This is a genomic window from Salibacterium aidingense DSM 18341, from assembly GCF_000429685.1.
In the GTDB taxonomy this organism is placed as follows: Bacteria; Bacillota; Bacilli; order Bacillales; family Marinococcaceae; genus Salibacterium; species Salibacterium aidingense.
Genome location: NZ_AUCI01000017.1, coordinates 1 through 56692, shown reverse-complemented (window position 1 = coordinate 56692; position 56692 = coordinate 1). Strand labels below are relative to the sequence as shown.

The following is a 56692-nucleotide window of genomic DNA, read 5'->3' as shown; positions in this document are numbered from 1 at the left end:
TCCCTCTAAGAGATGTAGAAGAAAGACGCAGTGTCTCCATAGGAGAAGAAGTCCGAGCGTTTGGTTTTATGGACTCCAGCAACACTCTGGGCGGATACTTAATGGCTGTCATCCTGCTGCTTGCGATTTATTTATTTGTCTACCGGTCGCAGCTCGGCAGAAAACATCTGTTGATCTACAGTCTGATTGGGCTTGTGCTTTTAGCAGGGCTGGGACTTACGTTTTCCCGGCAGGCCTTTCTTGCGATGATTGGATGTTTTGGCTTGGTCGGCCTGATATTCAGAAAAAATAAAGCCTTCCGGATCATGCTATATGCCGCTGTCGGCTTGTTGGTTCTCTTTATCGCAGGGTATGGTTCAGCGCTTCTTTTGTTTGAAGGGTTTGCCCAGCGCAATGCCAATACGTTGGATTTATCGAGTAACTACCGCTACTTGATTGTGTTAAGCGGACTGCTTGTTTTCACGTTCAGTCCGGTGTTTGGAGTAGGCCCCGGCATGTTTGGCAGCAATGCCGCGTTTTTCTTTGATTCTAAGATGCATCAGTTCATGCATGAAGACCTGCCGAGTACCATGAACACAGTAGATAATAATGCGCTATACGTGCTTGTCGAATATGGGGTCATCGGGGTGCTGCTGCTCGGACTCATTTTTGTGGCGATATTAAAAACGATGGCTAAGTTGGCGTCATCCGCTGCTCTAAAGCATCGCTGGCTCGGATTGTTTATCATTACGTTCACCGTGGCCTGGCTGTTAATGGGGACCCTGTCCACTGCCTGGGAAAACCACCAGATTGCACTGTTTTTCTGGTTGTTTCTCGGCATTGCGGTTAATTGGTATAAATACGATAAGACGGAGGAATAAACCATGCGCATTCTCGTTATCAGCAATATGTACCCTTCCGCCCATGCTCCGACCTTTGGGATTTTCGTCAAAAATCAGGTCGAAGCCTTAATGAAAAAAGGCAATCACGTTGAGGTGGCAGCCATCACGAATCCCAAAACAGGGAAAAAAAATGTAGTGAAGAAGTACAGTTCCTGGTTGTGGAGTTCGTTTCGACGCCTGCGTTCCGCCGGGAGTGCTTATGACATCATTCATGCCCACTATGCTTTCCCTTCCGGCATGCTGGCCCGTGCCTTTTACAAACGCTTCGGAACACCTTACATCGTAACGTGTCACGGCGGGGATTTGAACAAAATGGCAAAAAAGGGCCGCTTCTTTCAAAAACAAACGGAACAAATTCTGCAGGACGCCGCCCACGTCATTGTTGTCGGCCAGGATTTAAAGCAGCAGGTTCTGGACGATTACCATGTACCGGAAGAGAAGGTTTCGATGTTCAGCATGGGGGTGGACCGGCGTGTGTTTTACCCCAGGCCGCAGGCTGAAATTCAGGAAACACTAAAACTCTCCCCTTATGAAAAACATATTCTGTTTGTTGGCAATATTATTGAAGAAAAAGGAATAGCTGATCTGGTAGAAGCCTTTCCCAAGGTGAAAAATGAGATGCCGAATGCACGCCTTCATGTGGTAGGACCGGCGAAACAGGAAGATTACCTGCAGCGTTTACAGGAACGTATCCATGAACTTCATATCGCAGAAGCTGTCACTTTCCATGGGCCGAAATCCCAATCCGACGTCGCGGAATGGATGAGTGCGGCCGACGTTTTTGTCCTGCCTTCCCACCTGGAAGGGTTTGGACTTGTTGCGGTGGAAGCGATGGCGTGCGGCACGCCGGTTGTCGGAACAGAGACAGGCGGTCTGGTCCAGGTGCTCGGCGGAGGCGCCGGGGTATTATCTCCGCCGGGTCATCCTGTTTCACTGGCGGAACACATCCTTTATGTTCTGGAAAATAAACAGGAGCGCAAGCACATGATAGAAAAAGGGTACGAGCAGGCAGAGGCCAATGATGCAGAAAACGTGACGGAACACGTTCTTGCCATATACAATGAAGCACAGCAAAGGATAGAAGAATCATGAAACCAAAACAAAAAAAAGTAATGTTTATTTCTTCTGTGGGAGGGCACTTAACCCAATTGATGCAGCTGAAACCGCTGTTTGAGGAGTATGAGTATTACCTCGTAACGGAAAAAACAGAAGTGACAAAGGAGATGAAAAACGAGCACCCGATGTCTTTTCTCATGTATGGGGCCCGTAATTATCCGGTCAGCTATTTGTTTAAGTTTTCCTTTAACTGTTTGAAATCACTGGGGATATTTTTCAAGCAAAGACCCGATGTTGTCGTGACAACAGGCGTTCATACCGCGGTGCCGATGTGCTACATTGCGAAACTTTTCCGCAAAAAAGTCGTCTTTATTGAAAGCTTCGCCAAAACCTCGTCCCCGACGTTATCAGGAAGACTTGTGTATCCGATAGCAGATCTTTTCATCGTTCAGTGGGAAACGATGCTGGCACACTATCCCAAAGCAGTACACGGGGGGTCGATCTATTGATTTTTATTGTGCTTGGAACCCATGAACTTCCCTTTACCCGGCTGCTCGACGAAACCCAGCGGCTGCTTGAGGACGGGATGATCACCGAGAAGGTCATCGTCCAGTCCGGCCATACTGCTTTTACGAGTGACGATATGACGATTACACCGTTCCTTCCGTTTGAGGAGATGGAGCAAACGTTTGAGGAGGCGAGAGTGATTGTGTCGCACGGCGGCACCGGTTCGATTATTACCGGGGTCAAAAAAGGGAAGCCTGTTATTGCCGTCCCGCGCCTGAAGGAATACGGGGAGCATAATGATAACCATCAGACCGAAATTGTCGAACAGTTTCAATCAACCGGCCATATTATCGGCATCGAAACCCCCGCGGAGCTGTCCGAAGCGTTAAAACAGGCAGAAACGTTTGAGCCGGCCCCGTTTGTGAGCGGAAGAGACCAGATTTTGGACATGCTGAGGGATTATATCAACCGCGTATAACCGCTCCTCCGAAAGGAACGTGTATGACATGAAGGGCAAAAGGTTAATCCAGGCGATCGGCGCTGTGGCAGTTATCAATTTACTTTCACGTTTTCTCGGGATTTTCCGTGAAATTGTGATCGGCTATCAATTTGGAACAAATGATGCTGCCGATAGTGTCATCACAGCCTATACGCTCCCGAATTTTTTCTATGTGGTGGTGGGAGGAGCCATTACAACCGCCTTTATTTCCGTATACACGAAAATCGATGGACCGCTCGGGCAGCGGGAATATCTGGAGCGTGTATTCGCCTGGCTTGCTGTCGGACTGATCGTATTTAGTGCGGGGCTCGTCTTATTTTCAGAACAGATCATCGGGCTGCTTTTTTCCGGCTTGTCTGAAGAGAATTTCCGCCTGACAGCGGATTTATTCCGGGTGATGGCCCCGGCCACTTTCTTTTTAATGATATCGATGTGGCTCACCGGCATTATGAATGTCAATGACCGATTTGCGTGGGCTGCTACCGCTACCCTGCTCTTGAATGGATCTTTTCTTGCGATTGCCGTTCTCTTTTTCCCCTGGCTCGGCGCCTATGCTCATGCCTGGGGAGCGGTAATCAGTGCCATGCTGATGTGTATCTTTCTCGTTTACTTAATCCGCCGGGAGAAATTCTTTCATTTTGGTTTTCGGTTCAAGCGGAGTCCCGAAACCTGGCGGACATTTAAACTGGCGGTCCCGATTCTGCTCGGCGGGGCAACCCTGCAGCTCTATTTTTTGATACACCGGGTGTTTGCCTCTTATCTGGAGGAAGGGTACATTTCGGCTTTAAATTATATGTCAAAAATAGTACAGTTGCCGCAGAGTGTATTAATGATGGCGGTAACGACCGTTGTTTACCCAATGCTGTCCAGAAAGGTGGCAGCCGGGGAAAAAGAAGGGATCAGCGGTCTGTATGGAAAAGGACTGCGCTGGATGGGCATTGCGATTCTGCCGGTAACGGTATTTGTCGTATTTTTTGCCGAAGACATTATTCGTGTTATTTTCCAGTATGGCAGCTTTACGGATCAATCGACCGCCATGACGGCCCCGTTATTGAAAATCCTCGTGATCGGCATGTTTTTTCATGCGGCAAATCTGTATGTGACCCGGTTTTTCTATGCTTATGAGCATTCGATTTATCCAGTGGCGGTCAGTCTGCTGTCGGTTCTTGGCATAAATGTTGGTGTTACGCTGTTATTGATCGAACCATTCGGAGCCGAGGGCGTAGCGTGGGGCACGTCGGTTGCGTCGATATGCAACTTTGGTCTGCTCCTTTTCGGTACGCAATATGTGTTAAAATTGCATAAGGTATCGGATGTCAAATGGAGAGAAAATTTAGGGAAACTTGCCGCACTGCTTGCTCTGATGGGAGGTTCGCTTTACGGAGTGAAGCAGCTGCTGTCTGCAGGCGGTCCTTACATAACACTGATCCTTGGAGGAATCGCGGCAGCCGTTCTGCTTTTATTGTTCATGAGACTGCTGCGGTTCAGGGAAATAGATGACTTGATGAATTATGTGAAAGAGAAGGTTGTGAAAAGAAGATGAATTTAGCCGTTATTGGGACAGGGTATGTCGGTCTCGTATCCGGTACCTGTTTTGCCGAACTCGGCAACCGGGTGATCTGCGTCGACAATATGACGGAAAAAGTCGAGCGATTAAACCGTAATGAGATTCCAATTTATGAACCGGGCCTGGAAGAGCTGGTCCGAAAAAATAAAGAAGAAGGACTGCTTTCATTTACGACTGATATTGGCGGGGCTGTTCGTCACTCCGACATTATTTTAATTGCGGTCGGCACGCCGGAAACGGAAACAGGGGCAGCCGACTTGTCCTATGTTTATGGCGTCGCCGAGGAAATCGGCGGGACGCTGGACGATTCTTATAAAGTGATTGTTAATAAATCAACCGTCCCGGTAGGAACAGCGGAAGCAGTCGAGCGTATTATTCAAAAACGCCAGCCTGCCGCAGCTATTGATGTTTGTTCCGTCCCGGAATTTCTGCGCGAAGGCTCTGCGGTCAAAGATACGTTTCACCCGGACCGCGTCGTGATCGGAGCTGCCTCCGATCGGGCAGCCGCCCTGCTGAACGACCTGCACCGCCCGCTTACAGAACAAATTGTCGTGACCGACCCGCGCAGTTCGGAAATGATAAAATACGCCTCCAACGCTTTTTTAGCGACAAAAATTTCGTTCATCAATGAAATAGCAAATATATGTGATATCTATGAAGCCGATGTCAATGCCGTAGCCAGAGGAATGGGCCTGGATCACCGGATCGGACCGAAATTCCTAAATGCCGGCATCGGCTACGGCGGTTCCTGTTTTCCAAAAGACGTCAAGGCTCTGAAATATTTAGCGGAGGAAAAAGAGTATCATCCGTCACTGCTGCAGGCGGTCAATGACGTGAACGAACAGCAGAACCGGCGGATGATTGAGCACCTTGTCCGGATTTTCGACGGTGATATCAGCGGCTTAAGAATCGCTATCCTGGGACTGGCGTTCAAACCTAACACCGATGACATCAGAGAAGCCCCGGCGCTGAAAATCATTCAGGAACTAGAGGAACAGGGGGCAAAAATTCAGGCGTTTGATCCAGTAGCGGCAGAGAATGCAAAACAAATCATCAATGCCGATATATCCTATGCCGAGACGGCTCTGGACGCCCTGAAAGATGCCGATGCCGCCTTTTTAGTGACTGAATGGGCCGAATGCAAAGCACTCACGCCCACCCAGTTTAAAGAGCAGCTAAACCGGCCGGTCGTTATCGATGGAAGAAACGCCCTCGATGCCAAAGCCCTGAAAGCCGAAGGAATTATCTATCACGGGATTGGAAGGAAATAATGTTTTTGAAGGGAGATGGAGACGTAATGGGGAAGCAATGGAAGTATGTCGTACTTAGCGGAAGTATTCTCGGAGCACTGGTACTGGCCGGCTGTTCAAGCAGCGGAGCCGAAGCTGATCAATCGGAAGAAGCAGCCAGCGTCGACTGGACGGAGGACCAGGTGGCGGAGACTGAAGAAAGTGTCAACGAAACCGAGGGGCGCATGGAGGAACTCGAAAGTGATATCCGTGCCCTCGGTGCCGGAGAACCAAGCATCCCGGAAGACCCAATTTATCCGGACGTTGCTGCCGACTATTTTGCTTTTGAAGAAATACAATACTTATCGAATCAAGATGTCATCAGCGGCTATCCAAGCGGCAATTTTGAACCGGGTGACACCATCACCCGGGCTCAGACCGCAAAAATGCTGACCTCCGCGCTGGACCTGGAAGCACCGGACGATTACGACATTCAGGTGAACGATGTCAGCCCAGACCATCATGCCTATGAGGAGCTCGCCGCCCTCGAATATCATGGCATTATGACCGGGAACAATGGCGAAATGATGGCCGGGGAAGGACTGAAGCGCTCCCAGATGGCAGCCCTGCTCGTCGAAGCCTACGAGCTCCCGGACGCCGAAACCACCCACAGCTTCACCGACATCGGCGAAGACTACCCGAACTTTGAAGAAATCAACATCATCGCTGATCAGGAAATCACCTCCGAAGCCGGTGACGCCTTCCGTCCGAACGAAACCACCACCCGTGCCCAGTTTGCCCTGTTTATGTCACGTACCATGGACGCTTATTTTATCGAAAAAGAAGAATAGAGTCTCTCCGGCGGCTGGCACCGCCGGTTTTTTTGTAATAAGGGACAATTCAGCCGGGATAAGGAGTAAAATGGATGGGACGAGGAAGAACCGTGCTGAGACAAGGAAGAACGAAGCTGAGGTAATGAAAAAAACGAAGGTGGTAAGGAGTAAACACCGCCATTCAAGGAAAAAATTTTTTGTCGAAGCCGGATCTTCAAGAGTTTTTAATTTTTATCCTTGAATAGGGGTTTCTGGTTTCTGGGGTCCCGGCTTCAAGGCTTTCCGTTGAGCAGCATCCCCCTGGCCATCAGGCAAAGCCGTTAGTTATCATTCGATTTCTTTTTGGCCACCATGGTCCATAAGCCTAGCAGGAAGTAGAAAAGGAGGGTTAACATAATAATCCAAAAATAAGGTTCATTAGTTGGACCAGAGAGATCTACAAAGGAACCGACGCAAAAAATAATAATAGGGAAGGCAGCCATGACGGGGCCCAATAAAGCATTATCCGTATCCCCAGTAATCAATTCGAGTAATGAAGTGATAATAAACATAAATAAAAGTAGAGAACCTACCCACTTGTCGCCATTTGTTAAACCGCTGGCCTCAAAGAGTAAAAAATATAATATACCCAGGGACGCCCCTGTGTGTAGTATACTGAAGAGTCGGTTCTCCACAGACTTCATATCAATACCCCCTCTCACCCATGGTGAATATTAGGTTAGATAGACACATCGAATATCCTTTTGTGCTCGGAGCAGCTGTTTAAAGCGGCGGATATCTTCTTCGGAATGGTAAAAATGCTTCGGGAGCACCATTGTTTTTTGGTTCGTAAGATATAGTTGGAAAAGCTCCGGCTGTTCATAAATACGACGCATCTGTCTCCATTTAACAAAATCGTCATGGTGCTCCTGCCGTTGCTGCACACCTGCAGGGGAAAAGGTGAAGGTAACCTCCTCTTCAGTAAACGACTCTTTCTGAAGTTTTTTGGTGATGCTGCGTTTGATGATATGTTTACCGAGGATCCTGACTACACCGGCACTAAGCAAGGCCGACAAGACAGACAGCCCAAAGCCCTGCTCCATTCCGTCTGAGAATAAGAGAAACAAAAGGACAAACATAAATAGAAAACTAGTGTTGAAGAAATTTCTTCTATGATACATGTGATGGGCGACGACATCTTCCAAAGTGAAACGCCCTTGTATAGAAAACTCATTAGTCTCCATTCTGTATTCCTTCCTTTCTCCTCTAAAACGATTCATATTTTAACAGAAAATAACATTTCTTTCATTAAATTTCTTTCAAAACTGCTGGGGGAGGATAAAATCCCCGAAGACGAGGAGTAAATTCGCTGGGACAAGGAGAAAACAAGCTTAGACGATAAAAAAAATGGCTGAGATAAGGAGAAACGGGCTGTTTGTAATGAGTAAATGCCAGGTGGTAAGGAGAAAATTTCGGCTTATGATTACGAACCCGGCGGATTATGGACCGGAGATCGTAATGGTTCCGGAGGAGAGGTCCAGCCGCTGTTGTAAGGTTTCATCGATATGTAGTTCAACAGGCTGGGAAGGACAATCTTCCTCTTTAAAACGATAAATGACGCTGTTGATCGTCCCTCCGGCAGGGGCGCTTTTTTCAAAGGAATCCGAGGTTACTTGAATGCCTTCATGGAAATTCTCCAGTTTCCCCTGACGGTGCACCTGATTCGGAAGCGGGGAATATTCGCGCTGGGTTTCGACTAGTCTTACTTCCAAGGTGTCTTCATCTACAGCGATACGGGGGTCATTTTCAAATTCTTCGAGCGGCTGCTCATTGATAGCTGATAATTCCATTGAGCTTCTGCCAGCTGCTGAAGCTGTTTTTCGTTCAAAATATTGACGACCTTTTCTGCTGTTTTTTCATAATCGGTAACCTTTTGTTCCATTCGTTCTATTTCATTCTGTAACGAATTAATCGTTTCCTCCTGCTCGGAGATCTTATCTGCCCTTGTCGTGTCTGGCGATTCTGTCTCTGGGCTGCATCCGGTCAACAGGATCGCGAGCCCAATGAAAGCAATCAAGTTTTTCACTGCTTCTCTCCCTTTCTTTCCTTCAATTCCTTTATATTCCATGATAAAATGATACCCTTCAAGAAACAATCCAATGTTGCATATAACAAAAAAAGAAAGAAGGGAAATAATGTCAGCGAAGGATACGGTCACCCTGATTATTGCAGTCATTTTCTTTATTTTAACGGTCCCTTTATTTCTAAAAATGGTGGAGAATAAAAAAGGAAAAATACTTATGGCGGCGGTATTAGTTTTCCTTTTTCTCTCCGTGGCCGCTGGTTATTCTTTTTATAAAGATAAAATGGCGCTGCAGGCTTCAGTGGGAACGGACAATCTGATTAAAGTACGTCAAACAATCGCCTTGTTGGATAAAGATACAGTGAAGGAGGCTGCGGCGGCAGATGATATGGAAGCCGGCCGTTATATGAAAGAGCTGGAACAGCATCGTTCTTTTTTTATGAATACGAGCAATGGAGCCCGTTTGGGTCAGATGCTACATGCCATTCATAGAGAATATAAGCGTTTGGAAGAAGCGGAAGGTGCAGGGGAAAAGCGTGATCGTCAGGAAGCCGCATTAGAACAGGCAGCGGAAGCACGGGAAAGCTTAACGAGACTTGAAGAAGAGCTGGGGGAAGAAAAGCAGCAATGGTATAAAGCGTTTTATGATCCAAGCTCAGACGCGTCCTATTTGAATGAATAAATGTTGCAAGCGAGAAGAAATAGCATGTAGTAATAATAAATTCCACAAGCGAGGCTGAAAACCATCTCCTCAAGAAATAATAAAAATATCAATATCGAAATCAAAATAGGTTTTTTTCATACAATAGGTAGGGGGTGAAAAAATGCCGAGAATAAAATTTACAAATTCGGACGTTAACTTAATGGCGAGGCTGATGAGAGCGGAAGCCGTAGGAGAAGGACAGCTGGGAATGTCGTTTGTCGGAAATGTAGTGGTTAATCGTGGTGTAGCGGACTGTTTAGATTTCACGGATGTAAGGACCATATCAGAAGTCATTTATCAAGTACAAGGAGGAAATTATACATTTGAAGCTCTCCAAAAAGGTAGTTTATTTTATCAAAGAGCGAGAAATGTTGAGAAAAGATTAGCAAGAAAAACGTTGAATTATTGGAGGCAGCATCCGGCGAAATATTCTCTCTGGTATTTCAATCCATCTGGCCCATGTCCTTCCACGTGGTTCGGCCAACCTTTTGCTGGTCAATACAAAAATCATTGTTATTATGAACCAGAAGCTGGAACCTGTCCGAGTGTGTATTGAGTTTATATTTTAACTAGGAAAACACGCGAAGAGCGCATTTCCTCAGCAGGGATTTGCGCTCCTTAAATTTGGACGCATCCGGTATGTAATCCGACAGTGCCTGCTGCATCGTCTGGATGCTTTCATTCTATGCTCAAAGCCAGCCTCACAGCCCCTCTCCAAACATGCTGCAATCACTTAACTGTATTTTATAACTTGATTTTTCAACTTTATTGTATAGGAGTGGTTTTGTGGATAAAAGAATAGAAGAGTTGATAGAGTATGCGAAAACGAGCCTTGGCTTAAATCATTACAGTCTACTTACCTTTCAAATCTGCCGGTCGGTCAATGCTTTTAACGAAACGATATACGAATTAAGGATGGAATGGCTTCCACCTCATGTGAAGGAGCGGGAAGAAGACGGACTTAACCCGGAGGGAACGGCTGTCGTTGATATCAACATACATACTCATCAATTTCAAAATGTTATTTTTGTAGGAGGTACGTCCTTTGCGGATGGAAGCAGGTTTGGAGATGCAGATAAGCAGGACATTATCAACTGGGTGGAAAAAGAAACAGGATTGGAATATAAAAAGCAGTTCCAGCTTGGCAAAGAAGAAAAACACAAGTACCAGTTCGAGGAATGTATTGACGGAATAAATGTTTCTCCTTCCGGATCGATAGAAATCCACTTTGATGAGAATGGAAAACTTACTTTATTTTCAATGGACGGCCACTTTCCCTCGGAGGATAAGGTACAGAAGGAAACGTTTTCGTTAAAATGGGAGGAAGTCGAACCGTTTGCTAAACAGCAGGTGAAGCTCATGGCGTTTCCTTCCTCGGAGCAGGAGAAACTCATCCCTGTGTATGGGATAGAGGAAGTCTATGTGACGAACGATGGTCCATCCACCATCCCTTTTGAGTTTTTTGGGGAAAGAAGATCTTATTTACAGGTGAACCAATTATTGGGATGGCAGACACCGGCAGAGGAAGCCTTTGAAGGCAGCTCCATTGATTTACAGGAAGAAGTAACGGCTGAACAGGCCTTCTTCCATGAACCACATCCTGCTACTTTTCCAATTACTGCTGACGAGCAAAAACGAGCCATTCATGCTGTTACTACCCTGATGCGCCAGGAATTCCCACAGGATAGTGGAACATGGGTGCTCAAGACCCTGCATCGTGATCAGGGATACATTCTTGCCACGGTGAAACCTGCCACACCAGACCAACGGATTTTGGAGCGAAAGGTGAAAGTCATCCTCGACGCAGAAAGCCTGCATACCGTAAATTATATCGATAATAATTTCTTTCTAGACATGTATAAGGATTACGAAGGACCTGAAAAAATTACGATTAGTAAAGGGGAAGCCTACGAGAAAATGAAGCAGGAAGTAACAATAACCCCGGTATATGTGTATGATTTTGAGACAGGCCAGTATATATTATGTGGAAAAATCGACTGTGCTCACGGTATACACGCCGCAAACGGCAGGGTCTTCTTATTGGATAACTTGTAGGGACTCCTCATTGTCACCGCGAAGCAGGACAGGACTCACATTTTTTGAGGAGTAATAAGGAATCAGGCCGGGGCGATAAGTAAATAAGGCGGGATGAGGAGAAAACAAGCTGAGTCGATGAGTAAATCGGCTGAGATAAGGAAAAATGCGTTGTTGTAATCAGAAAGTGTTCGGTGATAAGGAGAAAAATTCTGTTTATGATTACCCGAAAAAACGGTTCTGTCCTTTTGATTTCTTTATTTGAACGAATTAAAGCGCAAAAAAAAAGAAGAGTTTTCCACCCCTTGCTGGTACACTAAATGCTATAAAAAAAGGGGGGGCACTCATGAACAATAAAACTATTGGGTTGTGTCAAGGAATAGCATTATACATTGCAGCTATTTTAGGGTCAGGTGTTCTTTTTTTATCGGGGGTAACTGCCTCAATAGCGGGCCCAGCATCTATTGTATCCTGGCTTATTGTTATTTTAATTAGCTTTCCGCTTGCTTATTCCTTTACTAGTTTGGCACGGCAATATCCTAATGCTGGTGGAGCAGCAACCTTTGTTAGACAATCTTTTGGATATCATCTTGGTAATATCGTTGGGTGGTTTTACTTTGTAACAGCGGCAGTTGGTCAAACAATTGTGTCCTTAACCGGTGCTTTTTACATCAGTCAGGCATTTGGATTTTCGCATGTTGAAACAACTTTAATTGCTGTCTTTATTTTGGTCATTGCGGGTGTTTCCAATTATTACGGCGTAAATGTCAGTGGTAAAGTTGCGTTGATTTTAAGTTCTTTATTACTGATTCTATTAATAATAGTAGTATTTATGGCGTTTCCAATAATACAATGGGCGAATTTTGTTCCTTTTGTCCCAAATGGATGGTTTTCTGTCGGCAGTGCTATGACGGTTATCTTTTGGTCTTTTTTTGGCTGGGAGGCGATTTGTAGTCTGGCAGAGCACTTTAAAAGGCCTGAAAAAGATATTGTCAAAGGAGCTGTTATTAGTGCCGTTGTCATTGGTTTCTTATTTTTTGCGTTAAGTCTTGTTACTATAGGAACGGCCACGTATGGCAGTCAGGAAAGCAATCTGTCTCCTATTGGTGTTATTATGGGAGATACAGCAGGCATAGGTGCCAAAGTCGTCACGGCTGTTTTAGCGCTGATTATTTGTACAGGGACAGTGAACGCTTTTGTAGCCAGTCTAACGCAATTAGGATATTCACTAAGCAGGGATGGTGCTTTTCCAAAAATTTTTTCAATGCTGCATGAAACTACTCAAGTTCCAAGACAAATGGTGTGGTTTGTTATCTGTTTTTCAACAGCAGGTGTTTTAATGACGAAGACTCTGTCTCTGACATTTGATGATATTTTGTTTATACCCACTTCTCTTGGAATCCTGGTTTATGTTCTTTCAATGGCAGCAGGCGTTAAATTATTTAGGAAGAACACATCGGCATGGTGGGCGTCTTCCATCTCTTTCATTTTATGTTTGCTTGTGATTCCCTTTTTTCAATTTTATATATTCGTCCCGTTAATTGTTGTGGCTATATATATCATTTATATGATGATGAATAAAAAGATTTTTGGCCTGTAAAGGGAGGTTAAATCTAATGAAGGATCCAAATAACCTTTCCAAAGATACCATGTGGAAAGCAACAGTAACATGTGATTCAGCATATGACCGGATATTCTTTTATGCAGTGAAGACAACTGGAATCTTCTGTCGGCCTTCTTGCAAGTCTAAGGTTCCGAATTGTGAAAATGTATCCTTTTTTTCAAATATAAACGAAGTTCAAAGGGCAGGCTATCGACCATGCAAAAGATGCCGGCCGGATTTAAATATAAAAATTTATGATCCATTCGAATCTGTTTTGGAAGACACTATGCGATTGATAAAAAATAATTATGTTCACAACATGTCTTTACATGAAATGGCATCAAGGGTAGGAGTTAGTCGTTTTCATTTAAATCGTATCTTCAAAGAAAGAACAGGATATACTCCCCGAATCTATTTAGAAAAAATCAGGGTAAAGAAAGCGAAGGAACTTCTTTTAACGACGGATCTTAATTGTATGGAGATTGGTTATCAAACAGGTTATCAAAGCATCTCTAGCTTTTATCATGCATTTAAACGAAATACAGGACTTTCACCGGGCCGCTTCCGTACTTATCATTCTGAAAATACCGTAAACCAAGGAAATCGAGGAGGGGAATGACGTCTTTGATGATGCATGTCATTAGCACATAATAATGAGATAACATTTAGATAGAACTATATGTTTTTTTAGTAAATATCTGCTAATAATTTTTATGGAAGAATACAGGAAGGGAGAATGATAATGAACAATAAAATATCACTAATTCATTCAGCAGCGTTAGCTCCAACGGATTACGCCTATGCCAGTCGAGTACCATCGGGAATGAATGTACTATACCTGGCAGGCGCCTGTCCTCTTAATAAAGAGGGAAAAATACTTCATCCTAATGATTACGAGCTTCAAGCTGAAACCTGTGTCGTGAATTTGAAAGAAGCACTGAAAGAGTGTGGTGCTTTATTGGATAATGTTGTCTACACAAGGGTTCTTTTTTGCGTCTCACGATCGTTCAGATCTGGTAACAGCGTGGGATACCATCAGAAATAAATTTGGTGAACACGATGTGCCAAGCACCTTATCTGGAGTTACAGTATTAGGGTATTCCAATCAATTAGTGGAAATCGAGGCTGTAGCAGCAATCGAAGACTGAGGGAAAGCTCATTTCCTCCTTAAACGCCCTAATTAAGAGAAAGGCAGCTGCAAGAACGGAACAAATGATTAAAATTATAAAATCGATTAAAAAGAAGCTGGGGGGAAGAAAATTAAGTGTTTTTTCTATTTGCCGGACTATTAGCCATCATCGTTACTACTATTTCTATAGAGCTGAAACTGAGGAAAGCCAACGAACAAAACGAAAAAATGATTGAATTATTAAAACAAATAAAGGAGAAGCAATAATTAGAATTATGTTTCATTGGCTGAAAAATTTTCTCACCGGAAAAAAGACGGTGGTGATTCTTCATACCATCTATCCAGGCGAAGCGTTTCGGGTGGAACAGGCATTGCAGGAAGCAGGCATTTGGTGCGGCAAAGATATTGGTGGAACGGGAGATGTTTCCTATTCCACGAGAAACGTCACCAAGCTTTCTGTGAAAACAGAAGAGGAACACAAAGCAAGAGAAATTCTCCGAAACATTCAGAGAGACTAGTCTTATTTTGAGCCTCAAGCAGAAAAATTGGCGGGGCAATAAGGAATGAAGCTGGGACAACAAGTAAAAAAGCCGGGATGAGGAGAAAACAAGCTGAGTTGATAAGTAAATTGGCTGAGCCAAGGAGAAACGGGCTGGCGTAATGAGAAAATGCTCTGAGACAATGAAAAACTCTTGTTTATCAGCCGAAAAAATGGATCTGTCATTCTTTAGTGGTCGTCACGCTCCTAATGAGAGATTCAGCCGTCCCACTTCGATATAAACCTCGACTGCCTGGGATGGGAAATCTTACAGTACTGTTAGTTGTCCTATCTGCTTATTTTTGGAATAAAGGAAAAATTTTTACATTTTTCACGATGCCGATGTTTTATGTTTGTTATACTGTGATTACATTTATATAAGGAAGAAGGGAAGAGGGAGTGAAGAATTTACCGATTAATTTACAGGAGAAATTATCTAAGTTTCAAGATCAATGGTCTCCCAAAGTAATTGCTGAAATGAATGATTATCAATTTAAATTGGTCAAAGTACAGGGGGATTTTGTTTGGCATAAGCATGAAGATACAGATGAAGTCTTTATTGTCATAGAAGGTCATTTAATCATTGAATTTCGTGAGGGAGAAGTGATTTTACAGGAAGGCGAAATGTTTGTTATTCCCCAGAATGTTGAACATAAACCCTATGCAGAAGCAGAATGCAAAATGTTGCTTGTAGAACCTAAAGGTGTGATTAATACCGGCCAGGAAAAAACGGAGCAAACTGCGGAAAATGATGTGTGGATTTAACCCTTGCAAGAAGAGAATTTTTTAGTTTGGAAAAAGCTGAACTCCCCCCAAATATACGAAGATTGCGGATAGTGTTCTTGCCTATTTTTTCATATGGGGGCACTGCCCTCTTTTGTATTCTTGCTCTCCTATTCCCAAACTCTTACAAAATACAGAGATCCGCCGTATACTATGCCCAGGGAGGTGATCTCATGGCATTAGAAAAGAGGGAGATCAATGATGAAATCTGGCAGGCGATTATCGAAAATGATCCTGCTTTTGATGGTATTTTTTATTACGCTGTAGAAACCACAGGTATATTTTGCAGGCCTTCGTGTAAATCAAGGGTCCCGAACAAGAAGAACGTACGAATTTTAAAAAATGCCCAGGACGCCCTCTTGGAACAATATCGTCCCTGTAAACGCTGCAGGCCGGATAATCTTCAACTTCCAGATGAAGAATGGATTGAGCAGATCGCGACTTGGATTGATACGCACTATAGGGAATCCCTGACCCTTGAAAAGATGGCAGAGCTTTTCCATGGCAGCCCTTATCATCTGCACCGAACCTTTAAACGAATCAAGGGAGTGACGGTTTCCGACTATACACAGCAGATTAGAATTTCTGAAGCCATGAACCTGCTTTCTTCTAACGCCAAAACAGTGAGGGAGATTGCTAATTTGGCAGGCATTCCCAATGCTTCTTATTTTGCAACATTATTTCACCAAAAAACCGGGCTGACACCTACCGAATACCGCCAAAGAAAATCTACCAGGGGGAGGAACCAGCATGAGCCAACGTCATAAACAAATTGTTTATTGGACCATGTTCTCTCATCACTCCTGGCAAATGTATATGGGGGCTACGTGTAATGGATTGTGTTATGTGGGATCTCCTAATCAATCATTGGATGCATTAGAAAGATGGGCGGAGCGCCAATTTCCTGACTATGATTTACTTCAGGACGATCTCCAATTAAAGCCTTATGTTTCCCAATTCAAACAGTATTTAGAAAAACAACGTACAAGCTTCGAGCTCGCGATTGATCTTCACGGGACAACGTTTCAACGGTCCGTCTGGCATGTATTAAGCAGTATTCCATATGGCCAAACGATGTCTTATTCAGAGGTGGCCAAGCATATACAAAAGCCGGAGGCGACTCGTGCTGTTAGTAAAGCAATAGGTGCCAACCCTGTTCTTATCGCGATCCCTTGTCATCGTGTCATTGGCAAAAACGGCGGGTTAACAGGATATCGAGGAGGACTCGAAATGAAAACAAAATTACTGCAATTGGAAGAGGGCAAAGGCGCGCTAGTGGAATAGTGCGTCTTTTTTATTAGGCTGTAGAGGAATTTATTGACTTTCGAATATACTCAGTTAAACTGATTATATAAATAACTGATTAAAAGTTGGTGTCTATGTTGTTCCTTCAAGAATCCTATGGTTTTTTACTTGCAAAAGCAGAAGAAGAAATGGAAGTACGCTTTATGGAGAAACTAGCACCTTTAAAACTGAATGCCAGACAATTTGGGATTCTTCAGTACCTTGAGGAATATCCTCATTCCTCCCAAAAACAAGTAGGAGAAGCGCTGCACATTGATCGAACCACCATGGTGGCTCAAATTGATTATCTGGAAAGTATTCTATGTGTTCAACGGTCGAGGAATCCAAGGGACAGGAGATCCTTTGGATTAACTCCAACAGAACAGGGACGGGAAAAATTAAAAGTTGGACGCAGCTGGCTTGAAAAAACCGAATTGGATGTCCTTTCAAGTCTGACAGAGAAGGAACAGAGAGAGTTAAAGTCCATTTTATTAAAAGTCTGGGCAGCCATTCCGAAGGGAGAAAATGAATGAATCGACTTGATTATTTTAAAGCAAGGCTAGAAGCAAATATGAGTCCGATGGAATACCGTACGGCTAAAAATGAAAACCCAGAGAATTATGTGCTGGTGGATGTCAGAGTAGGGCCGGCTCCAGTCAGAAACGAGATAGCAGAAGGGGCGCTGGTTATTCCTTTAGACGAATTACAAGATAGAATGCCGGAACTTCCCAAGGAGAAAACCATTGTCGTGTATTGTTGGGACACTTGGTGTACCCTTGCTTCCAAAGCTGCTGTCCTGCTGCTTGAAAATGGATATGATGCAAAGGAACTTTATGGAGGAATGGCCGCCTGGAAAACCCTCGACTTCCCAACGTCAGCATTATCAGAAACAGCCTCATTTTCCGACGGGAGCAGCGGTGTGGACTGTGAATGCTAGGAACCTATCGAGAATTGTCATGTTTCATTGGCTGAAAAATTTACAATTACTCTTCCTGCCATCTATCCAGGGGAAGTATCTCGGGGGAATAGGTTATGCGGCTGGGACGATAAGAAAATCAGCCGAGACAAGGAGAAAACAAGCTGAGTTGATGAGTAAATCGGCTGGGACAAGGAGAAACGAGCTGCCGTAATGAGAAAATGCTAGATGGTAAGGAGAAAACTTCTGTTTATAATTACTAACGGGATACTTTATGGTCCGGTGATTATAATATTCCCTGACGCCAGGTCCAGCCGCTCCTGTAAAGGTTCATCGATATGTATCTCGACCGGCTGGGAAGGGAAATCTTCCTCATCAAAACGGTAAATAACGCTGTTGATTATCCCTCCGGCAGGGGCGCTTTTTTCATAGGAATCCGGCGTCACTTCAATGCCTTCATGGAAATCGTCGAGTTTACACGGGAGGGGGATGCTGACTTCTCACCATTCCATTTAAAACATTCTTTGAAGGGCCCGTGTCCGCCTTCCTTTATTAATAAGTCACACTTATAAAAGTGGAAACATTCCCTCCTTTATCAACCAAATGAAGAAAAAATTTAAAAGTTTTTAATCCCTTTTTTTCTATAATCGTTCAGCCTGCTTATTATGCAACCACGGAGTTGCTCATGTTTTACAGGCAACGCCTATACTTTATTATGAATTGGAGAGTCACAATAGCAGTCTTCGACGATACATGCGGCAACCTTATTCAGATATTGCAGCAGTAATTTCATGCCTAATTTATATATCAGAATTTTACACCCTTCCTTCCTAAAAAACCCCGGTGCTCGCGAGCACCAGGGTTCCTTCTAGGATTCTATCGTTCGACGATAGTAATGTTGGTGTAATAATGGGTAAGAATATCGCGGTAGTTCATACCTTGGCGCGCCATCTCATAGGCGCCCCACTGGCTCATGCCGAGACCGTGGCCCCAGCCGCTGCCGGTAAACTGATACGCGGTGGCGGCGGTGGAGAGGTATTCGACGCCTGACGTTGTCCGCACGGCGAGATTGTCATAGGCGATGACTTCATCGGAGCCGTCGGCCTGACGCATGTCCATTCCCATTGCCGAATCATAGCTTTCTTCCGAACCATCCGCTGTTTTCACCGTGACGCTGCTGCTGTCTTCTTTCGAAAGATCAAACATCGTACTTTTCAGGGTAGAGCCGAGCGCCCAGCGGATCGAGTCCGCTGACGAGCCGTCGGGGATGATTTTCTCCTGGGTTTCCCCGGTGTCCTCATTTACCCCGGTAGCCCGCAGCTGCTGAACACGGCCGGCTTCACTTTTTTCCAAGACTTCCAAATTGGACAGCTCCCAGTCACTGTCCGGAAATACCGCATCACTTACGGCATCCCGATCAATTTCTTCGGTCCATTCATTATTCGGGTTCGCGTTGTGGGTATCATAAGGGTCGTCCACTCCGCGGATATAAGCCACCTCGTTCGACCAGACATTTTCGCTGTCGTCGGTATGACCGCCGGAACTGGCGTGAAAGTACGCATAAATCAGATTGCCGTTATGCTCGGCATAAATCCCTTCCGTTTCGCGTACCGCCTGATTGCTGCGGCTGCCTTCCCCGGAACGGCCGTGATACACCTGATGGGTCGTGGTATCATATAAAAATTCGTTGGAGTCCATGTTTACTTTGGCGTAATTTCGTGCTGCCACCGCCTGAGCCTTCAGTGCTTCCAGCGGCCAGGAGGACGACATCTCATGAGGCACGACCCCTTTTAAATAATCTTCCATGTCGAGTACATTAAAAAGCTGGAGCCGTCCGACGGTTTCTTCCTCATCGTCATTTTCCGGGTTCTGTTCTTCCGCATCTTCCGCACCGCCCGGATTGCGCTCTTCTTCCGGTTCAATCACAAAAGATCCCCGGTACGCTGTGGTCTGGAAAGAAGTTCCTGCCCGGAGCACGGAGCTTATAGATACATAGTTATTGCTCGATATACCGTCTTCCTGAAGAGCAAAGCCATCCGCAGAAGTATGCATTTCGCTGTCATCATCGGATATCTTGACGGTGACATCATCTTCTCCGTGGCGGAACTGAATCTCATCATCGATGGCGATCGTCTCTCCGTTTTCGAGATCGACCAATTCATAGGAGCCGTGAATGTTTGCATTAAAATTAGAAGACGGAACCAGTTTAATCGTCATCGGTTCGTCGTAGAAATCCTGCGGTTCTTCCGCGCTGGCTCCGGCAGCGGCAAAGGCAGCAAGAGGAACAGAAAGAAGAACCGCTGTCATTTTTTTATACATACTAAGGGATCCTTTCTATGTACAAGTTTCATTGATTAGTTATTGTTCTCTGCTTCCTGAAGTTCTTCGACATCGTTTTCCAATTCATCAATGCGGTCTTCCAGTGCTTCGATTCGTTCTTCCAGCGGTTCAATCTGGGAAACCACCCAGTCCACACTGGCCAGCACCGGTTCTGAAGCTGCGATGGCCGGGGTAGTGACGATAGCACCAATGGCCAGAATCGAACTCGCGGCGCCGGCTAAAAAGTATCGTTTCATAAGTATAAGAAGCCTCCTTCGTTTCCATGAATCTGTGAAAATGGTAGAAAGTTAATAGTTTTCAGTGCATTTTCACAGGAAATATGTAATAATAAATTGAAACTTTTACTAGAGAAAATTATACCAATTTTTTTTACATCGGAAAAGATTTCTTAAGCCCTAAAAAAGATGAAACCTTAAAGAAAAAACCGACGTCTAACCAACAGGGCAGATTCATAACAGCAAATCTCATAAAAAAATGAGTAAAATTATATGAAGTGGTACTGTTTTGTACAAATTATGATATAATTCGGTGGAATGCGGTTTTTTTACATCTGTTTATACTAGAATTAGAGAAACATCATTCCGACCGGAATTTTTTAATAAATAAACACATAAAACAACTACGAATTGGTAACGGTAATGGAGGAGGCTCAAAATGATCACTGGACTGGCGCTGACAACTTGTTTTCTGCTGTCGCTGATATTGACTCCATTTGTGAAGAAATTAGCGTTTAAAATTGGAGCAACAGACCAGCCGAATCACCGAAAAGTGCATAAAGGAGCGATGGCGCGCCTGGGCGGATTATCCATTTATATTTCTTTTTTAGCTGGTTTGTTCATCCTGCAGCCGGAAAACGCGTATATGCCATATATATTAACCGCTGGAACCATCATTATAATCACCGGATTTCTGGATGATCTGACGGAATTGTCCGCAAAGTGGAAGCTGTTTGGCCAGATTATTGCCGCCGTCATTGTCATTATCGGAGGCGTGCAGATTGAATTCATAAACCTTCCGTTTGACGGACGCTTGTATTTAGGCTGGTTCAGCATTCCGTTGACCCTGATTTGGATCATTGGTATTACCAATGCGATTAACCTGATTGACGGCCTTGACGGTCTGGCCGCGGGTGTTTCCTCGATCGTCCTTGCCACCGTTTCGGTCCTTTCCATCATTCAGGGCGATATTTTCATCGTCGCTCTCGGCATTGCGCTTCTTGGCGGGACTCTTGGATTTCTTGTTCACAATTTCAATCCGGCCAAGATATTTATGGGAGACAGCGGGGCTTTGTTTCTCGGCTTTATGATCGGGGTCATTTCCCTGCTCGGGTTTAAAAATGTAACCATATTCTCCCTCGTCGTGCCAGTTATTATACTTGCTGTGCCGATTTCCGATACGTTCTTTGCAATCATCCGCCGGGTGGTAAACAAACAGCCGCTGTCCGCACCGGATAAATCTCACCTGCACCACTGCCTGCTGCGGCTCGGGTATTCGCACAAGCAGACTGTCATGATCATCTATGCTTTAAGCCTGTTCTTCGGCCTGTCTGCTGTAATGTTTACCATCTCCACGCTGTGGGTGTCCCTTGTGATCATGATGCTCCTTCTCATCGGCATCGAATTAATGGCAGAATTTGTAGGACTCGTCAGCCACCGGTACCGGCCGATGATGCGTCTCATGAACAAATTCAATCTGCCCAAACGGCCGTAAAAACCCAGCTCCCTGCTGACACACCAGCAGGGAGCTTTTTTAATGAAAGTTTCCGTTGAGGAACGGATAAATGGTCTGGGACAAGGAGGAACCTCGGAGTGGTGATGGATAAATGGTCTGAGATAAGGAGTAAAGCCGGAGCGGTGATTAATAAATGAGCTGAAACAAAGAGAAAAAGGCCCGGGATGAGAAGAAAATGGAGTAAAAAGAAGGAAGTTCGGTTGAATTGTCGAATAGTAGAAAAAAGGAGAGGATGCCATGATAAAAAAGCACCGCACCAAACCCGCGGTCCTGCGCAAACTGCAAATTCTGCAGCGAAGGCTTCCGCCGGCCCATCCCAAACGCCCCGCCGTCGAAAAGGAAACCGCCAAATATGCCTCCGGCTACCGCGGCGAACAGGCTCTGGATTACCACTTATCCTTTATTAACCCCGATTACCCCATTTTCCACGACCTCCGCTTGTTCCACCGTTCCACTTATTTTCAAATCGATACCCTTCTGTTAACGCCCTTCTTTATTTTGCTGATTGAAGTAAAAAACATGGCAGGTACGCTTATTTTCGATGCGGATCGTTATCAAATGATCCGGCGGCTTCATGGAGAGGAGGAAGGCTTTCTCGACCCGAGGCTGCAGGTGAGCCGCCATCAGCTCCAGCTCGAACAATGGGGCAGGCAGAAGGGCCGGAAGCTTCCGCCCATTTTAACCACGGTGGCTATTAGTTTTCCTTCCACTATCATCATTGCTCCCCCGTCTCCCTTTACGAAAGTCATTCACGCCGCCCAGCTTCCCTTCGATATCTCGGAGCTGGAGAAACAACACCCCGTTTCATCTATTCCGATGTCAGGGATCGCAAGTATAACCTCCAGCCTGATTCAAGGATGTCACCCTAAACCCACCAATATAATGAAGGAGAGGATATTCAAAAAGGAGTCCAGTGCCCCTCCTGCAGCGCCCTGCCGATGAAACGCACCCGACGAGGCTGGTGGACCTAACAGACATGCGGGCGTCAGGACATAGACGCTCACAAACAGACGCTTCAGGATTTTCTCCAGCTGTTCGGCCCTGCGATTTCGAGTGAAGAATGCCGTGATTTTCTCGATCTCTCCTCCAGTCAGGCGGGCCTGCGCCTCCTCCATTCCCTCCATCTTTCTCATAATAACAAGAAGAAGGGGCGCCGCTATAATTTATCTTCCCTGGGAGGAGAAAACGACGTGGGGTGATGAGTAACAGAGCCGAGACCATTAGAAAAATCCCCGGGACGATGAATAACGGGCAGCTGTGATAAAAAAACGGGCCGGTTAAGGAGAAAACGACAGCAGTCAATTAAAAAAAGCTGAATCTCCTTACTAAGGAGATTCAGCCTGCGTGGTTTCGTTCTTATCCTCGGAAGCCGTTTCGTCTTCGATTCCCAGATGGGTGCGGAGCTCCTGTGATATCTGCTCAGTGGAGGCAGGATCAAGCTGGTAATAATAGACACCGTCATACCGGACATCGGAACCTTCGAGCTGAAGTTTGTTGATATCCCCGACAGAGCCCGCGTATTTATGGAAGGAAACCAGATCCCCCACGGTGAAGTTCATTTTCATATGATCCTCAACGCTTTCCAGTACGTCATCATATTTATGGATAGAACCGATCGAAGCGCTGCGCCGGATTAACGCGGAAATGATTTCTTCCTGCCGGTCGCCGCGGCCAATGTCCCCGCGCGGATCCTGTTTTCTCATTCTTGCATAGGCAAGTGCTTCTTCCCCGTTTAACATCTGCGTGCCTTCCTGGAGGGAAATGGCTCCATGATTTCCCTGACTGTCCTGCTCGGTAAAGGCAAATGGAACATCTACTTCCACCCCGTCCAGGGCATTGATGATTTCAATAAATGCCTCAAAGTTCAGTTTCACATAGTAATCCACCGGGATATCGAGCATATCCTCCACGGTTTGGATGGCTAAATCAGTGCCGCCGTAAGCGTGGGCGTGGGTGATTTTATCCTCGCCGTGCCCGGGGATGCTCACAAGGGAATCGCGGGGGATGCTCGTCATTTTTACACTGCCCTGCTCCCGGTTGAAGGTGGCAAGGATCATCGCATCCGTGCGCCCTTCCAGTTCTCCGTCCCGGTCATCCACACCCATGAAAAGGACAGAAATATTATCCTGGTTGGGATCCACGGCCACTTCGCGTTTTTCCGATTTTTCCCCGCGGTCCAGTGTTTCCTGGGTATCTGCTGCAACGGTCGTGAATTTCCAGGCGAAATAACCGACCAGAGCGCCCAGTAAAACAAATGAAATTAACCCCAAAACCATAATTGTTTTTAAAACACGGCGGGTCCGCTGTTTGCGTCGCCGCAGTCTCGTGTTTGGTTCCTTTTTTGCCATAGTATTCTCCTTAATTCTCCAGCTGTTTACTCTTCATCATTGTACATAATCGGCCTATTTTCGTAAATAACATTTTACAGAAGCCAGCCAACAATATAGTGACAATATATACCCCATGTTGTTAGACGAGGGAGAAAACGATTGGGTTACAAATACATACAGAAAATATTATTTCCCCGGAAATAATGAAAAGTTTCTCCCTGGAAGAGGATTAAACGAGAAAAGGTCGAATAGTTAAACAAGGCATACCTAGTTATTCGTCCGCATCCCGTTCTAAATAGGTGTCCTTGAGTTCCTGTATGGCTGCCTGACCGCTGGTGAGATTTATCATCCATTCCGTGAAAATATCCTTCTTTTCGACAGGAACATACACATGGAAGGATACAGCATCCTCATACAATGTATCCATTAATAAATACGAAGACTGGCGGATTTCGTTTTCGATTTTTCCGATCCAGGTGTAATCCAGGGTGACACTCATGACTTTCATTAAGGAACGTTCCACGACGCCGACGGCATTTATCCCTTCTGTAACCGCCGTTCCGTATGCACGGATCAGACCGCCCGCCCCCAATTTAATACCTCCGAAGTAGCGGGTGACAACCACACACGTATCTTTTAATTCCCTTTTTTTCAGGACTTCGAGCATCGGGACTCCTGCTGTTCTGGAGGGTTCGCCGTCATCATGAGCTTTCTGGATATCATCCTGTTCTCCGATAAGATAGGCGGAGCAATTATGGGTGGCGTTCGCGTGTTCCTTCTTGATACTTTCGATAAACGCTTGGGCTTCGTCTTCGGTTGTAACACGTTTGACATGTGCAAGGAAGCGGGACTTATTGATGGTAATTTCGTGTGTTCCGCTGGTTTTCACGGTATAATAAGCAGCAGGCATGACGTAATAACTCCTCCTAATGGTGTAACTATACTATAATAATATTGTAAAACTTGAAAAGCCTGAGACATGATATCCTATACAAAGAAGTTTTATTTCCACACAATTTCGTGGAATATGTAAATTTTTGATTTTTTATTATTATGGGTTATAGGCCCTTCTGAGTGTGCTAAAATAATCATAACGAATCAAGATTATCTGTCAAACATAAAGAAGCGTGGTGACACTTTTGTCAACAAAGCTTTCGTTAGATGAAATTATTGATAAAATGCTGGGCACGGTAGGTGACAGCAAGGAACAGATTTTTGAAATCAGTGAAAGATCGAGGCAGGAATATGAATCCCTCCAGGATGAGCTGCAGCAGGTGCGCCAGAAAGTAGCGTCTGTGATCGACAAATCAGAGAGAACAGAGATGCAGGCGCGTTTTGCGAGAAACAGGCTTGCCGAAGTCAGCCGCCATTTCAAAAGCTACAGCAATGAAGATGTTAAAACAGCGTATGAGCAGGCGAATGAACTGCAGGTAAATCTGGCGGTGCTGCAGCAGGAGGAAAAACAGCTTCGCGAACGCCGCGATACGATCGAACGCCGTCTGATCCAGCTTGAGGGCACCATGGAGCGTGCCGAAACGCTTGTCAGCCAGGTGACGGTTGTGTACAATTTTCTCGCCGGCGATTTAAAAGAAGTCGGGGAAATGGTCGAAGATGCTAAAGAAAAACAGCAGTTCGGCCTGAAGATTATCGAAGCCCAGGAAAAAGAACGAAAACGGGTGGCCCGTGAGATTCATGACGGGCCGGCCCAGATGATCGCCAATGTTATGCTCCGGTCTGAACTGGTGGAACGGGTCCGCAGTGAGCAGGGGATGGACAAGGCATTGGAAGAGATCCAGGACCTGCGTTCGATGATTCGCTCCAGCCTTGCGGAAGTAAGACGGATTATTTATGACCTGCGGCCGATGGCGCTGGATGATCTCGGACTAGTGCCGACCCTTAACAAGTATTTGAAAAACTTGGAAGAACACACAGAGATGGAGGTCCGCTTTACATCGATCGGGCGCGATGATATCCGGCTGTCTGCCAACCTGGAAGTCGGTTTGTTCCGGATCGTGCAGGAAGCGGTGCAGAATGCGTACAAGCATGCCGATCCGAGAGAAGTACAGGTGAAAATCGAGATGAAACGTACCTACGTTTCTATCGTCATAAAGGATGACGGTAAAGGTTTTGATCCTGCCGAAGCCAAAGACGACTCTTTTGGCTTAATGGGAATGAGGGAAAGGATTAACGCCCTGGACGGAGAACTGACTATCGACTCCGCCCCGGGGAAGGGAACGGTGGTCATGGTTCATGTTTCCGTGGATGACGCGGAGCAGCAGTGATCACGTTTCTGCTGAAAATAGTATATCACAGGGTAAAACGAAATATTGAATGTAATCGAAAGGATGAGCGAAATGCAAGAGCAGTTAGATCAATCCATTAGATTAATCCTCATAGATGATCACCAGCTTTTCAGAGAAGGTGTGAAGCGCATTCTTGATATGGAAAAGAATTTTGAAGTTGTCGCAGAAGGCGATGACGGGGACGAAGTGATTTCCCTTGTGGAAGAAAACGATCCGGACGTTGTGTTAATGGACGTGAATATGCCGGGAACCAACGGGGTGGAGGCCACCCGGGATTTGATTGAAAAGCACCCGGACGTGAAAGTATTGATTCTTTCCATTCACGATGACGAATCCTATGTTACCCATGTGCTGAAAACCGGAGCGGCCGGGTATTTGCTGAAAGAAATGGATGCTGATGCCTTAATTGAAGCAGTCAAAGTGGTCGGACAGGGAGGCGCCTATATTCATCCGAAGGTCACCCATAATCTTATCAAAGAATACAGACGGCTTGCATACGGCGATGACAGCGTGGATTCGACAGCAGAAATCGGGTATAAAGAAGTCGAATACCGTAAGCCGCTCCACATTTTGACACGGCGCGAATGTGAAGTGCTGCAGCTGATGACAGACGGCTACAGCAACCGGATGATTGGAGAAACGCTGTATATCAGTGAAAAAACAGTGAAAAACCATGTCAGCAACATACTGCAGAAAATGAATGTGAATGACCGTACCCAGGCTGTAGTAGAGTCGATTAAAAAAGGCTGGGTTAAGGTTAGATAACGTTTTATCCTTCTCTTGCGGGAACTGGGACATGCCCGTACAATATATAGAAAGAAAGTAAAGAGAGGATATACCTATGTCGAATATTGCGATTGTCACAGACAGTACTGCTTATCTGCCGGAAGAAACAGCAGCAGCTTTCGGAATAACAGTGGTTCCTTTAAATGTTATTTTCGGGGAGACTTCCTACCAGGAAGAAGTGGAGCTGTCTACCGATGCTTTTTACGAAAAAATGAAGACAGCACCGGAACTGCCTTCTACGTCCCAGCCGTCTCCCGGCACCTTTTTGGAAGTGTTTGAAAAACTGGCTTCGACCTATGACGAGATTATAACCGTTCATTTGTCCAGCGGTATCAGCGGAACTTATCAGACCGCTCAGGCTGCAGGAGGAGAGGTCGAGGGAGCCGAGGTGTATGCCTTTGACTCAGAAATTAGCTGCATGCCGCAGGGCTATTTCGTGCTCGAAGCTGCAAAAATGGCACAGGACGGGAAAACAGCGACGCAGATCATCAACAGGCTGGAAGAAATGAAGCAGAACACCAGGGCTTATTTTATTGTGGATGATTTGAACCATCTGCACCGCGGCGGGCGTTTGAACGGAGCCCAGGCGCTGGTCGGAAGTCTGTTGCAGATCAAGCCGATCCTTCATTTTGAAAATAAATTGATCGTACCATTTGAAAAGGTCCGTACGGAGAAAAAAGCCCTGAACCGGGTGTACGAGCTGTTTGACGAAGATGCCGGAACGAATGCCTCCATCCGAGCTACCGTCATTCACGCGAACCGTCCGGAAAAAGCTGAGTCGATCCGCCAAAAACTTGCCGGGCAGTATCCCAATGCCGATATTGACGTCGGCTGGTTCGGCCCGGTCATCGGCACCCATCTTGGCGAGGGCGGCCTCGGCATAGGCTGGTGCAGGCTCTAATAGGTGGAAGCTGCTCCCCGGCTTCCTCCGTATTTCCTTCCCCTTCATTATATTTTCCCTTTTTTATATCCTAAAATAGAATAGGACGATGCGAATGAAAATGATTCATGTGCAGTTACCCGGGGATACGTGTGCTTTATGCCTGCCGGAGGTACTAGCTCCAAAAGGTGGGACGATTTCAGCCGGTCCGGATATCATCAGCCGTCTCCCCGGCCTTTCTGCTCCTTCTCCCCGCCATGTTTCTGATTTTTCTCCCGAGCTATATCAAACGATCCAACACGTCTGTATGGGCAAAGAACTGCTTTATGAAGAACTGCCATGGGACTGGAGGGACCTGGAACCTTTTCTCCTGGCCCGAATCCTGGTCCTGCGCCCCGGCCTTACTCCAACAAAAAAGGGATGGGTCTGCCGCCGCTGCGGCAACGCCTCCCCGCGCCACTACGGAGTATTAGACTGCGCCCGCTGCGGAACAAAGTGCTCCTACTGCCGCCACTGCGTAAACATGGGAAGAGTAAGTGCCTGTTCGGCGCTTATAGCCTGGAATGGACCACCCCTTTTTTCCAGTTCCCCCCAACCGCTGCTGCAGTGGAATGGTACTTTTTCAGCAGGGCAGAAAAGGGCGGCTGCTTCGATCGTTGAAGCGGTGGAAACGAAATCGGAACGGTTAGTCTGGGCCGTATGCGGAGCTGGGAAGACAGAGGTGCTGTTCCCCGGGATGGAACGGTCTCTGCAAAAAGGAGAGCGGATATTGCTGGCTGCCCCGCGCACCGATGTTGTTCTGGAGCTGCTCCCGCGTCTCCAGAAAGTATTTCCTGATACGGCCATTGTCGGTTTATATGGAGGAAGTGAAGAAAAAGATTGTCTCGCCCAGCTTGTGATTGCCACCACCCATCAAACGATGCGCTTTTCCGAAGCCTTTGATCTTGTCATTATTGATGAAGTTGATGCCTTTCCTTTCACGGCAGACGCTTCCCTTGTGAATGCTGTGGAAAAAGCGGCCAGGTCTGTTTCTGCCCGGATTCATCTCACCGCAACGCCGACTCCTTTCCTACAGAAACAGGTTAAGAAAAAATTACTTCCCTGTGTCCGCATTCCCCGGCGTTATCACGGATTTCCGCTTCCCGTTCCGCGGATGGAGTGGAGCGGAGCATGGAAACGACCTGTCACAAAAGGCAGGCTGCCAAAAAAGGTGCTCCGCTGGTGCCGCACTCGTATTGAAGAGACCATCCCAGCGTTTGTATTCGTTCCTTCCGTTACCGTCCTGGAAGAGGTGACGGCGATTTTACAGAAAACCTGGGCGGCCGTGGAAGGTGTACACAGTGCTGATGACCAGCGCCATAACAAAGTGCAGCGGTTCCGGGAAGGGACCGTGCCTCTACTGGTGACAACCACGATCCTGGAACGAGGAGTGACTATCCCCGGGGTGGAAGCAGCTGTCCTTGGCGCGGAATCCACCGTTTTTACAGAAAGCGCCCTTGTGCAGATAGCGGGGAGAGTAGGACGGAGCAGCGAAAACCCGGACGGCGACATTGTCTTTTTTCATGCCGGCAAAACAGAGGCGATGACAGCGGCAGTACGACACATCCTGATGATGAACAAGGAACCCCTGCCGGAGGAGGCCTCGAATGAGTGAGTGCCTGTACTGCGCCGGTCCTATCACAAATTTCACGACCTGGAAGACGCTGTTTTTCCCAAAAGAACCCCTCTTGTGTGATGAGTGTGAAGCATCCTTTCAGTTGATTACAGGACCGATTTGTCCCATCTGCAGCCGCCCCCAGTCTTCCGAAGTATCCTGCGGGGACTGCCGGCGCTGGGAAGAAGATCTCAGCTGGAGCGGCGTCCTGCGAAGAAATTATTCGCTTTTCACCTATAATGACGCCATGAAAGAATGGATCGCCTCTTGGAAGTACCGCGGTGATGCCGTTCTCGCCCAGGCTTTTCAATCCCGCCTCCAGACACTTTACCGGCGCTGTTGTGATGGAGCTGTCCCGGTTCCAATCCCCCTCAGCAAAGAACGTCTGCAGGAACGCGGATTTAACCAGTCGGCGATCTTAGCTTCTTTCGTCTGTCCTCCTCCCAGATTGTTTTCCAAAAAATACACGGCCTCTCCCCATGAGCCGGCTTTTCTTCTGGAACGCACCGCCCACGAAGAAAAACAAAGCAAAAAATCCAGATTGGAGAGAATGTCTTCCAGCACCCGTCCCTTTCGAGTTCTCCTGGAAAAAAACGAGATAGAGGGTAAAAGTTTTGTTATAATTGACGATATTTATACAACAGGAACAACGTTACGAAAGGCAGCGGAAGAACTTAGAAGGAATGGGGCGAAGGATATATGTTCGATTACGCTGGCCCGGGGGTAAAGAACATTGCAGGGAGGGAGAAAGATCATGCAGAATCTCGATAATTGCCCGCGCTGCGGTGATTTGTTTGTGAAATCACTGCGTCCGGTGTGCAATAAATGCCACAAGGAAGTAGAGGAAAAGTTCCAAAAGGTCTACAATTTTATTAGAAAACGTGAAAACAGGCAGGCCACGATGAGTGAAGTGGTAGACGCTACCGGGGTATCGCAGGAAGATATTACGCATTTTATTAAGGAAGGCCGGATTCATGTCAGGCAGTTTCCAAACCTGGAATATCCGTGTGAGTCATGCGGCAAAAGTATCAGAGAAGGGCGGATCTGCAGCAGCTGCAAAGACAATATTGAAAGCGGACTGCAATCACAAGCCCGCGAGAAAGAGCGGTCGGAACGGGACAAAGAAAGGGAACGGGCTCGTTACCAAACGTATCATTCGCTGAATGACCGGATGAAATGAGACATTTGTACCGGTTAAACATGAAGGCTGTCATCCGATATAATAAATGTTACAGCAAATATATAAGAACAGATGGAATAGATGCTAGAGATTCAGGGAGGTGAACGCTGTGAAAATAAATCCCCTCGGGCCGTTAAACAACCCGTATCAAAAGCAGACGGAAGCCCAGCGCCCCGCAAAACAGGAAAATCAACAGCAGGAAAAAGATAAAGTAGAAATTTCTGATCAAGCGAAGCACATGCAGCAGGGAAATGATATCGAAGCGTCCCGCCAGGAAAAAATAGATCAGTTAAAACACCAGGTTCAGTCCGGGGAATACGAGTTTGATCCCCAGGAAGCAGCAAGAAAGTTCGCAGAATTCTGGTCTGGAAAATAGAAATGGATAAACGGGCTGTCTCCTTCACGTCCGATCGAACACCGGGAGGCAGCTGTCATCCAGGAACGTTAAGAACAGAAAGCGGGGAAAGGTATGTCGGTAAAAGCCATTTTTGAAACGATGGCCCTGCTCGTCCAGCAGCATCAGGAGTTGAACAAGCTGTCGGCGCAAAAGACAGAGCTGATTAAAGCCAACGATACGAAAGAATTGGCCGACCTGCTGAAAAAAGAAAGCAAACAGATCCGTTCCATTGAACAGACAGAAAAAAAACGGCAGGCCGCCACCACCGTCTTTTTAAAGGAAAAAGGGGAAACGGATTCAGAAGGCACTGTCAGTGTGCTGTTAAAACACCTGCCCGAAGACCATCATGATCCGCTTCTGCGCCTGCAGGAGGCCCTGCTTGCGGAAATGGCGGGACTGCGGGAGAAAGAAGCATTGAACCGTACCCTCGTGGAAGACTCCCTGCAGTTTGTACAGATGACACTTGATATGATCCAGCCTGATCCGGAAGCTGTGCATTATACCCATCCGGAAGGCAGGGATTCAGAGGATAGACCGGAAGGGTTTTCTATTTTTGATTCGAAAGCCTGAAATTGTTTTAGAAAAATGGAGGAGGAACGGTCATGTATTCAACTTTTCATGGGCTGGAAACAGCACGCCGCGGAATGTTTACCCAGCAGGCGGCGTTACATACTACCGGACATAACATTTCCAATGCTAACACAGAAGGATATACCCGCCAGCGTGTTAATTTCTCTCAAACGGAGCCTTACCCGAACGCGGCCCGTAACGCGCCCCGCGTCCCTGGCCAGATGGGAACCGGCGTAGAAGCAGATTTTATTCAGCGGATCAGAGAAGGCTACCTGGATAACCAGTACCGCGGAGAGAACGCCACGGCGAGTTATTGGCAGACAAAACATGATTCCCTGGAGCGGATTGAAGATTTGATGAATGAACCGTCCGACAGCGGCCTTTCGAATTCGATGGATGAATTCTGGAACGCCCTGCAGGACTTATCCGTGAACCCGGAAGATTCCGGCGCCCGCTCCGTGGTACGCCAGCGCGGGACGGCACTGGCAGAAACATTCAACCATATTGCGGATTCGCTGGAAACCAACCAGCAGGATTTAAAGCAGCAGATTGAGACCAACCAGAGCGAAGTTAATTCGATCCTCAGCCGCATCAATGATCTGAACGAGCAGATTTCCCGGGTGGAACCGCACGGCCAGATGCCAAACGACCTGTATGATGAGCGGGACCGGCTGTTGGACGAGCTTTCCGGGATGGTGAATATTGAAGTGGACAACCTGGAGCCCACCGGCCATGCCGAAGATGCAGCCGAAGGGACAGTCGACGTGTATCTGCTTGATGATAATGGAGATCGGATGGAAGATGAAAACGGAGATGATCTAAAACTTATCGAAGGCGGCGAAGATAAAGATTTCCGCCAGTTTGATATCAGCGTGAATGAAGAGGACGGCAAACACGAATTTGTCGACGATACTTCTATGTATTGGGACAGTGAAGGCGAGGGCGAAAGTATTGAGATGGATCTTGAGAACTCCCCTGGAAAGATGAAAGCTCTGCTGGAGGATTTCGGGATTGGAGAAGCAGGCGATTATCAAGGAACCTATCCTGATTTAATGAATGACCTCGATACGATGGTGGAAACTTTTGCGAGTGAGTTTAATGACGTGCACCGCGAAGGCTGGAGCCTGAACGATATCAATGGAGGCAGGACCGAGGGCGGCGTACCGTTTTTCTCCTTTGACAACGGAGACGGAGAAAGCGCAGCGGCCAGCCTCCAGGTCAGCCAGGAAATAAAGAATGACTTGGACAACATCGCTGCTTCTTCGCCAAACAAGGCTATGCTGAATTTTGAAAGTGGAGATGAAAGTGTCCCCGGTCCGATGCTTTCGGGAGAATATGAAGGGGACTCTATCGACCTTCAGGTTCGTGTAGATGACAGTGGTGCGTGGGAGTACAGTGAAGACGGCGGAACCAGTTGGGACGGAATAACAGGGGATTCCGTTACCATTGATGGCTTGACGATCAGTGTGCCGGAAAATGTAAATCCCGGAGAGGAAACAACCTGGTCGGCAGAAGAAGAAATTACCGAAGGGTACTCTCCTGAAGCATTTGCCGGAGACGGTTCCAACGCCCTGGCACTGGCGAACGTAAAAGATGAAGATCTTGATTTTGGCGGCGACAGTACCACCAATGTACAAAGCTATTATCAGGGAATCATCGGTCAGATGGCCGTAGACACGGCAGAAGCTGAACAGAAAGCGGAAAACACGGGCAGTCTGCGGGACAGCGTTGACAGCCGCCGTATGGAAGTCAGCAGCGTCTCACTGGATGAAGAAATGAGCAACATGATTCAGTTCCAGCACGCCTACAACGCCGCAGCGCGGAACATTACTGCCGTGGATGAAATGCTGGACCGGATCATTAACAATATGGGACTTGTCGGCAGATAAAGGTTATTCCCCGCTTATGGGAAGCGGGGGAATCTAGCACCGGGATAAAATTAGAGGAAGGTGACACATGATGCGCGTAACACAATCGATGCTGGCGCAGAATTCACTCCGTCATATCAGCCAGAGCTTTGATCGCATGGGAAATTTGCAGGATCAGTTGTCCACCGGGAAAAAAATTACGCGTGCGTCCCAGGATCCAGTTGTGGCGATGAATGGCATGCGCTACCGGACTCAGGTGACCGAAGTGGAACAATTTCAGCGTAACTCCGGCGAAGTTTACAATTGGATGGATTCCACCGATTCAGCGCTGGATAAAACAACCGAGGCGCTGCAGCGGGTACGGGAGCTGACCACGCAGGCTGCTAACGATTCCTACGAGGAAGGCCAGCGCGGAAACATTGCCGAGGAAGTTTCCCAGCTGTTTGACCATATCGTCTCCATGGGCAATACGCAGTCCAATGGAAAATATATTTTCAACGGAGCCAATACAACCAATCCCCCTATCGATGAAGATGGATTTGATGTAGGGGCGGACACATTGGATGGCGCCGGAGAAGATGTTCTCTCCCAGCATCAGATCACCATGGATGGGAAAGTGTATACTCATGCCGGCGGGGATGATGCCGTGTATGAGAACGAAGATGGGACCCAAATTCAAGTCTTGGATGAGAACACAGTGGCGTACACAGATGCAGAGGACAACATCGAGGAGTTGGACGCTTCTGATGTGGTGGTTTCTCAAACGGATGCTGTTTCTACGAACCAGGACGACGTCGAAATTGAACTGTTGAAAGGCGTTACCATTAAAGCCAATTCCCGTCCCCAGAACACGTTCAATAATGCCCTCTTCGGAGACCTGAAGGAGCTGGAACAGAAGCTCAACGACCCGGACACGGAGGGAGAAGACCTGACCGGGTTTATCGATACGATTGATTCCCACATTAACAACACGGTGAACGAACGGGCGGAAGTCGGGGCGCGCCTAAACCGCGTCGAAATGATTGAATCCCGGCTCGGGGAACAGGAAGTTACAGCAGAGCGGATCATGTCTGAAAACGAAGATGCGGATATGGAAAAGGTCATCACGGATTTGATGAGCCAGGAAAATGTGCATCAGGCGGCACTCTCTTCAGGAGCGCGTATCATTCAGCCGACCTTGATGGATTTCCTGCGTTAAGCTGAAAAAAGGGGGATCGATGTATGGAGATGCCAAGGGTGGAAATCACGACAACAGATGCCAAAGTAGGCACCTCGATAACACGTCCCCCCATGCAGCTCCGCCAGCCCCCGGCTGACCTGAAGATCGAGCAGCATGTTATGGACACGGTGGAAATTTCAACCAAAGCGGCAAAAGTGAACATTGATCAGTCGGAAGCGTTTAAAGATGCCGGCCTGGTTCCCCCGCTTGAACGTTCCAGCGAATTTCTCCAGAAAGCCAAACATACGGCGCTAGAATTCGCAGCGAAAACGATGCGGGAGGGAGAACAGCTGAAGTCCATTGATGAGAATGGGGGCAGAGGAAGCGCCATTGCTGCCATTGCCAAACAAAATACCCGTCTGATCAGCCTGGAAACAGAGCTTGGCTACATTCCGGAAAGCGCCGATAAAGTGAAATTCGAGGTGGACCCTCATGAGATCTCCTTTGAGGTGGAACGAGCCGAAGCAGATATCCAGGTAGAAACGAACGAACCAGAGATTAACATCCCGCGCTGGGAAGTGCAGCATTACCTGGAACAAAAGCCGAGCATCTCGTTTCAGGTTGTCGGCGGCCAAGTCAACCGCACTCTGTAAAATCTATAAAAAAGGTGGATACCCCCTTTGAAACTCCAAACGAAATACCTTGGTGAGATAGAAATAAAAGAAGAGCAGATTTTGAATTTTGAACAGGGCCTCCCCGCGTTTGAAGACGAAACAGCCTTTGTGCTGCTTCCCTTCAGCAGCGATGAGGTATTTTTTATTTTACAGTCCATTCACACCCCTTCTCTGGCGTTTGTGGTCACTGATCCGTTCCATTTTTTTGATGACTATCAGGTCGAAGTATCAGACGGCGTGATTGAGCAGCTCGATATCGAGAAACAGGAAGACGTCGCCCTGTTCACTGTCCTCACCCTGCAGGAACCATTTTCCCGGACGACGGCCAATCTGCAGGCTCCGATTATCATCAACATGGCCGAAAAAAAAGGAAAGCAGATTATCCTCAGCGAATCCTCCTATGAAACCAAGCATTCCATTTTTTCGCAGGAACCCGGGAACTCGGTGAACCAGAAGGGGGCGCGCTGATGCTGGTACTAACACGCAAAACAAACCAGTCGATCCAGGTCGGAGAGGACATTGAAATAAAAGTGGTCGCTATCGACGGCGATCAAGTCAAAATCGGCATTGACGCTCCGCAGCATGTGGATATCCATCGAAAGGAAATTTATCTCTCCATTCAAGAAGAAAACAATCAGGCGGCCGGGGAAGATAACCTTTCCATACTAGAAGCATTATCCCGGCAGATGAAAAAATAAAAACCCCGCTTCCCCCTTCCGTATAGTCTAATTGTCCAGTCATGCCGGGACAGAAGTAGGATATCAGACCAAAGAATCCCGTCTATAATGAGTAATAAAGGTACTCTCGTTCCTTGTGTAAAAAGACGGGAACAGGTATGATGAAAAGAAATAATTATTTTTTTACTGGAAATGGAAGGGATGGAAAAAGGGGAAAAGGGCAGGGAGTGTGTGGAAGAAATACAATAATAGAAATACAAAACACCGGGGGAGCAATCAGGGGGAATACATAATGGCAAACGCATTCTACCAGAAAGATAAAGGAACGAGATTGCCGACATTATTTCTGGATGCAGCAGGAACCAACCTTGTCAAAAAAGCAGGAGAAGAAATAGGAAAGGTCGTAGTGGAAGAACAGGCCTGCGCCTTAATGGATGTTATAAAAAACGGGTTAAAAAAAGACACGATCTATCACGCCTCCTGTGATGAACAAACCCTCTATGAACAAGTCCACCAGCTCCAGGCAGCACAAACCTATTTCCGGCTTGGCATCAATCTGCCCTCCGATAAAGCAGAGCTGCTGGAGGAACTGCTCCAAAATGAAATATCGATCGTTCTTGCATCCGACCGCTCTGACCTGCAGTGGCAGGATCACTTTCAAAGGTCCATGCAGTTTTTGATTTATATTGACCCGTTATTTCAACCACACCTCGTCGAGAGATACCGGACCATGCACGAAGCGTTCCATCGGGAACCGATTCAGGACTTACATTTAGACACCAATAAGGCCCGTGCCGTATTGTCGGAAGCAGAAGTCCGTATCTTTGAAAAAATCCTCGAAGGAAAAAGCAACCGCAAGATCGCGGAAGAATGCTTTCTGGCGGTGGCGACCGTCAATAACCACGTCAGTCATCTAACGAGAAAAATGGAGGCCAACGACCGCACCCATACGATTAAACGGGCGATCGAAGAAGGCTGGGTTCAGATTTCATAAAAAATGAAGGCAGAGCGCCTTCATTTTTTATAGAAGATAGGAAGGTATAAAAATTTGCGTTTTTGAAATCCAGCTCCAGCGCCCAGCCGCTCGGGGTTTCTTCCCGTGCGACTCCGGGCAGCAGGCTGCCCTGCGCAGTAGAAGAATCGCCGCCTACAAGCTCCCACGTCCTGTGGAAAACGGCGGCACTAGCCCCTCCTGTGCGTCGCAGAACCTGTCGCGGCTCCCCAGGGCGCTTGCGCTTTTCCCCATTATTCCCCGCGGTGGTTTCTGTCTTCAAACATCGTTTTGCAGCGGCTCACTTTCAAAATCTGCTGCCGGATCTGGTGGAGGGAAACATCAACCGGTACCCGCTGCCCATTATAAAAAACGAGATAGGTCCTGCCATCAGTTTTATCAGTCTGGGCATGGCTGATGTGGGAATAAAAAAACCAGCTGTTATCCAGACGCTTCTGGCCGAATAAAGGAAACGCATAGATCCCCCATCCTTCATTGACCGGAATCGGTTTACGCTGTTTCATCCCAAGCATCTTCTCGACATATGTAAACCGGCCGTCCATCGAGGAGCCGCCCCGCAGGCAGGCCCGTTCCATAATGTCCCTTGTCCTCTCTTCCGTAAAAACAATTGTTCCTCTCGTTTCATACACTAGCGTTCTCGCTTCCTTGTCAAAAACGGACACCAACCCCATCGTCTTCTGAACTACATCATACGTTTTTCTGATTTCCTTGAAACCTTCCATGAATCAAAACCCCTCCTAATAAAATGTAGAAGTATCTCCATGGTGCCGTCTCTATGTATATTATATAACCACACCCAGGAACAAATATCCAGTACTTTCCTAATAAATTTTCAAATTATTAGCAAACATGTATACTTTTTCAAAACATGTTCCTTCATAAAAGAACAAATGCCCCAAATAATCCCTAATCTTTTCTTCAGAAAATCAAAAAACCCCTTAAAACTTTCCAGCACATGCCGATATTATTCATGTAAGGGAGAGGCAGGCATCTTGGCGGCCGACAGGAGCCTGTCCGACCGAAAGAAGCGTTTCCGCCACAAGGACGTGGAAGAGGAACGTAAAACACACATTCAAGGAGGAATTTTTTAATGATTATTAACAGTAACATTCCCGCGCTGAATACTTACAACCAACTAGGACAAAATCGTGACGCAATGCAGAGTTCCATGGAGAAACTTTCTTCCGGACAGCGCATCAACCGTGCCGGTGACGACGCAGCAGGGCTTGCGATTTCCGAGAAAATGCGCGGCCAGATCCGCGGCCTCGATCAAGCCAGTCGTAACGGTCAAGATGGAATTTCTATGATTCAAACAGCAGAAGGCGCGATGCAGGAAACACATTCTATTTTACAACGTATGCGTGAACTAGCTGTACAGTCAGCTAACGATACTAATACAGCAGCTGATAGAGAAGAACTTCAAAAAGAAGTTGATGCATTGTCCGAAGAAATTAGTAGAATAGGTAACAATACAGAGTTTAACACACAAAACCTACTTGATGGTTCACTGGATAATAAGTTTCAAATTGGAGCTAATGAAGGACAAAATTTAAGCTTATCTGTTGATGACATGCGTGGATTTAATCTAGGTATGGCAGGAGATGCTGCAATTGAAGTTGCTTCTACAGTAAGTGACGGTGGAGATACTACTGAAGATATAAGTGAAGGTTCTTATACAGTACAAGAAAACAGTGATGGTAACTATGACATGATTAATTCAAATGGTGAAGTTGTTGCAACTAGTACTGATGATGGAGCCACTTACACTGCAGCAGATGGAGATGACACTATAGACTTTAGTGGATCTAAAGCACTTGTTACTGGTGGGACTATTGAAGTAGATGATGCTGGCGATGTTACAGCAGAAGGAACTGTTCAAAATAGCGGTTTAGAAGCCGGCTCTTATGAATACAACGGAACTGATGAAACACTTGTTGATAGCAATGGTGATACAGTTGCAACTTCTACAGATGGTGGTACAACATTTGAAAATGGTGATGGTACTGTAATAACGTTTGAAGCAGCCCTAGCTGATGGTGATGAAGTAGAGGTTGGAGGAATTGATATTTCTTCACAGGCTTCGGCAGATGCTGCTATTACACAAATTAATGAAGCGGTTGAAACTGTCTCAGCTGAACGTTCAAAATTAGGTGCTACTCAAAATCGTTTAGAGCATACTATTAATAACCTTGATACTTCTTCTGAAAACCTACAAGCATCTGAATCTCGTATTCGTGATGTTGATATGGCACAAGAAATGATGGAGCAAACTCGAGCTAATGTCTTGGCACAAGCTTCTCAATCTATGCTCGCACAAGCTAACCAGCAGCCACAGTCCGTACTTCAACTGCTTCAATAAACTTATTTCTATTAAGACTCCAGCTTTGCTGGGGTCTTTTTTTGGTGCCTGTCACTCCTCGAATTTTGCAAATAAATTTTTTGGAAAACTATTAAAAAGTATAAAATTCTGCCGATAATAAATATACAAAGGAAATGATGTAGGTATAACGCCTAAGGATAGGTGAAATAACTTTTTTCCACAATCATACATCTCCGCTCAAGGATGAGCAGATAAACTTCTGAATCACAAAGCTGTGCTATAGGTTGTTTATTTGCTGATCCTTTTTTAGCGGTTGATGTTATTATATTACAATTGAATATTGAGGGAGGAAGGCAGGATGCTGGTATTAGGCAGGAAGTCGGGGGAGTACATTGTGATTGATGACAAGATTAAAGTGGAAGTGGTGAAAAGTTAGAACGGCCACTTGCGGCTGGCGATCGATGCCCCAAAGGAAATGGGTATTGTCCGCGGAGAGGTCTATGAGGAACAACAGACGAAGAAAGTTACCGTTGTTAAAGACAAAAAAGATCTGGAACCAAAAAATAAAGGAATTTCATAAAACGAACCGCTCAAGGATGAGCCGATGTTCAAAGTTGTTTTGCAAGGATGCAGAATCAGCTTTGGCCTGGTCTCATCCTTTTTTATTCTATCCGGGAGGTGATGAAAACAACGTCGACCTGTCACTCGAGTCAAAGGAACAAGGAGACATAAGGACGTGTCTCTACAAAATTAAAAACACACGGAGGTTACATTATGATTATTAACAACAATATTCCAGCACTGAACACATACCGTCAATTAGGGATCAACCAGAATGCTATGCAGGCTTCAATGGAGAAATTATCCTCCGGTCTTCGTATTAACAAGGCCGGAGACGATGCTGCTGGTCTGGCGATTTCCGAGAAAATGCGTGGCCAGATCCGTGGGCTGGACCAGGCAAGCCGTAACGCCCAGGATGGGATCTCCATGATCCAAACGGCAGAGGGTGCTTTAAATGAAACTCACTCTATTCTTCAACGTATGCGTGAATTAGCTGTTCAATCTGCGAATGATACAAATACACCAGAAGACAGAGCTGAGCTTCAAAAAGAAGTAGATCAGCTGTCTGAAGAAATTAGTAGAATTGGTAAAACTACTGAGTTTAATACGCAAAATTTACTTGATGGTTCTTTGGACAATAAGTTTCAAATTGGTGCTAATGAAGGACAAAATTTAAGTCTTTCCATTGAGGATATGCGTGGTTTTAGTCTAGGAATGGCTGGAGATGCTCAATTTGAAGCAGAAGGCACATATACTGCTGGTAGTGGAAGTGAAAGTATTGTTGATGGTGAATACACAGTTCAAGAGAACGAAGAAGGTACCTATGAATTAATAAATAGTGATGGAGATGTAGCAGCTACTAGTACGGATGCATTAACATTCACAGGGGATGATAGTGAAACATTAGTTTTCACAGATACCGTTACTTCTGGAAAAGTGACCGTAGATACCGGCGGTACTTCTGTTGGTAATGCAACAGTAGATAATAATGGTCTGGAAGCTGGTACTTATGAAATTGATAAGACCAATGCTGTTTTAAAGGACTCTAATGGAAACACAATAGCAAAAGACGATGGATCGGGAGTGTATACTAATAGTGCTGGAGATACTGTAATCGATCTAAGTAACTCATATAGTGATTTAGCTGATGGAGATAGCGTTGAAATCGGAGGGACTGATATTTCTTCCCAAGAAGCGGCAGATGCAGCCATCACCAAAATTAACGACGCCATCGAAACTGTCTCAGCTGAACGTTCAAAACTGGGTGCTACTCAAAATCGCTTGGAACATACATTTAATAACCTAGATACTTCCTCAGAAAACTTATCAGCTGCAGAATCTAGAGTCCGTGATGTTGATATGGCTAAAGCGATGATGGAAATGACAAAATCAAATATTCTTTCACAGGCCTCTCAATCCATGCTTGCGCAGGCCAACCAGCAGCCACAGTCCGTTCTGCAGCTGCTTCAATAATTACTTTCGAGGCTCCAGTTTTTGGAGTCTCTTTTTATTTAAGTCTGTCTGTGCCTAAGTCGATACAATGTCAATATAATATAGATTGTATAAGGGAAGGGTTGATAGAGCAGAACAATTAGGCTAAGATGCTTCACATCTTAGATATATCCGACACGATCAGAGAAGGTCTTGCTTATACACAGAAGCTGTTGGAAGAAGAAAATGAGAAAGTTGTTGTGACGATGTTTCAGGATACTGTGTTTGTTTTTTCAAAAATAGAAGAAGTTCAGGCCCCTTCTAGAAGAGGTGGTAGTGTCCGCTGACATTAGAGCGGAACATACAAAAATCCGGAATCATTTGGATAAGGTGATGCAGGCTTTCGAAAACCAGGAATTTCTTAAAGTAAAGGCGATTTTCCTGTTCACCTTGTTTCCGCAATGGTAAATAGTAGATACCTTTCACCTTTTTTGTTATTTCTAGAGAAATAAATCCGCTGCATTCCTACACACTTATGGTATAATAAGTGTGTAGGAGGTGCCAGGTTATGAAAAGAAAGCAATTTCATTTATCGCCGTTGGAGGAAAGGTTGCTTCAACAGATGGCGGAAGATACAGACCGGTCGGAAGCAGAAGTAGTACGTGAAGCCATACGGCAATATGGTTACAAAAAAAAGAAGTCCCCCAATGTGTTGGTTCAAATGGCCAAACAAGCAGCACAAGAGGCCTCTCCGGCTGAACATGACCTTGCCGAGGCACATGATAAGTATTTGATGGAGATTATAGAAAATGAAAAGTAAAGCATGTTTTGTTGACTCCAGTGCTTTGATAGCATTAAATCTTCCAAAAGATCAATATCACGACACAGCCGTTCAAATAGCTGAAACATTAGGGGAATATCAGTATTTGTTATCGGAAACGGTCTTGAATAAAACGTATACGCTTCTTCGATCCAAATCTGGTTTTCCATCAGCCTGGCGATTTATAAATACAGTGATCGACCATTCCGACTTTGAAATTGTTGAAATAACAGATGTGATTCGAAAGGAAACCATAACGCTTTTAGAGAAATACAGCGATCACCGTTTGTCTTATTGTGATGCTCAAAGTGCAGCGATTATGAAGGAGAAAAAAATAGAGCACATCTTTGCTTTTGACCGCCATTTTGAGATTATGGGTTTTTCTCTTTTCCCTATCAAAGATTAAATGTTTCCTTATTTTGCCGATATTAAGAAAGAACAGGATTCTTTCTATGGAGGTGGAGATATGGATATCGCAGCAATGTCGATGGCGCAGAGTCAGGGCCAGGTGAAACAGCAGGCCAGTATGTCTGTGATGAAAAAAGCAATGGATACCGGTGAACAGCAGGGAGAATTTATTAATAAAATGCTGGAAACGTCCGGGCCGGCCCAAGTGCAGCAGGCGGCTCATCCTTACAAAGGGGCGTCGGTGGATCTGTCCCTGTAACCTTACATAAGTCTTCCCTTCGGGGGAGGCTTTTTTATATGGCAGAATCTTTAGATTTATTAGTTTGTTGATCGTTGTTCCGCCTCCATCAGTTGTGTCTACGGGGGATCAGGTTATTATTCTGGAAATTCAGCTGATAAGAAGGGATCTCCAGGATTATGAAAAGGGAAGCACGAGAATTTTATGTTTCTGGTAACATCCATCTTAGGCGGTCTTGTTTCCTCAGTAAATCCATGTAGCATATTTCTCTTACTGCTTATGGTCCTTTCCTTACCATCGAAAAAGAAAATCTTATGAATAGATTTGTCGAATTAACAGAATATTATTGCGATTTAAAAATAAACATGATATAGTTAAACCAAATAAAGAATTTTGTTCTATATTTGGGACAAAAGGAAGGAGTGGAAAATGGAAATAAAACACTTGGAAGGAGTTATATCTGCTATTGTCACACCCTTGCATTCCAACGGATCTGAGATTGATCCACAGGGAATGAAACGTTTAATTAATTTTTTGATTGACAAGGGGGTTCATGGGTTATTTCCTCTTGGATCAACGGGGGAGGGGATATTATTTGATCTTGCCACTCGAAAAAAAGTGATGGATTTGGTTATAAGCGAAGTGAATGGGCGGGTCCCTGTCATTTTTAATGTAGGAGCCCTCCGTCAACAGGATGTCTTAAAATTGGCACAGCATTCCGTAGAAATAGAAGCTGATGGAATCGCAGTTATTCCTCCTTTTTATTATGGTTTGGATGAAAGCGCTTTAGAAAAATTTTTTTCAACGGTAGCGGAAACTGTTGATTGTCCGATATATCTTTATAACATTCCAAGCAATACGAAAAATTCCATCAGCGTTTCTTTATTTTCAAAACTGGCTGGGCGATACCATCACATTATGGGGATGAAGGAAAGCAGTATGAACTTTGCTGATTTTTATGAATTAGTTCAGGCGGCTGAATCCACGCATTCTACTCTTATGGGAAATGACGCTCAATTTTTTCCGGCACTGGCGGTCGGTGGGAGCGGGGCGGTTTCTGCAGGATCTACGGCTATGCCGGAGCCTTATGTAGCTTTATACAATGCCTATAAAGAAGGAAACATGGAAGAGGCCCGCCAATGGCAGGAAGTATGTGCTGAAGTAAAAAGGATGTTGCTGGCATCTTTTCCTGCCGGGGGGCATAAAAAAGCCCTTGAGTTAAGAGGAATAATTAATGGAACAGTAAGTGCTCCATTACGTCAATTATCTGACCACGAAATCAAAGAACTTGAAAACAGCATGGAAAAATTAGGATTTTTAGGAGCAGATAGAACTCCTCAAAAATTTATTTAAGGGTGGGACTCTTATGAAAGTGACGGGAATTAAGACTGCTGTTCTGCAGGCTAATTTTGAATGGGTGCTGATTAAAGTCGAAACAGATGAGGGGATCATAGGATTAGGAGAAGCCCATTGGGGATTTGGGGTGAACGAATCCATCCAAAGGTTAGAGTCACATTTAATGGGGGAGGATCCATTACACATAAACTACTTGTGGGAAAAAATGTATCGAATTGTCGCAGGCACAGCCTGGCAGGGAGCTTTTATTGCAGCCATAAGCGGTGTTGAAATTGCTCTATGGGATATATTAGGTAAATATAGTAATCTTCCTGTTTGGCAATTATTAGGAGGGAAACAACGAGATCATATTAGAATTTTGGCGGACCTACACGCAGGGGCAAGCTATAAGCCTGGAGATGGTACAAAAGTAAATGAGAATAACGTAGAAGACGTTTACACACCAGAAGCTTATGCCTCTCACGCGGAAGATGCCGTGGAGCGGGGATATGATGCGATTAAGTTTGATATAGATATTCCTACTTTAACAGAAAAGGACCCGATGAATCACGTGCTCTATCCAGCTCAATTCGATGCAATTTCAGACATTGTTTCAGCAGTGAGAGCTGCGGTTGGCCGGACCATTGATATAGCCATTGACTGCCACTGGCATTATAATACATCCGATGCTGTTCGTGTGGCTAGATCGTTGGAACCATACGATTTACTGTGGCTCGAAGATCCTGTACGGCCGGAAAACGTAGATGCGATGAAGAAGGTCACAGACGCAACAAGTACTCCCATTTGTACAGGCGAAAATTTATACATGAGGTACGGTTTCAGAGATTTGCTGGAAAAACAGGCGGCGGATATCATTGAGCCGGATTTCCCCAGGAGCGGGGGCATCAGCGAAATAAAAAGAATTGCTGAAGCAGCGGAATCATATTATGTCCCCTTTGCTCCACATAATGTGGGAGGCCCCATTGCTACGGTGGCTGCAGCCCACGTGTGTTCGGTGGTGCCAAACTTCTTGGTTCTTGAATTTCATGCTGATGATGTACCCTGGTTTGGTTTCTTAGTGAAGGGGGATGGACCGGTTATTAATAAAGGTTATATCACTCTATCGAATAAACCAGGTCTCGGGCTTGAATTGAATGAGGAAGTGGCTTATTCCCATGTAAAACCAGGGGAAGGGAATTGGTTTGAATAAGCAAGCCAATAAAATGAAAGCGCCTTCTTCCCGGGAAACATGAAATACCTAATAAAGAGAACAGAGCTATAGGGGATGATGAAGATGAAAATAACAAAACTAGAGTTGTTCAAAGTAAAACCACGTTGGTTATTTTTAAAAATCGAAACGGACGAAGGTATTTCCGGGTGGGGGGAACCTATTATTGAAGGCCGGCCAAATACAGTAAAGGCGGCTGTTGAAGAGTTAAGTGAATACTTGATAGGGAAGGATCCAATGAAAATTGAAGATCATTTTCAAGTATTATACCGAAGCGGGTTTTATCGTGGAGGACCTGTATTGACCAGCGCTTTATCTGGAATAGAGCAGGCTCTATGGGATATTAAAGGAAAATTCTATAACGCTCCCGTCTATGATTTGTTAGGTGGAGCATGCAGAAATAAAGTCGAAGTATACAGTTGGATAGGGGGAGACCGCCCTAGTGGAGTAACTGAGGCGGCCAAGCAAAAAGTTAAAGAGGGTTTTACAGCCATAAAAATGAATGCAACAGATGAACTTCATTATATAGACTCTTATTCGAAGGTGGAGCAGGCGGTAGAACGTATCTCCAGTATTAGAGAAGCGCTGGGATTTGATTTGAAAATTGGGTTAGATTTTCACGGACGGGTTCATAAAGCTATGGCCAAGGTTTTGGTTAAAGAATTGGAACCGTTTAAACCAATGTTTATAGAAGAACCCGTATTGCCTGAAAATATTGAAGCTTTGCGGGACATTGTACCCCACACCACGATCCCGATTGCTACGGGAGAGCGTTTGTATACACGATGGGACTTCAAGAAGGTGTTAGCAGACGGATATGTGGATATTATACAACCGGATTTATCCCATACAGGCGGTATCTTAGAAGCCCGCAAAATTGCTTCCATGGCAGAAGCATATGACATGGCAGTTGCTCCGCACTGTCCCCTTGGTCCTATCTGTTTAGCAGCTTCTTTACAATTAGATGCGTGCACTCCCAACGCATTTATTCAAGAACAAAGCTTAGATATTCATTACAACAAGGGAGGGGATTTATTAGATTATGTAAAAGATCCAGACGTATTTAAATATAAAAATGGTTATGTTGAGATTCCCAATGGTTCAGGTTTAGGTATAGACATTGATGAAGAAAAAGTACGCATGGCAGCAGAGGAAGGACACAATTGGAAGCCGCCCTTCTGGCGGTTGGAAGATGGCAGTGTAGCAGAAAGGTAAGTTTTAAGGAAAACAGCAGATTTCTAAATGAAAAAGGAGGATCCGGGTGAAATTTAAAAATTTTTCAAAAAGTCGGTTTGTTATGTTTTTCGCAGTAGGTTTGGCTTTTAGTGTTCTGTTAATGGGGTGCGGCGCTGACTCTGCGGAAGGCCCTGCAGATAACGATCCACCTCAAGGGGAAAGCAATGAAAATGGAGAAAACAACAAGGCCGCCGGACAAGAAGACCAAGAAGAGGAAGTGGATTTTCCGACCCGCCCCCTTGAGATTACATTACCTTGGGCACCTGGGGGGAGCAGTGATTTAACATTAAGGGCTTTAGCTGAAATTGTCGAGCCAAACGTTGATGTTCCTATTAATATAGTGAATAGAGAGGGGGCTGGCGGCACCATTGGGATTATGGAGGGAGCAAATAAAAATCCGGATGGTCACGAAATTACCTTTACTGCTTCCGGGGCAATGACTGCCCAGCCCCATATGCGTGATGTGCAATATGAAAATGATGATTTCACTGGAATAGTAGGACTCACGTATGAGCCGGTACTTCTGGCTGTGAGCGCGGATTCTGATTGGGAAACCCTGGACGATTTAATCGCAGAAAAAGACACAGGCAAAGTCATTAATTTTGGTCACTCCGGTGCTGGCGGGTTTCCACATGTGACCCAAGAAGCGTTCTATTCTCAAGCAGGAATAAATGCAGAAAGTGTGCCATTTGAAGGTGGTGGTCCAGCTGTTACCGGCTTGCTGGGAGGTCATGTCGACTCCATCGCTGCTCACCCCGCAGAATTGATGCCCCATGTGGAATCCGGAGATATGAGATTATTGGGGATTTTTTCGGAAGAAAGATTTGACGAACTGGAAGATGTCCCCACCTTTAAAGAAAAAGGATTTGACTTGAATATGAGTGTTTGGAAAGCGCTCCTGGTACCCAATGACACTCCTGATGAGGCTGTAGCGGAGTTAAGAGATATCTTTACGGAAGCAGTTAATAGTCCTGAGTATGCTGAGTTTTTAGAGGAGAATAATTTAGCTCCCATTGACATAAAGCCGGAGGAAATTATTCCTACACTTAACGAGCAATATGAAGCAACTGGTGACGTTCTTTCCAGCCTTGATTTAGAAGAAGAATGATCGGCGAGGGTGCAATTATATTGTGCCCTTTCCTGCCACTAAAATCGATCCATTGGGAGGGAAAAATGAAGGAGCAGATAAAAGACAGATATGTCGGGGTAACTTTGTTTTTCAGTGGTCTTCTTTCCTGGTTTATTATTATCCCTTATGGCATTGAATCTAATGGAGGATTAACAACCGTAGGGCCCGATTTCTTCCCAAGGTTTATTACCGTTTCCATCGTTTTTCTAAGCATGCTGCTTGTGATGAAATCATTCTCAAAAGACAGTAATCAAAAGGAGGAAGATCTAGAAGAAAACCAAGAACCAAAGGGGAAACCTTGGGTGGGTCTATTAGTTTTTGTCATTATGCTGGGTTATATTTATTTAGCTGATTTCATTGGATACCTGTATTCCACAATAATATCGATGTCTCTTATTATGTGGATTTTGTCTGTTAGAAAATGGTATTTATATGGAGTGCTGATTATCGTTATCTTTTTAATACAATATGTATTTGAAAATATTATGTACATCAGGCTGCCATAAAGGGGGGATAACTAGTGGCCGATTTGCTGATGAATAGTTTTGTAAGCATATTTCAACTTGATAACATTCTTTTTATATTTCTTGGAGTAGCGACTGGAATTATATTTGGTTCATTACCAGGATTAACAGCTACGGTTGGTGTTGCCCTAATGCTGCCCCTGACATTTGGTCTTCCGCCAACCACAGGTATGCTGTTATTACTTGCTGTCTATTGCGGAGGTATTTATGGCGGTTCCATTTCAGCTATACTTATTAGTGCGCCCGGCACCCCTGCTTCTGCGGCAACAGTATTGGACGGCTATCATTTAGCAAAGCAGGGAAAAGCGGGAATCGCTTTACGTATGGCACTATTTGCCTCCGTGACAGCTGGAATATTTAGTGCTCTTATATTGTTAATGATCGGCCCTCAAATAGCCAGGTTTGCGTTGAATTTTGGTCCTGCTGAATTTTTCGCTTTAGCGTTATTTGGCTTAACTATGATTGCCAGTGTAAGTGGAAAATCAATTATTAAAGGAGTCATAATGGGTTTTTTGGGGCTTTATGTTTCTACAATTGGTATTGATCCGATTGATGGAATTCCAAGAGTCTCTTTTAACAATCAATATCTTATGGGCGGTATTTCATTAATACCAGCTTTAGTTGGATTATTCGCTATATCGGAAATAATGAAACGAGCACAAACAGCCCACCTTCCAAGAGATGAACAAAATAAATATGAAGATGCCAAACTCCCGTTTTCAACGGCAAAAAAATATATAAAAACTATCCTGAAATCAAGTGGAATTGGCACATTTGTTGGGTCAATCCCAGGGACGGGGGCAGCGATCGCTTCCTTTTTAAGTTACAATGAGGCCCACAGAAGTGCTGAGAACAAAAAAGCATTTGGGAAAGGTTCGGTTGAAGGGGTTGCGGCTGCAGAAGCTGGAAATAATGGGGTGACTGGAGCTACTTTAATCCCGCTTTTAACATTGGGGATACCAGGAGATACCGTAACCGCCGTAATGTTAGGGGCATTAATGATGCAGGGCCTCACCCCGGGTCCACAATTATTTACGGATTATCCTGAGGTTGTATACTCGATCATGATTGGCTTGCTTTTTGTTAATATAGTATTGTTTATACAGGGGCAATGGGCAATCCGGTTATTTGTCAAAGTGACAGCTGTACCAGTAAATGTGCTGCTCCCTATATTGTTATCCCTATGTTTCATTGGAGCTTATGGTGTAAATAATACGCTGTTTGATGTAAAGCTAATGATGGTATTTGGTTTGATAGGATATTTTATGCCAAAGTTAGGTTTTCCAATCACTCCTATGCTGCTTGGTATTGTGTTAGGTCCAATTGCAGAAAACTCATTTAGACAAGCATTACTTCTTTCAGGTGGAAACTGGATGATTTTTCTGACCAAACCTATTGCTGCCATTTTTATTCTGCTTGCTGTATTTTCTTTCCTTTTACCTTTACTAAAACCATATTTCACGAATAAAGTGCCGATTGAAGGAGAAGAGGAGGATGTTTTAAAATAGTCATTTCACCAGGAAATGAAAGCTCCTTCATTCTAATAGATTTGGGAAGCCAATTTTTAAAAGATGAAATAATCTGCTGATGAAAACAGGTGGTATATTATGAAAAAAATGGATCCTTCGCTTAAAGCCTTGCAAATACTTGAAACATTAAGTGATAGTGGAAAAGAAGGAATGGGGATAACTGATTTAGCAACGAAATCAGGTTTAACGAAAAGTACGGCCCACCGTATTGTAAATGCATTAGTGGAAGCAGGCTACCTGGTTCGTAAAGACGCCACGAAGACATATACCTTGGGCTTTCGGATCCTTCATGTAACGGCATCCCTTATGGATAGTTTGGAAATTAAAGAGGTAGCCCGTCCTTATTTAAATCGTCTCTGGGAGGAATCAAAAGAAACGGTCCATTTAGTACAACTTGATGGTTTACAGGCCGTTTATATTGATAAAATTGATACCCCTCATACGATTGGATTACTTTCAAAAGTAGGCAAACGTCTTATGTTGCATTCCACCGCAACAGGTAAAATATTTTTAGCTTATATGTCTCCAGAAGAACGGCAAAAAATCTATACAGAAGCGGGGCTCCCGCAAAGAACCCCCCATACGCTTTGTTCTATTCCGGCGTTGGAAGAAGAATTAGACAATATTAAAAATAAAGGCTATGCGATCGATAGGATGGAAAATAAAGAAGGAATCTATTGTATTGCCGGCCCCATCTTCAGTGAAAACGGCCAGGTCATAAATTCTTTCAGTATATCCGGTCCATCGTTCCGTTTTACAGAAAAGGATGTTGAGAATCTGGCTGTCCAGGTGAAGGAAACTTCATATGGATTATCAAGGGATCTAGTACAATTCTAACTTCATCAAAATAAATACCACCAAAAATATAGGGATATCACAGAGAATTAAATGATGGTAAAGTTTAGAGATATAGATATCCCGCTATGTCGATGCACAGAGTCAGGGTGAAACAGCAGGCCAGTATGTCTGTGATGAAAAAAGCAATGGATACCGGCGAACAGCAGGGAGAATTTATCAATAAAATGCTGGAAACGTCCGGGCCGGCCCAGGTGCAGCAGGCGGCTCATCCTTACAAAGGGGCGTCGGTGGATCTGTCCCTGTAACCTTACATAAGTCTTCCCACCCGGGGAGGCTTTTTTATTTTACCTCTTTTTCCCCTGCAGAGCCAGGAGAATCTGTGGAATGAAAAAGGTTGATTATTGAACGTAAACGCTTAGGATTCCGGGTATTGTGTGAATTAACAATCACTTTTGGGAGGGAAGAGAAAAAAGCAACGCTTAAGAACCGTTTCAGCGTTACTTTTTGCAGGAGTGATCTGGAAAGTGATTATTTCGACTAAGTTCATCGTTACAATGACGTGGAAAAGGGAAAAATGTCACGCTTAGCGGCTTCAGTTTCTGGGACTTGCTCCGTATTCTCCGGTTTTCCCAGGTAAGGAGTACAAGATTTCTGAAAATATCCGATATTAAAAAGGAACCTATAAAGGGAGGAGGAAGGGTTATGGGTGTCCATGTGACAGGCGCCTCCCAGACGTCTGATATCATGACGGCAGGTCGCACTTCTGGGGGACAGGCCGCTGCGAACCAAACCATAGCAGAAGCTTTACACACAGAGGAAACAGAGGAAGGAAGTATGATGCCTCCTCAGCCGGAAGAGCTGGAGAGGCAGGCGGATGGTATTAATAAAATGCTAGAAGCCACGTTCACGAATCTGAAGTTTAATGTTCACGATAAGCTGAATCGTGTATATGTTCAGGTACTGAATCGGGATACGGACGAAGTAATCCGGGAAATTCCTCCAGAGAAATTCCTTGATATGAAAGCTGCAATTCTGGAACAGGTTGGTTTGTTAGTGGATGAAAAAGTGTGATCTGCCCCGGGGAAAGCATTTCTTTTTTATCTGCTTTCCCCTTTTCCTACCTTTTTCCTATTTTATGACGTATTTCTTCAAGTTTCCATTTTCTTCACCGATATAAAATATAGTGAGCAATAGAAATGTACTTTCTATTAGGAGGAACGGAATTATGGATAATCGAATTACCGGCATGGCGTCGGGCATGAATATCGATCAGTGGGTCAAGGATTTGATGCGGGCGGAGCGTCAGCCTCTGGTCCGCATGGAGCAGGAGTCCCAGCGTCTGGAATATAAAATGGAAGACTACCGGGAAATGAATCGGGAATACCGGACCTTCAGTGACTCGATTTTCGATGGTATTATGCGTTCTGCCAACGGTAACGCAAAACAGGCGTCCAGCTCAAATGAGAGTATTGTCGAAGCAAATGCAACCTCGGACGCTGATAATACCAACTACACTATTTCTAATATTGAGCAGTTGGCAAAGGCCGCTTCGACAACAAGTGTGGATCCTGTACAAAATGGAGATGGAGAAGTGGCAGATCCGGAAGCTTCTCTGGCGGATCAATTTGGATACGGAGAAGATGAGGAGATTTCTTTTACGATCACCACCTACAACGAAGCCGGAGAAGCACAGGAACAGGATTTCACCTTCACCGGTGAGGATAGTTTAAATGATGTAGTGAACGGCATTAACAGATCGGATGCGGGGGTAAATGTTTTTTTCGAAAGAGGATCCGGCAATTTGTCCGTCACCCGTTCGGAAACAGGTGTTTTTAGCCCGGACGGTGAAAGTGAAATTTCGTTTAATGGAGACTTTCTGACCAATGACCTCAATTTAACTGGGGAAGTTTCCGGCGCCCAGAATGCTGTGTTTGATATGAACGGCATCACCGGAGTGGAGCGCCGGTCTAATACATTTACGGAAAATGGCGTGGAATTCACCCTGAAAAACACAGCTCCGGACCAAACCGTGAATGTAAACGTCAGCCCGGATACCCAGAACATTAAAGATACGATTATGTCGTTTGTCGAAGATTACAATGCCATGATTGAAAATACAGATGAAAAGCTATCGGAGGAGTACTACCGGGATTATGCCCCGCTGACGGATGAGCAGCGCGACGAAATGAGCGAAACGGAAATTGAACGCTGGGAGGAACGTTCGCAAAGCGGATACCTGCGCCGAGACGATATTCTCTCCAGTGGCCTGAGTTCGATGCGCCGGGATATGTATACGCCGGTGGATACAGGAAGCGGCTCCGCCTTTGATCAACTTTCTGAAATTGGCATTACCACAACCAGCAATTACATGGACCGCGGCAAGCTGGAAGTGGATGAAACCAAACTGGAACAAGCCATTCAAGCCGATTCAGATGCTGTTTTTGATATGTTTGCCGCCGATGGAGAAACCTATGAAGAAAAAGGACTGGCCCGCCGCGTCCGCGATTCCCTCGATAATACGATGGACCGGATTTCGGAACGAGCCGGAGGCCCGACGGTTCCCAATCCTGATTCCTTTACCATCGGCCGGGAAATGAACGACCTTGCCGACCGCATGTCCAACTTTGAGCAGCGGCTGCAGAAAACGGAAGAGCGCTACTGGGACCAATTTACACGGATGGAACAGGCGATTGCGGACGCGAACGCCCAGGCCCAGCAGATCCAGCAGCAGCTCGGCGGTGGTGGTATGGGCGGCATGATGTGATGACCGCTCAAACCATTGGTATATAAGGGTTTTGAATGATTTTGCTAACAAAATGCTAACATGTGATACGAAGTAAGGCTTCTCAATAGTTGAAGAAATTATTGAGGAGCCTTTTTTTTGCCCTTTTTAATCTCGGTTATTCTCTAGCTACAAAGCGTTGCGAGTTGGATATTTCCTTCGTATTGTTCCAAAGCAGTGATTTTTATGTAGAAAGGAAGCTTTAGTCCCGAACCGTCTATGTAATTTTCAAAGGATATTTTATTCTAGAGAAATAAGTATTGTATTTTTGGTAATTCAAGATTGAAGGTATTCAACAGAAGACGATGTGGTTATAAGATCAATAAAATTTTGAAGTTTAGTACATTATTTTCAATCTCCATCCCATTTTGGAGGATTTTAGCAACAATTTGTCGAAGTATGTTTGAAGTATGCTTATAGAGAAGCAAAATATAAAGGTGGTCAACATGGCAATATTTTATGAAGATGAATTAAATGACAGAAAGGCTATATATAAAGCAGCAGAGAAGTGGAAAATTAATTGTTTACTAAATAATGAGTCACTGATGAACTGTTAGGGGACTTAATTGAAAAATCTCCTGTCTTTCATAGTAAGGATGGAGTAAAGGTAGAAATTGAGTTTTTGGATTTAGAGAATGTGGTGGAAAGCATAAAAGGAATAATGGATAAGTAAATGGTGAAATTTAATAAAAGGTGATATACTTCCAAACTTTTAAAAATGCCTAACAGCTTAAAATGAGCTTGTTTAGGCATTTTATTCTATCGTGTACTTGCCTATTCTTGTTGAACATATGAAACTTAAGGACTAAGGAGCATACCTAAAAACAGACAGGAAAGTAATTCTTCTGTCTGTTTTTTTACCTCTTAAACAATCACGTGAACCGTATCATTAGAAATCAAAGATGAAAAAGGTAAATACTAATACATCTTTATTCTGCAATCACCAATCAACCCATGTTGAATGTGTCACGTGGCTTGAGAAAAAATAATATCTAACATAAGAGGTGCCTAGTCCTTGCTACGTAGTAGAGGCGGGCACTTTTTTGTGTAATAAAAAAGGTGCTCCCCCCAATACTTTAGAGTATTCATTTAGTCCTGACACTGGGACTATGATTTAGTGTTAGTATATATTTGTGAAAAGTATTAGGTTATGGAGGCTGATTAATGAGCTATTCGAATTATCGAATAATAAAACAACTCGGAGAAGGAGGAAATGGTTGGGTTTATCTCATGGAAGACAGTTCCTCTCAGGAAGTTGCGGTTAAAGTTTCAAAAGTTAAAGAAGTTCCTGGAAAAGATCTTGGAGATTTTACTAAATCAAAATTAGAGAGATTTAGAACTGAGGCAATAAAAGTACATGAGTTATATAAAAATGGCCAGCAAGGTATCGTTCCAGTGTTAAATTATGAATTGCCTTGTGATGAAACTGGAAAATATTTTTTTGTTATGCCTAAGGCAATTCCTCTAAAAGAAAAGGCGAAGGACTGTAATAAAATTTATGAGCTAATAGAAATTTTTAAAGATTTGGGTCTTACATTAAGTGAACTCCATAAGAAAAATATCTCTCATCGTGATATTAAGCCTGAAAATATATTATATTACCAGGGTAAATATTGTTTTGGAGACTTTGGCTTAATAGATTTCCCAGATAAAGAAGATTTAACTAGAGCAAAAGAAGCTTTAGGGAATCGGAAAACAATGGCTCCTGAAATGCGAACGCCGCTATTAGTAACTGATCCTAGACCAGCAGATGTTTATTCATTTGCAAAAACACTTTGGATCACACTTACTGGTGAAGACTATGCATTTGATGGACAATTTAATCATATAGAGAATGGTAAGTTGCAAAAAAAGTATCCTAAACAACATTTTGTTGAATTGTACAAACTGTTAGCAGATTCAACAGCTGAAAACCCTGAAAAAAGGCCAACAATATATGAATTTTTATATAGATTACTAGAGTGGGAAAGTATAGCTCAAAATGAGCGAGCATCAAGTAAAAGCCTATGGAGATTTTATGAACAAATCTTTGTACAACAGAACAATCCAAGTACAGTTATTTGGAGAGACAAAATTCAAGTAGTAGAAATTCTTAAACAATTATCTATTTTAAACTTTAACCATACATTTATTCACGAAGGGGGCGGAATGGATTTACAAGATATAAAATTATTCGAAGAAGAGAACGACATGGTTATGCTTAGCTTTGGCTTGAATATGACGCATGTATTTAAAGTGAAAAGATTAATATGGGAACTACCAAACGAAGATCCTGAATTTAGTTATTTTCGTTTAGAGTTCGATGAAATAAACCCTATTTACCCGGATGCAGTTGAAGAATTAGAAAAATGGCTTAGAAGCCAAAATTACAGGTGTATTGATAGAGTTGTTTCAGAAGATTTGATTGTTAATGAAAATGGAGGTTATGAACATTATTATGAAGATGACGAGATAGCACATTTCAATGTTACTAGATGGTTCGGTGGTTCATTTTTAATAGTACCAAAAGGTTCCATATATAATGCTATTAGCAACACATATGATGGTAGACATTCTAAGTTCAAGCCAGAAGAGTTTAGAGAATATATGGAGCTATTACAGTATATCTATAACCATAACATCTTAGGAGATTATTTTTGGGACATTGCTAATAGGGATCCTTTCAAAGAGAATTTATTTAAAAAGTTAAAAAAACTTAGGCTTATGACAGAAGAAGAGTTGAAAAATGAATTAGAAAGTGATTCTGAAAATTAACTATTTAAGTATTGTTCTCTTGCTTTTGCTGGCGCCTGATCCCCCAATGCTTTGGAGTGTTAACGTGGTGGCGGTCAGGCACTTTCATACTCTTGTAACTGCTAGATTAGAGTTAACACTTTTTGCTTGATAAGATTGAACACTTTTTCGTTACGAATCTCTCTTGGACCAGCTATACTAGGAACAATAATTGCTGGTCTGGAGGAAACGAAAGGTGAATAAAATGAAAGATCATATGCGTATTCGTGACTTGAAAGAAGAGGGTTTCAGCATTGCAGCCATCGCCCGCAAGTGCGGTGTATCAAGAAACACGGTTTATAACTATTTAGAAATGGATTGGGATGAAGCCTTGGATTGGGTTGAAACGTTGAAGACCAGGACAAGGAAATTGGATTCCTATAAGGACTATATTTT

Annotated in this window: 65 protein-coding genes and 1 pseudogene (1 of these 66 cut by a window edge); 56 read left to right on the top strand and 10 right to left on the bottom strand. The window is 44.8% G+C overall.

Annotated features, from left to right (window positions below):
• The 7 genes in view from G475_RS0115955 to G475_RS0115925 are tightly spaced (at most 28 nt apart) and all read left to right on the top strand, a layout consistent with a single transcriptional unit that may run on beyond the window.
• Nucleotides 1-860, top strand: partial view of an O-antigen ligase family protein gene (locus tag G475_RS0115955; RefSeq protein WP_233275798.1) — the 3' portion only. The gene continues 481 nt to the left of window position 1, outside the view; the window shows 860 of its 1341 coding nt (coding positions 482-1341); its start codon lies off the left edge, out of view; it ends in the stop codon at nucleotides 858-860.
• Nucleotides 861-863: 3 nt separating this feature from the next.
• On the top strand, nucleotides 864-1973 hold the full coding sequence (locus tag G475_RS0115950) for a glycosyltransferase (protein WP_026702133.1): 1110 nt from the start codon (nucleotides 864-866) through the stop codon (nucleotides 1971-1973).
• On the top strand, nucleotides 1970-2446 hold the full coding sequence (pssD, locus tag G475_RS0115945) for a PssD/Cps14F family polysaccharide biosynthesis glycosyltransferase (RefSeq protein ID WP_026702132.1): 477 nt from the start codon (nucleotides 1970-1972) through the stop codon (nucleotides 2444-2446). The genes G475_RS0115950 and pssD overlap by 4 nt, the downstream gene beginning before the upstream one ends.
• Nucleotides 2443-2922, top strand: a complete 480-nt coding sequence (pssE, locus tag G475_RS0115940) for a PssE/Cps14G family polysaccharide biosynthesis glycosyltransferase (RefSeq protein ID WP_026702131.1) — start codon at nucleotides 2443-2445, stop codon at nucleotides 2920-2922. The genes pssD and pssE overlap by 4 nt, the downstream gene beginning before the upstream one ends.
• 28 nt (nucleotides 2923-2950) lie before the next feature.
• A complete protein-coding gene (gene murJ / locus G475_RS0115935) occupies nucleotides 2951-4486 on the top strand; it encodes a murein biosynthesis integral membrane protein MurJ (protein ID WP_026702130.1) in 1536 nt (511 codons plus the stop codon).
• Nucleotides 4483-5781 carry a UDP-glucose dehydrogenase family protein gene (locus tag G475_RS0115930; protein WP_026702129.1) on the top strand — a complete coding sequence of 433 codons (1299 nt, stop codon included), beginning with the start codon at nucleotides 4483-4485 and terminating at the stop codon, nucleotides 5779-5781. Before murJ ends, G475_RS0115930 begins: the two co-directional genes overlap by 4 nt.
• 26 nt (nucleotides 5782-5807) lie before the next feature.
• Complete coding sequence (locus G475_RS0115925) at nucleotides 5808-6590, top strand: S-layer homology domain-containing protein (protein WP_169728531.1); 783 nt, start codon at nucleotides 5808-5810, stop codon at nucleotides 6588-6590.
• A gap of 302 nt (nucleotides 6591-6892) precedes the next feature.
• Here G475_RS0115925 and G475_RS0115915 read toward each other — a convergent pair whose 3' ends face one another.
• The 4 genes from G475_RS0115915 to G475_RS0115900 all read right to left on the bottom strand — a co-directional run bounded on the left by G475_RS0115915 (nucleotide 6893) and on the right by G475_RS0115900 (nucleotide 8679).
• Entirely contained in the window at nucleotides 6893-7255 is a 363-nt protein-coding gene (locus G475_RS0115915) for a hypothetical protein (RefSeq protein ID WP_026702127.1), read from the bottom strand.
• Nucleotides 7256-7285: 30 nt separating this feature from the next.
• Nucleotides 7286-7795, bottom strand: a complete 510-nt coding sequence (locus G475_RS0115910) for a YcxB family protein (RefSeq protein ID WP_026702126.1) — start codon at nucleotides 7793-7795, stop codon at nucleotides 7286-7288.
• A gap of 255 nt (nucleotides 7796-8050) precedes the next feature.
• Nucleotides 8051-8401, bottom strand: a complete 351-nt coding sequence (locus G475_RS0115905; RefSeq protein ID WP_156911749.1) for a hypothetical protein — start codon at nucleotides 8399-8401, stop codon at nucleotides 8051-8053.
• Nucleotides 8335-8679 (bottom strand): hypothetical protein, encoded by a 345-nt coding sequence (locus tag G475_RS0115900; protein WP_156911747.1) that lies wholly within the window; start codon nucleotides 8677-8679, stop codon nucleotides 8335-8337. Before G475_RS0115900 ends, G475_RS0115905 begins: the two co-directional genes overlap by 67 nt.
• A gap of 67 nt (nucleotides 8680-8746) precedes the next feature.
• On the opposite strand from G475_RS0115900, the gene G475_RS0115895 reads away from it, so the two are divergent.
• The 14 genes from G475_RS0115895 (at nucleotide 8747) to G475_RS25335 (ending at nucleotide 17645) form a co-directional block, all read left to right on the top strand.
• On the top strand, nucleotides 8747-9316 hold the full coding sequence (locus tag G475_RS0115895; RefSeq protein ID WP_026702123.1) for a hypothetical protein: 570 nt from the start codon (nucleotides 8747-8749) through the stop codon (nucleotides 9314-9316).
• 142 nt (nucleotides 9317-9458) lie between these two features.
• Entirely contained in the window at nucleotides 9459-9893 is a 435-nt protein-coding gene (locus tag G475_RS0115890; protein WP_026702122.1) for a cell wall hydrolase, read from the top strand.
• Between the two features lie 230 nt (nucleotides 9894-10123).
• The gene (locus G475_RS0115885; protein WP_026702121.1) at nucleotides 10124-11392 is read left to right on the top strand and encodes a hypothetical protein; all 1269 of its coding nucleotides are present in this window, start codon (nucleotides 10124-10126) and stop codon (nucleotides 11390-11392) included.
• 325 nt (nucleotides 11393-11717) lie between these two features.
• Nucleotides 11718-12971 (top strand): APC family permease, encoded by a 1254-nt coding sequence (locus tag G475_RS0115875; protein WP_026702120.1) that lies wholly within the window; start codon nucleotides 11718-11720, stop codon nucleotides 12969-12971.
• A 16-nt stretch (nucleotides 12972-12987) separates the two neighbouring features.
• On the top strand, nucleotides 12988-13593 hold the full coding sequence (locus tag G475_RS0115870; protein ID WP_026702119.1) for a bifunctional transcriptional activator/DNA repair enzyme AdaA: 606 nt from the start codon (nucleotides 12988-12990) through the stop codon (nucleotides 13591-13593).
• A 117-nt stretch (nucleotides 13594-13710) separates the two neighbouring features.
• Complete coding sequence (locus tag G475_RS27790; protein WP_324603222.1) at nucleotides 13711-14019, top strand: RidA family protein; 309 nt, start codon at nucleotides 13711-13713, stop codon at nucleotides 14017-14019.
• Nucleotides 13940-14122 (top strand): hypothetical protein, encoded by a 183-nt coding sequence (locus tag G475_RS27785; RefSeq protein WP_233275799.1) that lies wholly within the window; start codon nucleotides 13940-13942, stop codon nucleotides 14120-14122. Before G475_RS27790 ends, G475_RS27785 begins: the two co-directional genes overlap by 80 nt.
• A gap of 116 nt (nucleotides 14123-14238) precedes the next feature.
• Entirely contained in the window at nucleotides 14239-14370 is a 132-nt protein-coding gene (locus G475_RS27915; RefSeq protein WP_267880109.1) for a hypothetical protein, read from the top strand.
• A gap of 8 nt (nucleotides 14371-14378) precedes the next feature.
• On the top strand, nucleotides 14379-14621 hold the full coding sequence (locus tag G475_RS0115855; RefSeq protein ID WP_026702118.1) for a hypothetical protein: 243 nt from the start codon (nucleotides 14379-14381) through the stop codon (nucleotides 14619-14621).
• A gap of 419 nt (nucleotides 14622-15040) precedes the next feature.
• Nucleotides 15041-15406 (top strand): cupin domain-containing protein, encoded by a 366-nt coding sequence (locus G475_RS0115850; RefSeq protein ID WP_026702117.1) that lies wholly within the window; start codon nucleotides 15041-15043, stop codon nucleotides 15404-15406.
• 191 nt (nucleotides 15407-15597) lie between these two features.
• On the top strand, nucleotides 15598-16191 hold the full coding sequence (locus G475_RS0115845; protein WP_026702116.1) for a bifunctional transcriptional activator/DNA repair enzyme AdaA: 594 nt from the start codon (nucleotides 15598-15600) through the stop codon (nucleotides 16189-16191).
• Complete coding sequence (locus G475_RS0115840; protein WP_026702115.1) at nucleotides 16175-16708, top strand: methylated-DNA--[protein]-cysteine S-methyltransferase; 534 nt, start codon at nucleotides 16175-16177, stop codon at nucleotides 16706-16708. Before G475_RS0115845 ends, G475_RS0115840 begins: the two co-directional genes overlap by 17 nt.
• Before the next feature lie 95 nt (nucleotides 16709-16803).
• Nucleotides 16804-17241, top strand: a complete 438-nt coding sequence (locus G475_RS0115835; RefSeq protein ID WP_026702114.1) for a MarR family winged helix-turn-helix transcriptional regulator — start codon at nucleotides 16804-16806, stop codon at nucleotides 17239-17241.
• Nucleotides 17238-17645, top strand: a complete 408-nt coding sequence (locus G475_RS25335; RefSeq protein WP_051302590.1) for a rhodanese-like domain-containing protein — start codon at nucleotides 17238-17240, stop codon at nucleotides 17643-17645. The genes G475_RS0115835 and G475_RS25335 overlap by 4 nt, the downstream gene beginning before the upstream one ends.
• A gap of 251 nt (nucleotides 17646-17896) precedes the next feature.
• Here the strand turns inward: G475_RS25335 and G475_RS27315 are convergent, their stop codons facing one another.
• From G475_RS27315 to G475_RS0115810, 3 genes are all read right to left on the bottom strand, one after another.
• Nucleotides 17897-18070, bottom strand: a complete 174-nt coding sequence (locus G475_RS27315; RefSeq protein WP_156911745.1) for a hypothetical protein — start codon at nucleotides 18068-18070, stop codon at nucleotides 17897-17899.
• A 430-nt stretch (nucleotides 18071-18500) separates the two neighbouring features.
• Nucleotides 18501-19943 (bottom strand): SpoIID/LytB domain-containing protein, encoded by a 1443-nt coding sequence (locus G475_RS0115815; protein WP_026702112.1) that lies wholly within the window; start codon nucleotides 19941-19943, stop codon nucleotides 18501-18503.
• 35 nt (nucleotides 19944-19978) lie between these two features.
• The gene (locus G475_RS0115810; protein WP_026702111.1) at nucleotides 19979-20200 is read right to left on the bottom strand and encodes a hypothetical protein; all 222 of its coding nucleotides are present in this window, start codon (nucleotides 20198-20200) and stop codon (nucleotides 19979-19981) included.
• A 418-nt stretch (nucleotides 20201-20618) separates the two neighbouring features.
• Here G475_RS0115810 and G475_RS0115805 point away from each other — a divergent pair, with 418 nt between their 5' ends.
• Both G475_RS0115805 and G475_RS25330 read left to right on the top strand, forming a co-directional pair.
• Nucleotides 20619-21674, top strand: a complete 1056-nt coding sequence (locus tag G475_RS0115805) for a glycosyltransferase family 4 protein (RefSeq protein ID WP_026702110.1) — start codon at nucleotides 20619-20621, stop codon at nucleotides 21672-21674.
• A 258-nt stretch (nucleotides 21675-21932) separates the two neighbouring features.
• Nucleotides 21933-22637 carry a nuclease-related domain-containing protein gene (locus G475_RS25330; RefSeq protein ID WP_051302588.1) on the top strand — a complete coding sequence of 235 codons (705 nt, stop codon included), beginning with the start codon at nucleotides 21933-21935 and terminating at the stop codon, nucleotides 22635-22637.
• Nucleotides 22638-23020: 383 nt separating this feature from the next.
• Here G475_RS25330 and G475_RS0115795 read toward each other — a convergent pair whose 3' ends face one another.
• Both G475_RS0115795 and G475_RS0115790 read right to left on the bottom strand, forming a co-directional pair.
• Entirely contained in the window at nucleotides 23021-24043 is a 1023-nt protein-coding gene (locus G475_RS0115795; RefSeq protein ID WP_026702109.1) for an LCP family protein, read from the bottom strand.
• Between the two features lie 253 nt (nucleotides 24044-24296).
• Entirely contained in the window at nucleotides 24297-24935 is a 639-nt protein-coding gene (locus G475_RS0115790; RefSeq protein WP_026702108.1) for a YigZ family protein, read from the bottom strand.
• 229 nt (nucleotides 24936-25164) lie between these two features.
• Between G475_RS0115790 and G475_RS0115785 the strand changes: the two genes are divergently transcribed.
• The 14 genes from G475_RS0115785 to G475_RS0115715 all read left to right on the top strand — a co-directional run bounded on the left by G475_RS0115785 (nucleotide 25165) and on the right by G475_RS0115715 (nucleotide 37167).
• The gene (locus tag G475_RS0115785; RefSeq protein WP_026702107.1) at nucleotides 25165-26307 is read left to right on the top strand and encodes a sensor histidine kinase; all 1143 of its coding nucleotides are present in this window, start codon (nucleotides 25165-25167) and stop codon (nucleotides 26305-26307) included.
• A 72-nt stretch (nucleotides 26308-26379) separates the two neighbouring features.
• Nucleotides 26380-27093: a response regulator gene (locus G475_RS0115780; RefSeq protein WP_026702106.1), complete on the top strand. Its 714-nt coding sequence runs from the start codon at nucleotides 26380-26382 to the stop codon at nucleotides 27091-27093.
• Between the two features lie 76 nt (nucleotides 27094-27169).
• Nucleotides 27170-28015, top strand: coding sequence for a DegV family protein (locus G475_RS0115775; protein WP_026702105.1), 846 nt, complete (start codon nucleotides 27170-27172; stop codon nucleotides 28013-28015).
• 94 nt (nucleotides 28016-28109) lie between these two features.
• Nucleotides 28110-29648: a DEAD/DEAH box helicase gene (locus G475_RS0115770; protein WP_233275793.1), complete on the top strand. Its 1539-nt coding sequence runs from the start codon at nucleotides 28110-28112 to the stop codon at nucleotides 29646-29648.
• Complete coding sequence (locus tag G475_RS0115765) at nucleotides 29641-30375, top strand: ComF family protein (RefSeq protein WP_051302587.1); 735 nt, start codon at nucleotides 29641-29643, stop codon at nucleotides 30373-30375. Before G475_RS0115770 ends, G475_RS0115765 begins: the two co-directional genes overlap by 8 nt.
• Before the next feature lie 27 nt (nucleotides 30376-30402).
• A complete protein-coding gene (locus G475_RS0115760) occupies nucleotides 30403-30828 on the top strand; it encodes a TIGR03826 family flagellar region protein (protein WP_026702102.1) in 426 nt (141 codons plus the stop codon).
• A 109-nt stretch (nucleotides 30829-30937) separates the two neighbouring features.
• Complete coding sequence (gene flgM / locus G475_RS0115755) at nucleotides 30938-31204, top strand: flagellar biosynthesis anti-sigma factor FlgM (RefSeq protein WP_026702101.1); 267 nt, start codon at nucleotides 30938-30940, stop codon at nucleotides 31202-31204.
• A gap of 93 nt (nucleotides 31205-31297) precedes the next feature.
• Nucleotides 31298-31795 (top strand): flagellar protein FlgN, encoded by a 498-nt coding sequence (locus tag G475_RS0115750; RefSeq protein ID WP_026702100.1) that lies wholly within the window; start codon nucleotides 31298-31300, stop codon nucleotides 31793-31795.
• A gap of 32 nt (nucleotides 31796-31827) precedes the next feature.
• A complete protein-coding gene (flgK, locus tag G475_RS0115745; protein ID WP_026702099.1) occupies nucleotides 31828-33684 on the top strand; it encodes a flagellar hook-associated protein FlgK in 1857 nt (618 codons plus the stop codon).
• A gap of 67 nt (nucleotides 33685-33751) precedes the next feature.
• Nucleotides 33752-34861 (top strand): flagellar hook-associated protein FlgL, encoded by a 1110-nt coding sequence (flgL, locus tag G475_RS0115740; RefSeq protein ID WP_324603221.1) that lies wholly within the window; start codon nucleotides 33752-33754, stop codon nucleotides 34859-34861.
• A gap of 23 nt (nucleotides 34862-34884) precedes the next feature.
• Nucleotides 34885-35475: a DUF6470 family protein gene (locus G475_RS0115735; RefSeq protein WP_026702097.1), complete on the top strand. Its 591-nt coding sequence runs from the start codon at nucleotides 34885-34887 to the stop codon at nucleotides 35473-35475.
• 27 nt (nucleotides 35476-35502) lie between these two features.
• Entirely contained in the window at nucleotides 35503-35964 is a 462-nt protein-coding gene (gene fliW / locus G475_RS25325; RefSeq protein ID WP_035711476.1) for a flagellar assembly protein FliW, read from the top strand.
• Nucleotides 35964-36194 (top strand): carbon storage regulator CsrA, encoded by a 231-nt coding sequence (gene csrA, locus G475_RS0115725; protein WP_026702096.1) that lies wholly within the window; start codon nucleotides 35964-35966, stop codon nucleotides 36192-36194. The genes fliW and csrA overlap by 1 nt, the downstream gene beginning before the upstream one ends.
• Nucleotides 36195-36465: 271 nt before the next feature.
• Nucleotides 36466-37167, top strand: a complete 702-nt coding sequence (locus tag G475_RS0115715) for a response regulator transcription factor (protein WP_026702095.1) — start codon at nucleotides 36466-36468, stop codon at nucleotides 37165-37167.
• 251 nt (nucleotides 37168-37418) lie between these two features.
• Here G475_RS0115715 and G475_RS0115710 read toward each other — a convergent pair whose 3' ends face one another.
• Complete coding sequence (locus G475_RS0115710) at nucleotides 37419-37907, bottom strand: competence protein ComK (protein WP_026702094.1); 489 nt, start codon at nucleotides 37905-37907, stop codon at nucleotides 37419-37421.
• 368 nt (nucleotides 37908-38275) lie between these two features.
• Here G475_RS0115710 and G475_RS0115700 point away from each other — a divergent pair, with 368 nt between their 5' ends.
• From G475_RS0115700 to G475_RS25315, 19 genes and pseudogenes are all read left to right on the top strand, one after another.
• Nucleotides 38276-39544 (top strand): flagellin N-terminal helical domain-containing protein, encoded by a 1269-nt coding sequence (locus G475_RS0115700; protein ID WP_026702092.1) that lies wholly within the window; start codon nucleotides 38276-38278, stop codon nucleotides 39542-39544.
• Between the two features lie 319 nt (nucleotides 39545-39863).
• Nucleotides 39864-40085, top strand: a pseudogene (locus tag G475_RS26885) (carbon storage regulator).
• 194 nt (nucleotides 40086-40279) lie between these two features.
• On the top strand, nucleotides 40280-41539 hold the full coding sequence (locus tag G475_RS0115690) for a flagellin N-terminal helical domain-containing protein (RefSeq protein WP_026702091.1): 1260 nt from the start codon (nucleotides 40280-40282) through the stop codon (nucleotides 41537-41539).
• Nucleotides 41540-41667: 128 nt separating this feature from the next.
• Nucleotides 41668-41844: a hypothetical protein gene (locus tag G475_RS27310; RefSeq protein ID WP_156911743.1), complete on the top strand. Its 177-nt coding sequence runs from the start codon at nucleotides 41668-41670 to the stop codon at nucleotides 41842-41844.
• A 221-nt stretch (nucleotides 41845-42065) separates the two neighbouring features.
• Nucleotides 42066-42317 (top strand): ribbon-helix-helix protein, CopG family, encoded by a 252-nt coding sequence (locus G475_RS0115675; protein WP_026702090.1) that lies wholly within the window; start codon nucleotides 42066-42068, stop codon nucleotides 42315-42317.
• The gene (locus G475_RS0115670; protein ID WP_026702089.1) at nucleotides 42307-42723 is read left to right on the top strand and encodes a type II toxin-antitoxin system VapC family toxin; all 417 of its coding nucleotides are present in this window, start codon (nucleotides 42307-42309) and stop codon (nucleotides 42721-42723) included. The genes G475_RS0115675 and G475_RS0115670 overlap by 11 nt, the downstream gene beginning before the upstream one ends.
• Before the next feature lie 60 nt (nucleotides 42724-42783).
• Nucleotides 42784-42984 (top strand): YjfB family protein, encoded by a 201-nt coding sequence (locus G475_RS0115665; RefSeq protein ID WP_026702088.1) that lies wholly within the window; start codon nucleotides 42784-42786, stop codon nucleotides 42982-42984.
• A 408-nt stretch (nucleotides 42985-43392) separates the two neighbouring features.
• Nucleotides 43393-44316: a dihydrodipicolinate synthase family protein gene (locus G475_RS0115660; RefSeq protein WP_026702087.1), complete on the top strand. Its 924-nt coding sequence runs from the start codon at nucleotides 43393-43395 to the stop codon at nucleotides 44314-44316.
• Between the two features lie 13 nt (nucleotides 44317-44329).
• Nucleotides 44330-45508, top strand: coding sequence for a mandelate racemase/muconate lactonizing enzyme family protein (locus tag G475_RS25320; protein WP_035711472.1), 1179 nt, complete (start codon nucleotides 44330-44332; stop codon nucleotides 45506-45508).
• A gap of 84 nt (nucleotides 45509-45592) precedes the next feature.
• Nucleotides 45593-46741, top strand: coding sequence for a galactonate dehydratase (gene dgoD, locus G475_RS0115650; RefSeq protein WP_026702086.1), 1149 nt, complete (start codon nucleotides 45593-45595; stop codon nucleotides 46739-46741).
• Nucleotides 46742-46787: 46 nt separating this feature from the next.
• Nucleotides 46788-47870, top strand: coding sequence for a tripartite tricarboxylate transporter substrate binding protein (locus G475_RS0115645; protein ID WP_026702085.1), 1083 nt, complete (start codon nucleotides 46788-46790; stop codon nucleotides 47868-47870).
• A 65-nt stretch (nucleotides 47871-47935) separates the two neighbouring features.
• Entirely contained in the window at nucleotides 47936-48397 is a 462-nt protein-coding gene (locus G475_RS0115640) for a tripartite tricarboxylate transporter TctB family protein (RefSeq protein WP_026702084.1), read from the top strand.
• Nucleotides 48398-48411: 14 nt separating this feature from the next.
• The gene (locus G475_RS0115635; RefSeq protein WP_026702083.1) at nucleotides 48412-49923 is read left to right on the top strand and encodes a tripartite tricarboxylate transporter permease; all 1512 of its coding nucleotides are present in this window, start codon (nucleotides 48412-48414) and stop codon (nucleotides 49921-49923) included.
• A 99-nt stretch (nucleotides 49924-50022) separates the two neighbouring features.
• Entirely contained in the window at nucleotides 50023-50781 is a 759-nt protein-coding gene (locus G475_RS0115630) for an IclR family transcriptional regulator (protein ID WP_026702082.1), read from the top strand.
• 86 nt (nucleotides 50782-50867) lie between these two features.
• A complete protein-coding gene (locus tag G475_RS0115625) occupies nucleotides 50868-51047 on the top strand; it encodes a YjfB family protein (RefSeq protein ID WP_026702081.1) in 180 nt (59 codons plus the stop codon).
• Nucleotides 51048-51444: 397 nt separating this feature from the next.
• Nucleotides 51445-51813, top strand: a complete 369-nt coding sequence (locus tag G475_RS0115615) for a flagellar protein FlaG (protein WP_026702080.1) — start codon at nucleotides 51445-51447, stop codon at nucleotides 51811-51813.
• A 154-nt stretch (nucleotides 51814-51967) separates the two neighbouring features.
• Nucleotides 51968-53506 carry a flagellar hook-associated protein 2 gene (locus tag G475_RS0115610; RefSeq protein ID WP_026702079.1) on the top strand — a complete coding sequence of 513 codons (1539 nt, stop codon included), beginning with the start codon at nucleotides 51968-51970 and terminating at the stop codon, nucleotides 53504-53506.
• Nucleotides 53507-54688: 1182 nt separating this feature from the next.
• A complete protein-coding gene (locus tag G475_RS0115600) occupies nucleotides 54689-56278 on the top strand; it encodes a protein kinase domain-containing protein (RefSeq protein ID WP_026702078.1) in 1590 nt (529 codons plus the stop codon).
• A 223-nt stretch (nucleotides 56279-56501) separates the two neighbouring features.
• Nucleotides 56502-56692 (top strand): helix-turn-helix domain-containing protein (locus G475_RS25315; RefSeq protein ID WP_233275794.1); only part of this gene is annotated, 191 nt, incomplete at its 3' end.

Excerpts from the sequence above, each read along its gene's own strand:
- G475_RS0115915 (WP_026702127.1), bottom strand. The coding sequence starts at position 7,255 with ATGAAGTCTGTGGAGAACCGACTCTTCAGTATACTACACACAGGGGCG.
- G475_RS0115660 (WP_026702087.1), top strand. The coding sequence starts at position 43,393 with ATGGAAATAAAACACTTGGAAGGAGTTATATCTGCTATTGTCACACCC.
- G475_RS0115855 (WP_026702118.1), top strand. The coding sequence starts at position 14,379 with ATGTTTCATTGGCTGAAAAATTTTCTCACCGGAAAAAAGACGGTGGTG.
- G475_RS0115950 (WP_026702133.1), top strand. The coding sequence starts at position 864 with ATGCGCATTCTCGTTATCAGCAATATGTACCCTTCCGCCCATGCTCCG.
- flgL (WP_324603221.1), top strand. The coding sequence starts at position 33,752 with ATGATGCGCGTAACACAATCGATGCTGGCGCAGAATTCACTCCGTCAT.
- G475_RS0115675 (WP_026702090.1), top strand. The coding sequence starts at position 42,066 with ATGAAAAGAAAGCAATTTCATTTATCGCCGTTGGAGGAAAGGTTGCTT.
- G475_RS0115690 (WP_026702091.1), top strand. The coding sequence starts at position 40,280 with ATGATTATTAACAACAATATTCCAGCACTGAACACATACCGTCAATTA.
- G475_RS0115775 (WP_026702105.1), top strand. The coding sequence starts at position 27,170 with ATGTCGAATATTGCGATTGTCACAGACAGTACTGCTTATCTGCCGGAA.
- G475_RS0115790 (WP_026702108.1), bottom strand. The coding sequence starts at position 24,935 with ATGCCTGCTGCTTATTATACCGTGAAAACCAGCGGAACACACGAAATT.
- G475_RS0115805 (WP_026702110.1), top strand. The coding sequence starts at position 20,619 with ATGATCACTGGACTGGCGCTGACAACTTGTTTTCTGCTGTCGCTGATA.
- G475_RS0115930 (WP_026702129.1), top strand. The coding sequence starts at position 4,483 with ATGAATTTAGCCGTTATTGGGACAGGGTATGTCGGTCTCGTATCCGGT.
- G475_RS25330 (WP_051302588.1), top strand. The coding sequence starts at position 21,933 with ATGATAAAAAAGCACCGCACCAAACCCGCGGTCCTGCGCAAACTGCAA.
- G475_RS27790 (WP_324603222.1), top strand. The coding sequence starts at position 13,711 with ATGATAATGAACAATAAAATATCACTAATTCATTCAGCAGCGTTAGCT.
- G475_RS0115815 (WP_026702112.1), bottom strand. The coding sequence starts at position 19,943 with ATGTATAAAAAAATGACAGCGGTTCTTCTTTCTGTTCCTCTTGCTGCC.
- G475_RS0115870 (WP_026702119.1), top strand. The coding sequence starts at position 12,988 with ATGAAGGATCCAAATAACCTTTCCAAAGATACCATGTGGAAAGCAACA.
- G475_RS27785 (WP_233275799.1), top strand. The coding sequence starts at position 13,940 with ATGTTGTCTACACAAGGGTTCTTTTTTGCGTCTCACGATCGTTCAGAT.
- G475_RS0115900 (WP_156911747.1), bottom strand. The coding sequence starts at position 8,679 with ATGGAATATAAAGGAATTGAAGGAAAGAAAGGGAGAGAAGCAGTGAAA.
- G475_RS0115615 (WP_026702080.1), top strand. The coding sequence starts at position 51,445 with ATGGGTGTCCATGTGACAGGCGCCTCCCAGACGTCTGATATCATGACG.
- G475_RS0115875 (WP_026702120.1), top strand. The coding sequence starts at position 11,718 with ATGAACAATAAAACTATTGGGTTGTGTCAAGGAATAGCATTATACATT.
- G475_RS0115715 (WP_026702095.1), top strand. The coding sequence starts at position 36,466 with ATGGCAAACGCATTCTACCAGAAAGATAAAGGAACGAGATTGCCGACA.
- G475_RS0115770 (WP_233275793.1), top strand. The coding sequence starts at position 28,110 with ATGAAAATGATTCATGTGCAGTTACCCGGGGATACGTGTGCTTTATGC.
- G475_RS0115700 (WP_026702092.1), top strand. The coding sequence starts at position 38,276 with ATGATTATTAACAGTAACATTCCCGCGCTGAATACTTACAACCAACTA.
- G475_RS0115600 (WP_026702078.1), top strand. The coding sequence starts at position 54,689 with ATGAGCTATTCGAATTATCGAATAATAAAACAACTCGGAGAAGGAGGA.
- flgK (WP_026702099.1), top strand. The coding sequence starts at position 31,828 with ATGTATTCAACTTTTCATGGGCTGGAAACAGCACGCCGCGGAATGTTT.
- G475_RS0115640 (WP_026702084.1), top strand. The coding sequence starts at position 47,936 with ATGAAGGAGCAGATAAAAGACAGATATGTCGGGGTAACTTTGTTTTTC.
- G475_RS0115780 (WP_026702106.1), top strand. The coding sequence starts at position 26,380 with ATGCAAGAGCAGTTAGATCAATCCATTAGATTAATCCTCATAGATGAT.
- csrA (WP_026702096.1), top strand. The coding sequence starts at position 35,964 with ATGCTGGTACTAACACGCAAAACAAACCAGTCGATCCAGGTCGGAGAG.
- G475_RS0115665 (WP_026702088.1), top strand. The coding sequence starts at position 42,784 with ATGGATATCGCAGCAATGTCGATGGCGCAGAGTCAGGGCCAGGTGAAA.
- G475_RS0115750 (WP_026702100.1), top strand. The coding sequence starts at position 31,298 with ATGTCGGTAAAAGCCATTTTTGAAACGATGGCCCTGCTCGTCCAGCAG.
- G475_RS25320 (WP_035711472.1), top strand. The coding sequence starts at position 44,330 with ATGAAAGTGACGGGAATTAAGACTGCTGTTCTGCAGGCTAATTTTGAA.
- G475_RS0115840 (WP_026702115.1), top strand. The coding sequence starts at position 16,175 with ATGAGCCAACGTCATAAACAAATTGTTTATTGGACCATGTTCTCTCAT.
- G475_RS0115625 (WP_026702081.1), top strand. The coding sequence starts at position 50,868 with ATGTCGATGCACAGAGTCAGGGTGAAACAGCAGGCCAGTATGTCTGTG.
- murJ (WP_026702130.1), top strand. The coding sequence starts at position 2,951 with ATGAAGGGCAAAAGGTTAATCCAGGCGATCGGCGCTGTGGCAGTTATC.
- G475_RS0115845 (WP_026702116.1), top strand. The coding sequence starts at position 15,598 with ATGGCATTAGAAAAGAGGGAGATCAATGATGAAATCTGGCAGGCGATT.
- G475_RS0115765 (WP_051302587.1), top strand. The coding sequence starts at position 29,641 with ATGAGTGAGTGCCTGTACTGCGCCGGTCCTATCACAAATTTCACGACC.
- G475_RS27310 (WP_156911743.1), top strand. The coding sequence starts at position 41,668 with ATGCTTCACATCTTAGATATATCCGACACGATCAGAGAAGGTCTTGCT.
- G475_RS0115710 (WP_026702094.1), bottom strand. The coding sequence starts at position 37,907 with ATGGAAGGTTTCAAGGAAATCAGAAAAACGTATGATGTAGTTCAGAAG.
- G475_RS0115610 (WP_026702079.1), top strand. The coding sequence starts at position 51,968 with ATGGATAATCGAATTACCGGCATGGCGTCGGGCATGAATATCGATCAG.
- pssD (WP_026702132.1), top strand. The coding sequence starts at position 1,970 with ATGAAACCAAAACAAAAAAAAGTAATGTTTATTTCTTCTGTGGGAGGG.
- G475_RS0115895 (WP_026702123.1), top strand. The coding sequence starts at position 8,747 with ATGTCAGCGAAGGATACGGTCACCCTGATTATTGCAGTCATTTTCTTT.
- G475_RS0115760 (WP_026702102.1), top strand. The coding sequence starts at position 30,403 with ATGCAGAATCTCGATAATTGCCCGCGCTGCGGTGATTTGTTTGTGAAA.
- G475_RS0115810 (WP_026702111.1), bottom strand. The coding sequence starts at position 20,200 with ATGAAACGATACTTTTTAGCCGGCGCCGCGAGTTCGATTCTGGCCATT.
- G475_RS0115890 (WP_026702122.1), top strand. The coding sequence starts at position 9,459 with ATGCCGAGAATAAAATTTACAAATTCGGACGTTAACTTAATGGCGAGG.
- G475_RS0115735 (WP_026702097.1), top strand. The coding sequence starts at position 34,885 with ATGGAGATGCCAAGGGTGGAAATCACGACAACAGATGCCAAAGTAGGC.
- G475_RS25335 (WP_051302590.1), top strand. The coding sequence starts at position 17,238 with ATGAATCGACTTGATTATTTTAAAGCAAGGCTAGAAGCAAATATGAGT.
- G475_RS0115670 (WP_026702089.1), top strand. The coding sequence starts at position 42,307 with ATGAAAAGTAAAGCATGTTTTGTTGACTCCAGTGCTTTGATAGCATTA.
- dgoD (WP_026702086.1), top strand. The coding sequence starts at position 45,593 with ATGAAAATAACAAAACTAGAGTTGTTCAAAGTAAAACCACGTTGGTTA.
- G475_RS0115925 (WP_169728531.1), top strand. The coding sequence starts at position 5,808 with ATGGGGAAGCAATGGAAGTATGTCGTACTTAGCGGAAGTATTCTCGGA.
- G475_RS0115795 (WP_026702109.1), bottom strand. The coding sequence starts at position 24,043 with ATGGCAAAAAAGGAACCAAACACGAGACTGCGGCGACGCAAACAGCGG.
- G475_RS0115905 (WP_156911749.1), bottom strand. The coding sequence starts at position 8,401 with ATGGAATTATCAGCTATCAATGAGCAGCCGCTCGAAGAATTTGAAAAT.
- G475_RS0115910 (WP_026702126.1), bottom strand. The coding sequence starts at position 7,795 with ATGGAGACTAATGAGTTTTCTATACAAGGGCGTTTCACTTTGGAAGAT.
- G475_RS0115835 (WP_026702114.1), top strand. The coding sequence starts at position 16,804 with ATGTTGTTCCTTCAAGAATCCTATGGTTTTTTACTTGCAAAAGCAGAA.
- G475_RS0115630 (WP_026702082.1), top strand. The coding sequence starts at position 50,023 with ATGAAAAAAATGGATCCTTCGCTTAAAGCCTTGCAAATACTTGAAACA.